Here is a 55507-nt window from a genome sequence, read left to right on the forward strand (position 1 = left end):
GAGTGAGCCGAAAAGGCTGAATCGCAAAGCGGCGGGGTCACCACGGAACACATACTTGAAACGACTGCGACTGGCACCTTACGCCTATCGCGGGTATCTGTCGAGAACCGGCTTCCGATCGACTGCGACGACCGCGAGACGATCCGAAGCCGGTTTCGACGCCCATCAGCTTTCGAGCGTCGCGTCCATGGTGATCTTGGCGTTGAGCACCTTGGAGAGCGGGCAGCCCGATTTGGCGGCCTCGGCGAGCTCGGCGAACTTCTCGGCGCTCGCGCCCGGCACCCTGGCCTTCACGATCAGGTGGCTCGCGGTCACCGCGAATCCGTCGCCGACCTTGTCGAGCGTGATTTCGGCGTGGGTTTCGATCGTCTCGGGCGGAATGCCGGCATTGGTCAGTTGCAGCGACAAGGCCATTGAAAAGCAGCCTGCGTGGGCCGCGCCGAGCAGTTCCTCGGGGTTGGTGCCGGGGCCGTTCTCGAAGCGCGCCTTGAAGCCATAGGGCGCGTCCTTGAGTACGCCGGTCTCGGTCGAAATGACGCCGCCGCCATCTTTGATGCCGCCCTTCCAGACCGCCGATGCCTTCTTTTTCATCGCAACGCTCCTCGTCAGGAATTCTTCGGAAAGCCGAGGGGCGGACTATGCGACCGCGGTCGTGAGCGCTGCTTGAACCGGCCGCTCGAACGAAATCCGAGCGCCGGCCCGCCCGCCTCAGACCCCGGCGGCTTCGTTCGACACGATCGGCCGGCTTTCGCGCGTGGCGCGCATGAGCTTGCCGGGTTCGCCCGGATCTTCGATCTCGATGTGATCCTCGTGCACGGCCTTGATGATCGCGACGAACGGAAAACCATCGAGCCGGGGTACGCGATAGCTCACGGTGTCACCGATCTTGAACGTCGCCGGGTCGAAGTTGAATTCGAAAGGGCAGGCCTCTCCGGGCTTGCCACCCATGTTCATCATGTTGATCTCCTCGTTGAATCGACAGTGCCGTTGATGATGACGGCGTAGCCGCAGCATTCCAGCACAGCCGCGGCGACGCAAGCTCGGGCCTCGCCAAGCTGAACGTCGATTCAGGCAGGGCTCAGCAAAAATTCATCGGCCGGATTTAGCGTTCAGTCTGGGCGTACGGATGCGCTCTCATCAGAAAGGTAGGAACGTCATGAACAACGTAATGGCCGGTTTGATCGGCGGCGCCGCCGCCGTGGCGGTCGGTGCTTCCGCCATGGTGTTCGCCAATCGCTCTTCCAACGAAAGCGAGGCCGCGAAACCCCAGGAGGTCGCGACCAAGACCGTATGCAGTGAAGAACGCGTCGTCACCAAGAAGGAGTGGGGCGTGAACTCGGTCGTCGGCACGGTGCTCGGCGGTGCGGCCGGCGGTGCATTGGGCCATCAGATCGGTGGCGGCAGCGGCAAGGACATCGCCACCGGTGTCGGCGTGGTCGGCGGCGCCTATGCGGGCAACAAGATCGCCAAGAACAAGTTCCCCGATCAGGAAGTGAGCTATCGCCAGCGCTGCCGCGAAGTTCCGGTGTCCTGATTCGCGAGGACGAAGGACGGCTGCGACGGTGACTTGAGGCTCGGCGCTCGCGCGAGCAGGAAACGCCAGCGATCCTGCCAGCGCGCGAGCGCCGCGCCGTCGCTTTCGAATATCCAATCGAAGAACGCCAGGGTGAGGTCCGCCGTTGCGGCCTTCACCCTGGCGTTGGTCGTTGCACCGCCGGTGTTCCGACGGTCCGTGAACATGCTGTGCGAGCCTCCCTCGAATACGGCAAGCAGCTTTTGCGGAGCGGCGATGGCGTCGAACACCGCCAGCCGATCCTCGAGCCCCGAGTAATAGCCCGGAATCCGGATCACGTCGTGGGTGGACGTGACGTGGATGGTCGGGACCGAAATCTTCGCGAGTATGGCCGTCAGATTCTGCTCACCGTAAAACGGCGGGGCGGAGATCACGACAGCCGCCGAAAATCGCGGATCGAGACAGTGGATCGCCTGGCCGTTCCGGATCACTTCGGCTCCGATCGCGAGCAAGGTGGTGTTCGCGCCGTATGAGTGCCCGGCCGCGACGATGCGCCGGCGGTTTACCACCATTCCGAGGCTCGAAAATTCGCCCGAAAGCAGGCGGTCGAGCGCGAAGCTCACATCGGCCGCGCGGGCGAGGGCTTCGGATTCCTGCGCGGCGGTCTGCAGGCGATCGACCACGCCGAAAGGGTTGCCTCTCCAAAGCGCCGCGTCACTGCCGACATGTTGCACATGCAGGCTCGCGACGCCGTGGGCCGACCAGTGCTTTCCGAGGTAGCTGTATCCGTTCCGCGACCCACCGATGCCATGCGAGAACACCACCAGCGGCACGGCTGTTGTTACCGCGACCGCGGGCCAGTACAGGCGCGCGGGCACCGCGCGCGAACGGGCCGGGTCGGTCCAGTCGAAGTCGATCACGCGATAAGGCTAGTCTTCGGGCGCCTGCTCGCCCATGGCCGCGCGCGGCAGGGACAGCGCGGCCATCAACAGCATCGTGTTCATGCGCCGCCGGCGCAGGTCCACGCACGCCTCCGGAGTGTCACTGCTGCTGCCGATGACCGACCTACGCTTGTGTTTGTTCATAAGACTCCAGCTGTCGGTTTGCCGCATCTGAAACTCGGGGAGCCGGTTGCCGCCGTGGCATCGACCACCGGCGCTCGCGTGCGCCCGAGCCACAGGGCCAGCAGCACCCACGCGAGCGTCAGCGGCAGCGCGACGCTCAACAGGCCGCCCATCGCCAGCCCGAGCCGCCCGAGCAGACCCTCGGTCTGGGCGCCGACGACATCGCCGCTGCGATAGATGAAGGTGTCGATGAAGGCCTTGGCCTTGTATTGGTCCTCGCGGGCGACCTCGGTGAACAGCGCTTCGCGCGCCGGCTGGGTGATGCCGCGCTGCACCGCGCGCGTGATGGCCTCGAGCAGTACCAGCACTGCGACGGAGCCGTGGATCGCCAGGCCGACGAAGCCGATCGCGGTCGCCACGGGCAGGATCGCCAAGGCGACGCCCAGGCCGAAGCGTTCGACGAGCCGTCCGCGCAAGCTGAGTTGCAGCACCAGCACCGCGATGTGGGCCCACATGTCGATGTGTCCGAGCACCGCGGCCCGTGCATCGACGTCTTCGGCGATCGCGGCGACCATCTGCAGCCGGGTGAAGTACACGAAGGTCGCCATCGCCGCCATCAGCATCACGTAGCAGGCGATCGCGCCGAGATAGGGCGAGCGGAACACTGAGCGAATGCCGGCCCAGGCACCGCCGCCGATGCGCTCGGCCGCGCCTTCATTCAACGCCGTGGCGACGCTCGCGCCGGCCGCGCGGTCGGGCGTGATCCGCAGCAGCAGCCAGGCCGCCAGCAGTCCCAGCAGCAGGAAGCCGCTGGCGACCAGCAGCAGGTTGGCGGTGCCCAGCGGTTCGGCCAGCCACAAGGTGAGCCAGGGGCCGAAGATCGCGCCCAAGGTGCCGCCGATCGAGATCAGGCCGAACAGGCGCTGGCCCTGTTCGCGCGTGAAACGCTCGCTCAGCAGTGCCCAGAACACCATCGTGACGAACAGGTTGAAGACGTTGAACCAGACGAAGAACATCTGGCTGCTGGCTCGTCCGACAGCGCCCGGAGCGAAGCTCATGAGGCTCCAGAAGCCCACCAGACTCAGAACGAAGAAACCATAGGCCGCGCTGACGAATTGCAGCCGCGTCAGGCGGCCCACCAGCCAGCCGAACAGCGGGTTCACCGCGAGCGTGACCAATGCGGTGGCGACGATCAGCCAGCGCAGGCTGTCGATGCTGTGCTCCATGCCCAGGGCATCGCGCGCGGGGCGTAGCAGCATCAGCGCGGTCAGCACGCAGAAGAAGAACAGCGCCGCGACCAGGACGGGTCCGCTCTCGTCGCGACGAAGCCCGAGCACGCTCCATCCGATGCCCCGGGGATCGGGCGCGGTCGTTTCGATTCGGTTCATGGATGGGTGGGCTTGCCAGACGCCGGCGGCGGTGCGCCGGCCGGCCTAGAGCGAGGCTTGCACCAGCGCGCTGGCCATCCTTCGGCCCCAGGCACCCTCGGTGAAGGTCCAGGTCACCATCATCACGAACGCGCTCGCCACCAGCAGCAGCGCGGCCCACCCGAGCTGGACCCACGCCCCGCGCTGCTTGCGGCGCGCCCGGATGAACTGTTCGGCGACGATCAGATTGGGGACGTAGAAGAAGAACGCCATGACCATGTCGAACCAGCCCGAGAAACCCCTGCCGGTGCCGAGACCGCCGGACAGCAGGAACCAGGTGCCGTACTCCATCCGATAAAGCCAGGAGCCGACCGTCAGCGCGAACAGGCGGATCGCCCAGGCGCGATGTCGTTCATAGCGCCCGGCGCGGGCATGGGCGAAAGCCATGGAAGCGCACAAGACCATCAATGCGCCGTACAGGCCGAAACCGAGGTCCATCACCGTACCGCCGACCGTGCCCTTGGCGAGGATGAAGGCGAGTCCGCCCAGGCCCGCCAGGCCGGCGGTGACCACGTAGACGCGGCCGAGACCGCGATGCAGCGCCGGCATGCTGCGCCGCAGGCGGCCGATCAGCTGGATCGGCCCGAGCAGCAGCAGCACGCTGCCGGCGACGAAATGCGAGCCGATGGCGACGATCGCCGCCGGCACGTTGGCGTCGTAGAGGCCCGGCAGGGATTCGTTCCAGCGTTCGCCGTTGCCGCCCAGGGCGACGCCGCCGAAGAAAACGACGATGTAGGCCGCAAAGACGGCGCCGGCGATCCAGGTCGTCGCCACCAGCAGTCGCGCGCTCCAGCGCAGCGCCGTGCCGTGCAGCGAGGCGGGGAAAGTGGGGCCGACGCGGGTCGAGCTGACGATTTGGGTCATGGCGGTATCGGGGGTGAGCGCTGTTCGTTCGTGTCGCCAAGAGGCGGGCTGCGGGTGCTGCGTTGCGGGCGCTCAGAAGCGCCGGCTCAGGCCCAGCACCAGACGGCCCATGCCGTTGCGGTCGGGCTCCAGCAGCGGGCTGTGCCGCAGTTCGCCGGGCAGGCGCTGGTACTCGATCGATCCGAGCAGCTGCCAGTTCGACGCTCCGATCGAATGCATGAGCGTCAGGCCGATTCTCGGGACCACCACCGAGCCCGGCGAGTACGCGGCCACCCCGCGGGCGACTTCCGAGTCCAGGATCCCGAAGTAGTAGCCCGCGAGTTTGGACGACAGGGCGCTGGCCCCGGCGCTGGCCGTGACCGCGGTCTGCTCGAATCGCCACGTGTACCGGTAATCGAGCCCCATCTCGTATCCCTCGTGGACGCTGGAGACGTCGTGGACCGCTTCGAGCGCGATCGAGCCCCAGCTCGAGCCGAAGGTCGCCCGCAGGCCGGCGTCGAGGGCGTCGTCGCGATCGCGCAGCAGATCGGGGTCCACGCCGTTGGCCAGCAGCTCGGAACGTCCGAGGTCGTCGATGTCGAAGCCGCCGAGCCGCGGTGACAGCAGCGCATCGAGCTTGAACAGCGGCGAGCCATACAGATGCACGCCGGCCGAGATGCCGCGCAGGAACACGCGCTCGCCCTCGTAACTGACCAGCGGAAAAGGCCGCAGCCGCGCGCCTTCGCCGGCATAGGGACTGTCGATGAGCGCCGCACCGACCCCGAGGGCCCAGTTGCTTGGCGGCGACGCGGGCTGCTGCCCGAACGCGGAGGCCGGAACGGCGAGAAAAGCGAGCATTGCGAGGGTTCGTGCTGAGAGGTTCATTGTTGTGGCGCTTGCGGTGAGGGCGGAGGGGGAATTCGGGCGATTCGCGGCGGCGCCGCGGCAGCGGGTGCGGTGCTGGCCGGTGGTGGCTGCCGCACCTGCTCGCGCCCGAGCCAGATGCCGAGCGCGGCCCAGACCGTCGCCAGCGGGACGACGACGCTGACCAGGCCGCCCACGGCCAGCCCGAGCCGCCCGAGCAGGCCCTCGGTCTGGGCGCCGACGAGGTCGCCGCTGCGGTAGATGAAGGTGTCGACGAAGGCCTTGGCCTTGTATTTGTCTTCCCGGCTGACCACCGTGAACAGCGCTTCGCGCGCGGGCCGGGTGATGCCGCGCTGCACGGCGCGGTTGGTGGCTTCGAGCAGGATCAGCACGGCGAACGATCCGTAGACCGCCAGGCCGATGAAGCCGAGCGCGCTGGCGACCGGCAGGATCGCCAGCGCCACGCCGAGGCCGAAGCGCTGGATGAGCTTGCCGGTCAGCGTGAGCTGCAGCGCCAGCACCGCGACCTGCGTCCACATGTCGATGCTGCCGAGCAGCGCGGCGCGCGCATCCAGGCTGTCCGACACCGTCGCCACCATCTGCAGGCGCGTGAAGTAGATGAAGGTGCCGAGCGTGCTCATGAGCAGGACGTAGCCGGCGATGCCCGTCAGGTAGGGCGAGCGGAATACCGCGCGCAGGCCTGCCCAGGCGCTGCCGCCGATGCGCTCGTTCTCGCTGGGGAGGGCGGAGCCGGTGCCGCGCGGGTCGGCCAAGGCGTGGTCCGGGACGACGCGCACGAGCAGCCGGGCCGCGGCCAGCGCCAGCAGCAAGAAGCCGCTCGCCACCAGCAGCAGGTTCGGCGTGCCGAGCGGCCGTGCGAGTTGCGAGGTCAGCCAGGGGCCGAAGATGGCGCCGAGCGTGCCGCCCACCGAGATCAGGGCGAACAGGCGCTTGCCCTGTTCGGTGGTGAAGCGGTCGGCCAGCAAGGCCCAGAACACCATCGTGACGAACAGGTTGAACACGCTGAACCAGACGTAGAACACCTGGCCGCTGCGCTGTCCGACCGAGCCCGGCGCGAACACCAGCAGCGCCCAGAAGCCCATCAGGCTCAGCACGAAGAATCCGTAGGTCGCCGCGATGAACTGCAACCGCCGCAGCCGGCTCACGAGCCAGCCGAACAGCGGGTTCACCGCCAGCGTCAGCAGACCCGTGCCGATGAACAGCCAGCGGATGCTCTCGATGCCGCGCTGCATGCCCAGGGCATCGCGGGCGGGTCGCAGCAGCATCAGCGCGGTCAGCACGCAGAAGAAGAACAGCGAGGCGATCAAGACCGGTTTGGTTTCTTCGCGCCGCAGGTTCAGCAGGTTCAGCGGCAGGCGCGGGCGCTGTCGCGTGGGTTTCGGAGTTCGGCTCATGGGAAAGGTCGGATCAGGGCGCCCGAGCGATCGCGGGGCGCGGCAGTCAGCGCCGCGGCGTCGCGGCGGCGGCGGAGTCGGGGCGATCAGTGGGCGGTCGACGGGTAGCGCGTGCGGCTGAGCGTTTCGCTGACCGTCCACAGACGGGCTGAGGCTTGACCGTCACTCGCGGCCGCCGGCACTTCGGCCAGGCCCAGGTCGCCCCGCGTTTCCATCAGCCCGGTGGGGCCGTAATAGGTGCCGCCGCGGGCTTCCGCCGCGGTGGCGGCGAACAGCGTCGGCAAGGCACCGTTGGCCGACGGCTGGTACAGGAACGGCAGGTGGCGGCGCGTGAATCCCGCCAGGCCGCCGTGATTGACCAGCAGGTCGGTGCGCGAAACGCCTGGATGCGAGGCGATGCTCTGGACGCCCCAGCCGGCCGCTGCGCTCCGGCGCTGCAGCTCGAGGGCGAACATCAGGCAGGCCAGCTTGGACTGCGCATAGGCCGCGAACGGGTCGTAGGCCTGTTCGTATTGAAGGTCGTCGAAGCGGAGGCTGCCGCGGCGGGCGGCGATGCTCGACAGCGTGATCACGCGCGGGGCGGCCGCTTTCTGCAGCAGCGGCAGCAGCTCGGCGGTCAGCGCGAAGTGGCCCAGGTAATTGACGGCGAACTGCATCTCGAAGCCGTCCGCCGAGGTGATGCGCTCGGGCGGTTCCATGATGCCGGCGTTGTTGATGAGGCCGTCGAGGCGGGGCAGCGTCGCGTTCAGGCGTTCGCTCAGCGCGCGGACCGATGCGAGGTCGGCCAGGTCGAAGGCTTCGAACTGCACCTGGGCGTTGGGCGTCTGCTTCCTGATGCTGGCGATCGCTTCCTGTCCACGCTCGGGATTGCGTGCCGCGATCACCACCTGCGCACCGGCGGCCGCCAGCGCCTTGGCGCTCTCGTAGCCGATGCCGCTGGTTCCGCCGGTGACCACGAACACGCGCCCCTGTTGCGAGGGCATGTCGGCCAGGCTCCAGTTCGGCTTGGGCTGGCCCTCGACGGCCGAACCGCCGGCGGAGCTCGCGGCGGATATCGCCAGTAGCCCGAGTGAAGCAAGATAGGCCGGCCAGCGCGGAAACGCCGGGCGCGCGGTGGAATCCGGGGTCGCGGGATTGGCGACGACCGTCGCGTAAGCGGATCGGGAAAAGCGGTTGGAAGCTGTCCAGAGGGTCATGTGTTCAACCTTGCGGTGGAGGGACGCCGGCCGTGGTGCGCATCAGCGCAGGGAGCCGTCGGTACCGCAGTCTGGGCAGCCGCGATTAAATTGCCTTTAAGGCGTGGAGGCCGTAACCAATTGATCGGAGATAGAAAATCGGCTTAATGCGATCCTAATTCCGATAGCGGAAGATCGCCGATTGCTCCCCTTGCCGGCCTCGCCATGGACACCATCCTTCTCGTCGAAGACGACCCCATGCTGGGCCAGGCGCTGACCGCGGCCCTGGGCCAGGAAGGCTGGCGCGTCGTCCATTGCCAGGACGCGGCCTGCGCGCGGACGGCCCTGATCGATCACGCCTTCGTCGCGGTGCTGCTCGACCTGGGCCTGCCGCGCGGCTCCGGGCTCGAGGTGCTGGCGACGATGCGCGGCCGCTACGATCCGACGCCCGTGTTGATCATCACCGCGCGCGACCAGCTCAGCGATCGCGTCCGCGGGCTCGATGCCGGTGCCGACGATTACATCGTCAAGCCGTTCCAGCGCGACGAGATGCTGGCCCGGCTGCGCGCGGTGCTGCGCCGCAGTCGTGGATCGGTGACGCCGGTGCTGCGCTGGCGCGATGTCGAGCTCGACCCCGCGGCGCAGCTGGTGACCCGCGGCGGCAAGCGGGTCGGTCTCAGCGCGAACGAATTCCGCATCCTGCTGACGCTGTTCGAGTCGAAAGGCCGGGTGCTCAGCCGCGATCAGCTGCAGGATCGCCTCTACGGCAGCGATTCGGAAATCGGCAGCAACACCGTCGCGGTCTACGTGCATCAGCTGCGGCGCAAGCTCGGCGACGGCGTCGTGGTGACCGAGCTGGGCTTCGGCTACCGCGCCGGAGACGAGGCCTGATGCGCGCGCTGCGTACGCGCCTGCTGGTCACGCTCGCGGCCGTGATCTTCGTCGCCTGGGGCAGCTGGTTCGGGCTCCAGTACCTCGAAATGTGGGCGCAGCAGTGCGGCGAAGCCGACAACATGCTGCGCGACGTCGGCGAACGGATCCTGCAATCGCTGCCCGAGGACATCGCCACCGCGGGCCGCCAGCAGCGGCTCGTGCTCGGCGGCGACGCCTCGCCGACGCGCGGCAAGTTTTCGGCTCTCGGCTTCCAGGTCTGGGAGCACGGCACCCGGCGACGGCTGATGTCCTCACGCCCGGCGCCCGAATCCGCGATCGTCCCGGACTTCGCGGACGGCTACTCGGACGCGACCGTCGCGGGCGAGCCCTGGCGGGTGTTCGCGGTCAGCGATGCACAGGCGCGAGTGCAGGTGCAGGTGGGCCTGCCGCAGGCCGCGCTGCATGCGGAGCTGCGGCGCTGGTTCGGGGCCAGCGTCACCACGGCGCTGCTGCTGCTGCTCGGCATCGGCATCGCGATCTGGCTGGTGATCCATTGGTCTCTGCGGCCGGTGCTGCAGGTCAGCGAATCGCTCGCCAGGCGCGCGCCGATGGACCTGACGCCGTTGCCCGAACGCGGCTTGCCGGAAGAATTCACACCGCTGCTGCGCTCGTTCAATCACTCGATGTCGCGGCTCGCGCAAGCGCTGCAGCACGAGCGCGACTTTCTCGGCGAGGCCGCGCACGAATTGCGAACGCCGCTGGCCGCGCTGCTGGCCCAGGCGCAGGTGCTGCAGCACGCGGGCGACCGTGACGAAGCCCGCCAGGCGCTCGACCACCTCGTCGCCGGCATCGAGCGAACCTCGCGGCTCGCGCAGCAGCTGCTCGATGCCGCGCGAGTGGAAGCCGGCGGCAGCTCCGCGCGCGCGGCGGACGTCGACCTGGCCCTGGTCGTCGGCATGGTCGCCGACGAATTCGAACTGCTCGCGGCGCGCAATGGCCAATCGATCGAAGTCGAGGCCGGCCACGCGCCGGTGCACGGCGACATCGACGACCTCGGCATCCTGGTGCGCAACCTGCTCGACAACGCGCTGCGCCACGGCGGCCCGGGCACGCGCGTGCGCGTGGAGACGCGCATCGAGGTCGAGGAGGGTGCGCGAATGGCGACGCTGATCGTCGCCGACGACGGTCCGGGCATCGCCGACGGTGATCGCGGGCGCGTGTTCGAGCGCTTCTACCGCGCCGGCGACGGCCTTCGCGCGCAGGGCATCGGCATGGGTCTGTCGCTGGTCGAGCGCGTGGTCGCCGCGCATGGCGGGCGCCTGCACAGTGGCGTCGGGCTCGACGGCCGCGGCTTCGGCGTCGAGATCCGCCTGCCCGCGAGCCGCCCCGCGCCGATCGACTTGGCGCCGCCCAGGCTGCGATGATCGATGGATGATCACGCTCACGCCCACCGTCGAACTGCCCGACGACAGCATCGAGCTGTCCGCCGTGCGCGCGCAGGGCGCGGGCGGCCAGCACGTCAACAAGACCTCGTCGGCCGTGCAGCTGCGCTTCGACATTCGCGCTTCGGTGCTGCCCGAGGACTGGAAACAGCGCCTGCTCGCCAAGCGCGATCACCGCATCACGGATGATGGTCTCGTCGTCATCAAGTCGCAGCAGTTCCGCAGCCAGGAAATGAATCGCGAAGCGGCCATCGAGCGCCTGCGCGTGCTGCTGCTGTCGGTTTCGGTCGCGCCGAAAACCCGCAAGGCCACCAAGCCGACGGCCGCGTCGAAGCGCAAGCGGCTCGAGAGCAAGCAGCGTCAGGGACGCATCAAGGCGCTGCGCGCGTCAAAAAGCGACGACTAGGCCGCCTGGCGTTGTTGGCGAGCGCGCTGCAATTCGAGAATCGTCGGCAGCAGGAACGCGGCGTCCTGGCCGACATCGGCGAAGCGCCCGGAACCCCAGGTGTTCTGCCAGGCCAGGCCCATGAAGTAGACGCCCGGCATCGGCGTGATGCCGCGCCTGTGCACCGCGTGCCCGCGACCGTCGAACACCGGCAGCTGCGCGTAGCCGTAGTCGGCCGTGAAGCCGATCGCCCAGACGATGCTCGTGACGTTGTGCGCGGCGAGGTCGAGTTCGGTCGGATCGACGTCCGGTTTCCACGGCGCGAGATAAGGCGCTTCGACCGGCGCCGCAATGCCTTGCCTGGCGATGTAGTCGTCGACGAGCGTGCGGATGTTGTTGTAGCTGCGATCGGCCTCGTCGAGATTGCGCGTGAGGTCCGGCGCGAAGCGCAGCACGCCGCCATCGACGTCCCTGAACGAGCCGTAGAGTTTCATGCCTTCGAGCGCGCGCTTGCGCAGATCGATCTCGCGTCCGCCGTCGCGGCCGGTCAGATAGTGATTGGTCTTTTCGCGCACGGTCGCCTTCTGCGGATGGCTTTCGTACGGAATGTCGTAGTAGCCCGAGTCGGTGAGCCAGTCGGTGACTTCGCGTCCGCGATAAACGCGCGGAGAACGCGGCGCGCGGCCGACGCACAGGTGCACTTCGCGCCCGGCCAGATGCAGGTCTTCGGCGATCTGGCAGCCCGATTGCCCGCTTCCGACGACGAGTGTCGCGCCCGCCGGCAGCTGTTGCGGATTGCGATAGTTCGACGAATGCAGCTGCGTGATCGATGAGGACAGGCGTTCGGCCGAACGCGGAATCACCGGCTTCTGGTAGACGCCGCTCGCGATCACGACCTGGTCGGCGGTGAAATGGCCCGCGCTCGTTGCGATGCCGAAGCCGCCGCCGGGCAGTGGCTCGACGCGCGAGACTTCGCAGGCTTCGATCACGGGCGGATCGAAGCTCGCGAGATAGGCGTCGAGATACTCGACGATCTGTTCGCGCAGCATGAAACCGTGTGGATCGCGGCCGCCGTATTCCTTCGCGTAATGAAAGCCCGGCAGACGGCACTGCCAGTTCGGCGTGACGAGGCAGAAGCTGTCCCAGCGCGAATCGCGCCACTCCGAAAAGCAGCGCTTGCGCTCGAAAACCAGATGCGAAACACCGGCCTGCTTGAGATGCCAGCTCATCGAAAGTCCGGCCTGCCCGCCACCGACGATGGCGACTTCGACGTGCTGCGGCGGCTGTGGGGTTTGCTGCTGCGTCATGATGCGTTCTCGCGTTGCGTGAGGCTTGAACTGGAAGCTATTCGAAGGATTCGACGACGACGGTTCCACCGCCGCCGAGAAAGCTCGCGGCGCGCGCTTCGATCTCGCGAATCTGCGCATGCGCGTGGCCGCAGCCATAGCCGTATTTCTGCGCGACGCGCTCGCTCGCGTACTCGAGCGCGGCCTTGCTGGTTTCGATGAACTCGGCAACCGGATACGGATGCCGGAGCTTCAGGTTGTCGCGGATCGAACTCGAGGGCGAGTAGCAGAGCGTGGTCGACTGGTCGGGCCAGCGCACGCGGAAATGCATTTCAGGCATGGGCTTTCTCTTGGGTGCTTTGAACGCGGGGACCGCAGCCGATCAGCGCCTGCTGCGAAAAATCCCAGGCGATCGCGCGCGCATCGGCGCTGCGCAACTCGAGCCTGCGGCTGTCGTTGCATTCGCCGACGACGGCGCAGGCGAGGTCGCGTGCGCCAAAGCGCGCGAGGACGTCTTCGGCGTGCTTCGGCTTCACCGCGAGCACGAAGCCGAAGCTCGGAAACGCCGAGAGCAGCCAGCGTTGGGCGTCGGCCGCGAGCGGCTTCGGAATCGCCTCGATGTCGAGGCTCGCGCCGACTCCCGAGCATTCGAGCAGCATCATCGTGCTGCCGATCCAGCCGGCCTGGCTGATGTCCTTGGCGGCCTTGCAGAGGCCGGCTTCGGCGATCGCCGGCAGCAGTTCGAGATCGCCGCGCAGGCGTTCGGGCGGGGCGCCGGTCGTGCAGTTCCAGTGCGGGAACGGCTCGCGATAGGCGCCGCGCAGATCGACCGCCGCGAGCAGCAGGTCGCCGGGCTCGGCGTCGAAGCTCGTGAGCAGTTTGTTGGCGTGGCCGAGCACGGAGACCGCCAGATGGCCGCTGTCCGCGCGCGAGTTGCTGTGGCCACCGACGATCGGCACGCCGTAGCAGCGCGAGGCATCGGCCATGCCCTTGAGCAGCATCTGCATGGCCTCGTCGCCGCGGCTCCAGAGCGCGTCGACGACGGCGGTGGGCCTGCCGCCCATCGAGTAGATGTCCGACAGGTTGACCATGATGCCGCACCAGCCGGCGAACCAGGGATCGCGTTCGACGAAGCCCGGCAGGAAGCCTTCGATCGCGAACAGCGTATAGCCGCCGCTGGGGTTGGGGATGGCGGCGCAGTCGTCGCCGACCTGGATTTCGCTATGGGCGCCGAGGCTCAAGGTTTTGACGACGGCTTCGATGTCGCGTTTGTGGGCGAGGCCTTTGCTGTCGTGCAGGGTTTCGATGAGTGCGTGGAGGTTCATGGCGCGGGCTCCGCGCGGGTTTTGCTCGGCGCTGAGAGCTTTTGACCTCGCCGGTCGGGCCTTACTTCTTTTGCTCGTGCAAAAGAAGTAAGCAAGAAAAGCACGCCCCGAAGTCCGCGCCCGTTCGTCGCTTGCGACGAACGGGTCCCCGGCTGAAGCGACGTGCTCGGGGTCGCTTCGACGCGACGTCGTGTCGCGACGAAGCTCTGGCGGACATCCATGTCCGCCAGACCCGCTGCGCGCGCCGCCCCAGCCGGCGCTGCCAGGGGTTGAACGTCAAACGCTACTGGCTCGCTGCGCTTCGCTGCTGGTTTGTTGTCCTCTCTCCCGCGTGCGGGAGAGAGTCCCTGCGAAGCAGGGGAGAGAGGGGCTTTTGTTGTTGATCGAAGCCAAAGCAAAAGCCCCTCTCCCGGTCCTGACGGACCACCCTCTCCCGCACGCGGGAGAGGGGACTGCATAAACCAGCTGGGCTTCGCTTTTGCCGTTGGTTTTACCGGGTTCCCTTGTGACGCACCGAGCAGCGCAGCGCGCGCAGGGGACGGCGGGCAAGGATGTCCGCCGTGCTTCGTCGCGACAGGATGTCGCGTCGAAGCTATGCCCCGAGCACGTGAGCAGCGCAGGGGACTTTCGCGCAGCGAAAGTGCGTCACCAGGGGGTGCTTTCTCTTGGTTACTTCTCTTTGCACAAGCAAAGAGAAGTAACGCCCGACCGGCGAGGTCAAAACTCTCAGCGTCGCGCAGGCCAAATAGCGAAGCCACGACCATTGCCTAAGCCGCCTTCCGAGACGCGCTATAAAACCGCAGCTCAGTCTCAATCCGCGACGCATAAATCGCAGCCGCCAGATCCGCCTCCATCAACACATGCGGCCTGCCTTGCACGACCACCGCCTCCAGCGACCGCCAATGCAAGCGCTCGAACAGCCGCACGTTCTGCACCTGCACCGTCGCCAAGAATCGCGAACAACCCCGCGCATGCGCCGTGCTGACCGCATGAATGATCAGCTGGGTTCCGAGCCAGGCCGCGCCGCGATAATGCGCATGTACGGCCAGTCGCGATCCATACCACAAGCCATCATCGGAAGCGCGATGAATGCGCACCGTGCCGACCACGTCCTCGGCCATGCCGGCGACGCAGGCGATCGCCGCGATCGAAATCGCCCGCTCGTCGATCGCATCGCGATCATCGCCTTCGAACACCTGCTGCTCGGCGCAGAACACTGCGCGCCGCAGGGCGAGGCAGCCGCGCCGCTCCCAGCTGTTCTCGACGTGCTTGACGATGTATTCGCCCGGAATGAACGGCGTCGGCGCGATGTTCATGGGCTTATCTCTTCTCGTAGGCGGACAAGGACGAGCAGGCGCCGCAGCGTCCGCAACCGGCCTTGATGTCGGCCGACTTCAGGCCGCCCTCGACGAGCATGCGGCCGAGCGGTTCGACGATGGCCCGCATGAACATCGGATCGGGCGAAGGATGGTTTTCGAGCGGCGTGCCCGAGTTCGGAACGAAGGGCACCACGAACGGATAAACGCCGATCGCGATGAGCTGCGCGCACATCTCGAGTATCGCTTCGCGCGTGTCGCCGAGGCCCGCCAGAATGTAGGTGCTGACCTGGCCGCGACCGAACACTTTCACCGCGTCGACGAAGGCGGTCATGTACTGCTCGATCGTTACCGTGGCCTTGCCGGGCATGATGCGCTCGCGCACTTCGGGCGTGACCGCTTCGAGATGCATGCCCAGGCTGTCGACGCCGGCGGCTTTCAGGCGCGAGAACCAGATCGGGTCATCGGGCGGCTCGCATTGCGCCTGGATCGGCAGATCGACCGCCGCTTTCACGGCGAACGCGGACTCGCACAAAATCTCGGCGCCGCGATCGGTGAAGTTCGGCGTGCCGGTGGTCATCACCATGTGCTTGACGCCGTCGAGTTCGACCGCGGCTTTCGCCACTTCGGCGAGTTGCTCGGGCGTCTTGCGATTGATCGTGCGGCCGTTGGCGAGCGATTCGCCGATCGAGCAGAACTGGCAGCTCGTGCTGCGGCGTCCGTAGCGGATGCAGGTCTGCAGCACGGTGGTCGCGAGCACGTCGTGGCCGTGCAGCTGCGCGATCTTGCCGTACGAAATGCCGTCCGCGGTTTGCAGCCTGGTGAATTTCGGTTGCTTCGGAAAGCTGATCGTTGCGAGCTTGCCGCCGTCGCGATGCAGGCGCACGCGGCCTTCGGCATCGGGCGCATCGGCATAGAACGGCGATGCCGCCGCTGCGCCCGTATGCACCGGAATCATCACCGTGTGGCCGTCGATGGTCACGGCCTTGTGATCGGACGGCCCTGCGCCGCCGCGACGGCTCGGCGCGCCGGCATCGAGATCGGCGAGTCGCAAGCCTTTCGACTGCAACTCGGTGATCAGTTCATTGATCGATGCGCCGATCGATGCCTCGATCGGTTCTGCGTCGAGCTGCAACGAGGCAGCAGCGTCATTCGGCAGCGGACGGTTCATCGCTCGTGCTCCGTGGCAGCGAAAGGGAATCGGATGAGGACAGGTGCAGCGGTGCGGCGGCGCGTGCATCGAGGTTCAGCGACAGCAACTCCGGTCGCGCGTAGTGGCCGACCGAATCCATCATGCGTTTGCGCTTGGTGACCAGCGCCATGTCGAGCGTGGCCACGACCATGCCTTCGCCTTCGCGCAGGGGCTCGACCACGTGCTTGCCTTCGGGCGAAATCACCGCGCTGTAGCAGCCGCCGCGCATCGCCTTCTGCAAAGCGGGATCGGGCGTGATCTGCGCGATCTGCTGTTCGCTCAGCCAGCCCGTCGCATTGACGACGAAGCAGCCCGATTCGAGCGCGTGATGGCGCATGGTCACTTCCATCTGATCGGCGAAGATCGGGCCGACCAGCGAGCCGGGAAACTGCGAGCAATGGATTTGCTCGTGCTGCGTCATCAGCGCGTAGCGCGCGAGCGGGTTGTAGTGCTCCCAGCAGGCGAGCGCACCGACGCGGCCGACGGCGGTGTCGACGACCTTGAGGCCCGAGCCGTCGCCCATGCCCCAGACCATGCGCTCGTGATACGTCGGCGTGATCTTGCGACGCTTGAGCACCAGCGTGCCGTCGGCGTCGAAGATCAGCTGCGTGTTGTAGAGCGTGCCGTGATCGCGCTCGTTGACGCCGAGCACGACCACGGCCTTGTGCTTGCGTGCCGCAGCCGCCACCGCATCGGTGGCCGCGCTCGGCACCGTCACCGCCTCTTCGTAAAGCTTCAAATGCGCCGGGCCCATCTGCACGGCCGGCGTGATGAACGAAAAGTACGGGTAGTACGGCACCACGGTTTCGGGAAACACGATCAGCGTCGCGCCGCGTTCGGCGGCTTGCGCGATCGCATCGCAAACCTTGGCGATGGTGCCTTCGCGGCTGCCGAGCACGGGCGACAGCTGCACGGCGGCGACGGTGACGGAAGCGGGCGTGGACATATCGGCGGCTCGCGTTGAGCAGGAGCGCTTAGAGCGTCCAGGTATCGAGAATGAAAGCGCCGGCCTTGCGATGCAGCAGGACCAGGTCGAGCACGTCGAGCGGATTGATCGGGCGAATGCCCGGCTGCAGTGAAGGCTCGCCGTGGCCGTAGAGCGCCTGCAGTGCGAAGCGGCAGGCGTAGACCTTGCCGCCTTCGTCCATGAAGGCCTTGAGCTGGTTGTTGAAGTTCTGGTGGCCCGGAAACGCTTCGTCGCCGATCTTCGGAAAGCCGCGCTGCACGCCGAGCGTGACGCCGGGGCCGTAGAGCAGCACCGAGGTTTCGAAGCCCTTGCGCTGCAGCCGCTTGGCCTGCAGCAGGTTGACGAGGCCGATGGAGCCTTCGAAGGCGACGGTGTGAAACGTGATCAGCGCCTTTTCGCCGGGGTCGGCTTTGACGTCGGGGAACACCTTTTCTTCGTAATCGACGAAGAAATCGCCTTTCTCGTGAGCGGGCCTGTTGACTGCGGGCATGACGGTCTCCGGTGGGTTTGATGGACCGTCGCGTGATGCGCCGGCCGATTGCTGCACCGGAACAAGGGCAACCGATGTGCCATTGATCGCACGATCAATGACTGCGGGATGCGATCAATGGGAGACATCGCGGACGCGGCTGAAAAAATTTTTTGCGCTGATTTTTGAGGACCGGAAGTGTTGCGCGTTGATCGCATGCGGGCATCGCTACGAGCGCTGAAACGCCGAGCGAGCAACTGCGCTCCGGCAGTGCCTGGATGACCCGTGATGGAGCAATCGGGCACCGAAATTGATCGCATCAAAATGCGATCAAAAAGCAACACTTTGCGCTTGCGCGAGGCTATAGTGCGATCAAGCACCCACGCCTCACCCTCACCAAAAAATGTCCAACGAAGTCAGCCGCTGGTCCGCGCACATCCGCGCGAGCGACAAGCCCGCCTATCTCGCCATCGCCGATGCGCTCGCCGAGGACATCCAGTCCGGCAAGCTCGCGGCTAATCAACGCCTGCCGACGCTGCGCGTGCTCGCCGGCGCGCTCAAGCTCAATTTCACGACGGTGGCGCGCGGCTATGCCGAGGCCCAGCAGCGCGGGCTCATCGATACGCGCGCGGGCAGCGGCACCTTCGTGCGCGAAACCGTGCGCAGCGGACCGGTGCGACGCGCCACGTCGAACGTGCTCGTCGACATGACCATGAACATGCCGCCCGAGCCGCAGGACCGCGCGCTGCTCGCGCGGCTGCGCGAGGGCATGAGCTCGCTCTGGAACGAGGCCGACGCCTACGCGCTGCTGCGCTACCAGGAATTCGGCGGCCACTTCGACGACCGCGAGGCCGGCGCGCACTGGCTCGCGCCGAACGTGCCGGGCATCAACGGTTCGCGCGTGCTGGTCTGTCCGGGCGTGCAGGGCGCCTTGTTCGCGCTGTTCACCGTGCTCGCGCGGCCCGGCGACGGCATCGCCTGCGAGGCCGTGACCTATCCGGGCATCAAGGGGCTCGCGGCCCAGCTCGGCATCCGCCTGATCGGCCTGCCGACCGACGACGAGGGCATCGACCCGGAAGCCTTCGGCGCGCTGTGCGCCTCCGATCTGCCGAAGGCGCTCTACGTGAATCCGACCTTCAACAATCCGACCACGGCGACGATGTCGCAGGAGCGCCGCGAGGCGATCGCCGAGATCGCGCGGCGCTACAGCGTGCCGATCATCGAGGACGATCCCTACGGCATGCTGCCTTCGAAAACGCCGGTCTCGCTCGCCGCGCTCGCGCCCGAGCTCACGTTCTACGTCACCGGCTTTGCGAAGTGTCTCGGCGCGGGTCTGCGCATCGGCTACGTGACCTTGCCGAACGCGCGCTACGCCGCGCGTGTCGCGGCGGCGATGCGCACGACCACGGTCATGGCCTCGTCGTTCATGGTCAAGCTCGCGACGCGCTGGATCGGCGACGGCACCGTGCAGGCGGCGACGGCTGCGATTCGCGAGGAATCCAGGCTGCGCCAGCAGCTGGCGCGCGAGGTGCTGCGCCAGGCGCGCTATCGCTCGCAGCCCGAGGCCTTCCACCTGTGGCTCGAGGTGCCCGAGCCGTGGACGCGCATCGAGTTCGCCACGCATCTGCGCGCGCATGGTGTCGGCGTGGTGGTGTCGGATACGTTCACGGTGACCGGGCCCGCGCCCGAGGCCGTGCGCGTCTGCCTCGGCGGACCGGCGAGCCGCGAGGAGTGCCGACACACGCTCGAAATCATCGAGGACGCCATCGAGCAGTCGCCGGCGATGGCCTCGCGCGTGCTGTGATGACGGCGACGCGCGTGATCGTCTGCATGGGCGTTTCGGGCAGCGGCAAGAGCACGCTCGGGCGCCTGCTCGCCGAGCGGCTCGGCTGGCGTTTCGTCGAAGGCGATGAGCTGCACACGCCGGGCAATCTCGCCAAGCTCGGCGCCGGCGTGGCGCTCAGCGACGAGGATCGCGCGCCATGGCTCGCGGCGGTCGCGAGCGTCATCGACGCCTGCGTCGCCGACGCGGAATCGGCCGTGGTGAGCTGCTCGGCGCTGCGGCGGCGCTATCGTGATCGCATCCGCGGCGCGCACGCGCGGGTCGGCTTCATCCATCTGCATGCGGACGAGGCGCTGCTGCGCGAGCGGCTCACGCGGCGGCGCGATCACTTCATGGCGGTGTCGCTGCTACGCAGCCAGTTCGAAACCCTGGAGCCTCCGCAGCCCGACGAGCCGGCGCTGAGCCTCGACGTCGGCGCGCAGCCACTTGCGGCGCTCGTCGATCGGGCCGAGCACTGGGTGCGCGGTCTCGAGCCAGGCCTCAAAATCGGCGAATGACTCCGCCTCGCTACGACTGCCGCTTCACTGAATCCGTCTCCACCGGGCCCCGCGCATGAGCCGGCGACCGCTCGGCAAGCTGCGCATCATTGGCGGCCAGTGGCGCAGCCGCATCGTCGAATTCGCCGACGGTGACGGCGTGCGGCCGACGCCCGATCGCGTGCGGCAGACGCTGTACGACTGGCTCGCCCCGCACATCGAAGGCGCCGAGGTGCTCGACCTGTTCGCCGGCTCGGGCGCGCTCGGGCTCGAGGCGCTGTCGCGCGGCGCGGCCTTCGTGAGCTTCTGCGAGCGCGGCGCCGAACAGGCGCAGGCGATCCGCGAGGCGCTCAAAAAGCTCGGCGCGACCAATGCCCAGGTGCGGCAGGACGAGGCGCTCGCGCTGCTGGCCCGCGAAACCAAGCAATACGATCTCGTGCTGCTCGATCCACCGTACGCGAGCGATCTGCTGCCGCAGGCGCTGGCCCTGCTGCCGCCCCGGCTCAAGGCGCACAACCGCGTCTACCTCGAATGGCCGCGCGGCAAGCCGCCGCAGCTTGCCGCGGGCTGGAGCCTGCTGCGCGAGAAGCAGGCCGGGCAGGTCTGCTTCGGGCTCGCGAGCTGGAGCGCGCCGGCCGCCGATCCGGTGCCCGGCGAGGGCGCTCGGGTAGACTGGCCGCCCGACCCCGTGGAGACCGAACGGTGAACAGCCTGCCGCCCATCGTCGCGGCCTACAGCGGCACCTTCGATCCGGTGACGCTGGGCCACAGCGACATCATCCATCGCGCCGCGCGCATGTTTCCGCGCCTGATCGTCGCCGTGGGCCACAACGTCGCCAAGAACCCGCGCTTCTCGCTCGAAGAGCGCGTGGCGCTGATCCAGCAGGTGGCGTCCGACCTGCCGAACGTCGAGGTCAAGGGCTTCTCGGGCTTGGTGGTCGATTTCGCGCGCGACAACGGCGTCAACGTGCTCGTGCGCGGCGTGCGCACGGTGGTCGACGTCGATTACGAAAAGCAGATGGCGGTCATGAACCGCGACCTGTATCCGCAGCTCGACACCGTGATGCTGACGCCGGCGCCCGAATACGCGCACCTGTCGTCGAGCCTCGTGCGCGAGCTCGCGAGCCTCGGCGCCCCGGTCGAGAAGCTGGTGCCGAAGGCCGTCATCAAGCCGTTGCTCGAGCGCTTCGGCCGGCCTGCCAATTGATGCGGCTGATGGATGCGCGAGCGGTTTTCCTGAAGTGAAGACGCTGCTGAATCGCCTGCCGGTCGACGGCTTCGTGCTGCTGATGATCGGCACCGTGGTGCTCGCCGCGCTGGCGCCGTGGATCGGCGCGAGCGACGGTCCGCTGCATCTGGATGTGGTGACCGAATTCGGCGTCGCGCTGGTGTTCTTCTTCGCGGGCGCCGGGCTGTCGTTCGCGAACCTCAAAGCCGGCGTGACGAACTGGCGGCTGCACCTGCTCGTGCAGCTGTCGACCTTCGGCGTGTTCCCGGCCATCGGCATCGCCTTCATGCTGCTTGGCCGCGGCTGGCTGCCCGAAGGCCTGCTCGCCGGCTTCTTCTACCTGTGCGCGCTGCCGTCGACGATCTCGACCTCGATCGCGATGACGACGCTCGCGCGCGGCAATGTTTCGGGCGCCATCTTCAACGCCACGCTGTCGAGCCTGCTCGGCATGGTCATCACGCCGCTGCTCGTGAACCTGTTCCTGCACGTGGGTGGCGACGGCGGCGCGTCGGGCGGCTCGATGCTCGAGCAGTTCACCAGGATCGCGACGCAGCTGTTCCTGCCGCTGGTGCTCGGGCAGGTCGCGCGGCGCTGGATCGGCGGCTGGGTCGCGCGCAACAAGGCGCTCGTGAGCAAGTCGGACCGGCTCGTGATCCTGCTGATCGTCTATTCGGCGTTCTGCGATTCGACGCAGGCCGGCATCTGGTCGCAGTACGGGGCGATCACCTTGCTGCAGACCGGCGTGCTCGCGCTGATCCTGCTCGCGCTCGCGCTGAGCGCGACGACCTTCGCCGCGCGGCGCTTCGGTTTTTCGAGGGAAGACGAAATCGCCGGCGTGTTCTGCGGATCGAAGAAGAGCCTCGCGGTCGGCGTGCCGATGGCCAAGCTGCTCATGGGCGATACGCCGCTCGGGCTCATCGTGCTGCCGCTCATGTTCTATCACCAGCTGCAGCTGATGGTCTGCACGGTGATGGCCCAGCGCTACGCGGCACGTTCGTTGCAAAACGCCAGCGGCGTTCCGGCGCGCTAGGACCGGATCATGTCGCTCAAGATCACCGACGAGTGCATCAACTGCGATGTCTGCGAGCCCGTCTGCCCGAACCAGGCGATCTACCAGGGCATCGAGATCTACGAGATCGATCCGACGCTGTGCACCGAATGCGTCGGCCATTTCGACGTACCGCAGTGCCAGCGCGTGTGCCCGGTGAACTGCATTCCGCTCGATCCCGAGCACCAAGAGACGCGAGAGCAGCTGCTCGACAAGTATCAGCGGCTCGTCGCCTTGGCCAAGCCCGAGGCCGGCGACGACTCGCCATCCAACGGAGAAGAATCATGAAGCGCTTCGACACGAGACGGATCTTCGTGCTGACGCTGTGGCTGTTGTTGCCGCTGTCGGTGCACGCCGCCGACAAGCCCGCCACCAAGCCCAAGGCATACGCCGTCGCGAGCGCGCATCCGCTGGCGACCGAGGCCGGGCTCGAAGTGCTCGCCGCAGGCGGCAATGCCTTCGACGCGGCGGTCGCGGTCAGTGCCGCGATCGCGGTGGTCGAGCCGACCGGCTCGGGCATCGGCGGCGGCGGTTTCTGGCTGCTGCATCGCGCGGTCGACGATTTCGAAACCTTCGTCGACGGCCGCGAAACCGCGCCACTCGCGGCGACCGCGACGATGTACCAGGACGCCTCGGGCAAGGCCATCGACAAGCTCTCGCGCGACGGCGCGCTGGCCGCCGCGATTCCGGGCGAGCCGGCCGCGCTCGAACATCTCGCCAAGACCTACGGCAAGCTGCCGCTGGCCCGATCGCTCGCGCCCGCGATTCGCTATGCGCGCGAGGGTTTCGCCTGCGACGACAAGCTCGCCGATGCTTTCGGCAACAGCTGGAAGCGCCTGTCGCCAGCCGCCAGGGCGACCTTCGCGGTCGACGGCCAACCGCCGAAAACCGGCGACCTGCTGCGTCAGCCCGAACTCGCGCTCACCTTGGAGCGCCTCGCCGCCCAAGGTCGCGACGGTTTCTACAAGGGCGAGACCGCGCGTTTGTTGCTGGCCGGCGTGAAGGCCGAGCGCGGGCTCTGGACCGACGAGGATCTGCAGCGCTACGCGGTGGTCGAGCGCAAGCCGGTCGAGCTGCATTTCCGCGATTACCGCATCGTCACCTCGCCGCCGCCCTCGGCCGGCGGCATCACGCTCGGCGAAGTGCTGCAGCAGCTCGAGCTGCTCGACTTCAAGGGGCTCAGCAAGGGCGGCGTCACCGCCAAGCACCAGCTCGTCGAAACCCTGCGCCGCGGCTATCGCGATCGCGCGGCTTACCTCGGCGATCCGGATTTCGTGCAAGTGCCGACGGCCGAGCTGCTGTCGCGCAGCTACGCGCGCGAACTCGCTTCGAGCGTGACGCCGAACAAGGCCACGCCGAGCAGCGCATTGCCGCCCGCCAATCCATACAAGGAAGGCGACAACACCACGCATTTCTCGATCCTCGACGCCGAGGGCAATCGGGTGGCGGCGACGCTGTCGATCAACCTCTCGTTCGGTTCGGGCTACATGCCGCCCGGCACCGGCGTGTTCCTCAACGACGAGATGGACGACTTCGCAGCCAGCGAGACCGCGAGCAACGCCTACGGCCTGATCGGCTCCAAGGCCAACCTCGTCGCGCCCGGCAAGCGCCCGCTGTCGTCGATGACGCCGACCTTCGTCGAAGGCCCGCGTGGCCTGCTCGTGCTCGGCACGCCGGGCGGCAGCCGCATCATCACGATGGTGCTGCTCGGCCTGCTCGACTGGATCGACGGCGGCTCGGCGGCCCATCTGGTGGCGCTGCCGCGCATTCACCATCAATATCTGCCCGACGTTGTCGAGTTCGAGCCCAATGCCTTGAGTGCCGAAGAGCAGCAGGCGCTGCGCGGCATGGGCTACACGCTCAAGCAGTCGCGGACCTACGGCAACCTGCAGGCGGTGAGCTGGGATCCGAAGAGCGGCGTCGTCGACGCCGCCTCGGACCCGCGGGCGGTCGGGCAGGCGAAGGTGGTTCCGGCGCGTTGATTTTTTGCCTTCTCCCTCCGGGAGAAGGTGCCCCGCAGGGGCGGATGAGGGATGCGCCGTGATAGCCCAGCTTGGCTATTCGCTGAGAGCCCCTCACCCCATCCCCTCTCCCGGCGGGAGAGGGGTTTTCAACATCGAGGGAGTGCTGCATGTCACAGGCTTTGGAATGGTTGCGGCTCGGCGGTCCGACCATGGTGGTGTTGCTGCTGCTGTCGGTGGCCACCGTCACGATCGTGCTCGTCAAGCTCTGGGAGTTCTGGGACCAGCGCATCTGGGACACGCGCTTCGTCCAGCGCGTGCTCGATTCCTGGCAGCGCGGATTCGCCGACCAGGCGCTGTCCGCGATCGCGGCTTCGCCGTCTCCGCTGGCCGAGGTCATGCGCGAGGCGATCTCGCTGCGCGTCGACAACACGCTCAGCGAGGCCCAGGCGCGCGAGCGCATCGAGAGCTTCGCGGCGCAGCGCCTCGATTCGCTGCGCAGCCTGCTGCGCCCGCTCGAAGTGATCTCGCAGATGGCCCCGCTGCTTGGCCTGCTCGGCACCGTCGCCGGCATGATCCAGGCGTTCCAGCAGCTGCAGGCGGCCGGTGACCGCGTGAGCCCGGCGATCCTGTCGGGCGGCTTGTGGGAGGCGCTGCTGACCACTGCGGGCGGCCTGGCGATCGCCATCCTCGCGCTCGCCGCGTTCAACTTTCTCGAACGCCAAGTCGAGCGCGTGCAATTGCGCATGGAATCCGTGCTCACGCAATTGCTGACCTCCGGTCCGGCGCTGCGCGGCGGCTGAGCTCGCCCGTGCGCCTCGCCGCCAGGCCGCCGCGCCGCCGCAACACCATCGTGCTGACCTCGCTGGTCGACGTGATGTTCGTGCTGCTGTTCTTCTTCATGCTGGTGTCGAACTACGGCGACTGGCGCAGCTGGAGCCTCGCGCTGTCGAATCCGGTCGATGCGGCGAGCGGCGAATCGCTGGTCGTCGAAGTGCTCGGCGAAGGCCGCTACCGGCTGGCCGGGCAGGCGGCCTCGATCCGCGATGTCGACGCCGCCCTGCGCCGCGGCCCGGTGCGCGCGGTGCTCGTGCCGGGCGCCGGCGTGAGCCTGCAGCAGCTCGTCGATGCGCTCGACACGCTCAAGCCCACGGGCGCCGAACTCACGCTCGGCCGCGCGGCCGAGGCTCCGTGAAACTCGCGGCCATCAAGCGGCGCGCCTCGGACACCATCGACATGGTGCCGATGATCAACTTCGCGTTCCTGCTGCTGATCTTCGTGATCCTGGTCGGGGCGATCGCCGTGCCCGACGCGCTGCCCGTGAACCCGCCGCGCTCGAACGCGAGCGCCCAGCAGCAGGCCGATCCGGACACCGTCGTCATCGACGCGAGCGGCCGCGTCGCCTTCGAAGGCCGGATCGTCGAGCCCGACGAACTGCTGCTCAAGGCGCAGAGCTGGCAGGCCGGCGCGGGCGATCAGGCGCTGATCGTCAAGGCCGATGCCGAAGCGCAGGCCGAGCGCGTGGTGGCGATACTCGAAGTGCTGCGCGCCGCCGGCGTGATCCGCGCGCAGCTGCTGACGACGCAGCGCGGCGGCTGACGGGCAGGGCCAGCCGTGAAGACGGCGCTATCGCTGTACGTCGCGATCGCGGCGCATCTGCTGGTCCTGCTCGGCCTGGCGCTCGGTTCGGGCGGCTGGTCGCAACTGCCGTTCGGTGAAGGGCAGGGTCTCGGCGATGGAAAGCCCGAACGGGCCGCGCCGCTGGCTTCCGAAGCGGAACGGCCGCTGGCGGCATCGCTTCCGAAACAGGCGCCGCAAAAGATCGTGAGCTCCGAAGTGCTGACGCTCGCGAGCAAGCCGGTGCAACTCGGCAGATCGCTGCCGCGCGACGCGCAGGCCAGGCCGCAGGCCCCGTTCGGGACTCCCGCTTCGGCTCCCGCATCCGCGACACCGGACGACAAACGCGCGCAGCTCGGCGCCGGAAGCGGCGGCCCCGTCGGCGGCGGACGCGGCGGCTATCTGGCCGACCTGCGCCGCCACCTCGATCGCCATCGCCGCAGCCTGCCCGGCGTGCTCGCCTCGGCGCGCAGCGAAGTGGCGTTCACGGTCGCGGCCGACGGCGGCGTTTCGGCATTGCGCCTGCAGAAAAGCTCGGGCGTTCCGGCACTCGACCAGGAGGCGCTCGATCTGCTGCGCCGCGCTGCTCCGCTGCCGAAGCCACCGGACGGGCTCGCGCGCGAACTCGTGGTGCCGGTATGGGTCGGCGCGCCCTAGCGCTCGCGATTACCAGACAAGGTTGTCATTCCAGCGAAGGCGAGAATCCAGTGCTTCGAGACCTGCGCCAAGCGTCGCTGGATTCCCGCCTTCGCGGGAATGCCGAGTAAAGAGAAGCGCAGTGTCTCAATCGAACGCCGCGATCACCGGCGCGTGATCCGATGGCCGTTCGAGCCTTCGAGGCGCCAGGTCGATCGTCACCGCCGTGAGCGTCTGCGCGAGCGCGGCCGAGGCGAGCACGTGGTCGATGCGCAGGCCCATCTTGCGGCGGAAAGCCATCTGCCGGTAATCCCACCAGGTGAAACGATTGCCTTCGGGCGTCTTCTGCTCGAAGCAATCGACCAGCCCGAGCGATAGCAGATTGCGCAGCGCCTCGCGTTCGGGAGGCGAGCACAGCACGTCGTTGGCCCAGGCCACCGGGTCGTAGACGTCGGCATCGCCCGGCGCGATGTTGAAATCGCCGACCACCGCGAGCTTCGGATACTTGGCGAGTTCTTCGCGCACGTAGTCGTGCAGGGCCGCGAGCCAGCGCAGCTTGTATGCGTACTTCTCGCTGCCGACGGACTGGCCGTTGACGACGTAGCAATCGATCACGCGCACGTCGCCGACGGTGGCCGCGATCACGCGCTTCTGCGGATCGTCGAAGCCCGGAATGTCGCGCGAAACGTCCTGCGGCGGATTGCGCGCGAGGATCGCGACGCCGTTGTAGGTCTTCTGCCCATTGGTCACCGCATGCCAGCCGGCCGCCGCGAGCTCCGCATGCGGGAACTTGTGGTCCTCGAGCTTGAGCTCCTGCATGCCGAGCGCATCGACCGGATTGGTGGCGAGCCAGTCGAGCAGGTGCGGCAGCCGCACGTTGAGCGAGTTGACGTTCCAGGTGGCGATTTTCATCGGGCTTTGATGGATTGATCGATGGATTGATTCGAGGCGCATGATGCCACGCGGCAGCGCGCCGCTCGATTGACGCGTGCTCGCGAGCGCAGGGATACTGCGCACATGTTCTTCGCCCGCCTCTTTGGATCCTGCACGTTCCGCGGCCTCGCTGCCGCTGTGTCCGGCTGCGCGAAAAACAAAAAACTCGCGTCCTCCTGACCGGACGCGTGTCCCGTCAGGCTCACTGACGGGAGTTCACACCAGCGATCCTCATTGTTCGAATCCCATCACGAGCCTGGCCTTTCGGTCGGTTTCCTCATGTCTTTGGGAGTTTGAAATGGGCAGTTCCAACGCAGCTGATTTTTCCGGCATCTGGGTGCCGCTGGTGACGCCGTTCGCGGCGGATGGTTCGGTCGATCATGCGGCTTTGCGCGCGCTTGCGGCGACGCTCGCGCCGCAGGTGGCCGGCTTCGTGGTCTGCGGCTCGACCGGCGAGGCGCATGCGCTCGATGAAGCCGAGCAGCTCGCGGTGCTCGACAGCGTAGTCGCGGCGGTGCCCGGTGCACGCGTCGTCATGGGCCTCGGCGGTCCGCATCGTGGGCACCTGCACGAGCAACTCGCCGCGCTGCGCGAACGCCCGCTGGCCGGCCTGCTGGTGTCACCGCCGCATTACGTGCGTCCTTCGCAGGCCGCGATCGTCGACTACTTCGCCGATATCGCCGATCACGCGACGGCCCCGTTGATCGCCTACAACATTCCGTACCGCACGGGCGTTGCGATGGAGTTTCCGACGTTCGAACGCATCGCCCGGCACGGCAACATCCTGGCGGTGAAGGATTGCGGTGGCAGCGCCGCGCTCACGCTCGATCTGATCACGCGCACGCCGCTGCAGGTGCTCGCGGGCGAGGACGGCAATATTCTATCGACGCTATGCGCCGGCGGTGTCGGTGCGATCTCGGCGGCGGCGCACATGCTCCCCGAGCGCTACACGGCGATTTTCGACGCCGTCCGCGAGCAGCGCTTGAACGAGGCGCGAGAGCTGTTTCACGGACTCTGGCCGCTGATCCAGTTGCTGTTCGAAGAGCCCAACCCGGCGGGCATCAAGGCCGCGCTCGCGCACCAGGGGCTCATCGATGCGCGTTGCCGGGCGCCGATGGCCCAGGCCACGCCGCAGCTGCGCGAAAAGCTCGCGGCGCGGCTCACCGCGATGGGAGCCTGAGCGCCCGACTCAGCCCGCGAACCCACCGCCGTCGAGAAACGCCTGTTCCTCGACGGTGGTTTCGCGGCCGAGCATGGCGTTGCGATGCGGGAAGCGGCCGAAGCGCCGCACCACCTCACGATGGCCGATCGCGTGCGACAGCCATGGCTGACCGAGCTGTTCGTTGAGCGTCACTGCGAGTTCCTGTTCGGCCAGCGACTCGGCGTGCGAGAACGGCAGGCAGAAGAACACGCGCAGATTCCGGTCGACCTGCGCCATGAAGCCCGCATCGAGCGCGCGCCGCGCGTAGTGGCGCGCGAGCGGATCGGTGGCATACATGTGCGCGCTTCCGCGAAACGCATTGCGCGGGAATTGATCGAGCAGCAGCAACAGGCCGAGCGCGCCTTCGGCCGACTGCATCCAGCTTTCGCACTGGCGCTTGGCCGCGGCGAAATGCGCACTCAGGAAGCGCTCGCGAAATTCGGTGTCGAAAGCATCATCGACTTCGAACCAGAGATCGGGCCCGGCCTCGGTCCAGAAGCGCAGGATCTGCGAAGCGTCGGCGGCCGCACTCATGTCGTGCCCTGCGCCGGAGCCGGCGTGGGCTGATGCAGATTGCCGTGAATCAGCGGGCGCCCCGCATACAGGCCGCCGACGAGTTCGAGCGCGAAGCGGTCGGCGTCGCGCAAACGGAATTCGGCGATCAGCTCGGCCGCTTCCTCGGGCGTCTTGCCGAGCACGCCGAGCGCATGCTCGCCGAGCACGAGCGCGGATTCGAAGGTTTCGCGAATGTGATAGTCGGCGCCCGCATGCACGAGCTTGAGCGCCTCCTCGCGGTCGTAGGCGCGTGCGAGCACCGGCACCAGCGGGAATTCGGCCTTGATCAGCTCGACGATCTTGAGCGTGGTCTGCTTGTTGTCGGTGGCGACGACGATCAGTCGCGCCCGCTGCGCGCCGGCCGCATGCAGGATGTCGAGCCGCGTGCCGTCGCCGTAGTAGACCTTGAAGCCGAAGTCGGTGGATTCGCGGATGTTCTGCGCGTCGATTTCGATCAGCGAGACCGTGCAGCCCTGTGCGATCAGCGGCTGGCTCACGATCTGGCCGAAACGGCCGAAGCCGATCACGAGCACGCTCGCGTCGAGATCGGAGGCGTGTTCGACGCCGGCCAGCGATTCGGCGATCTTCGGCATCAGCCGGTCGTGCGCGATGATCATGAGCGGCGTCAGCGCCATCGAGACGATGATCGTCGCCGTCAGCAAGGCGCTGCTTTCGGCATCGAGAATGCCGACCGCGGTCGCCGCGGCGTAGAGCACGAAGGCGAATTCGCCGCCTTGCGCCATCAGCACCGCGCGCTCGACGGCCTGCCGGTGAGCGCTCTTGAACAGCCGCGCGATCACGTAGATGCCGAGCATCTTGAGCAACATGTAGGCGACCACCGAGATCGCGATGAGCCGCCAGTGATGCGCGACCACCGACAGATCCAGCGCCATGCCGACACCGAGGAAGAACAGGCCCAGCAGAATGCCGCGGAACGGCTCGATATCGGCTTCGAGCTGATGGCGGAACGAGGATTCCGACAGCAGCACGCCGGCGAGAAACGCGCCCATCGCCATCGACAGACCGCCGAGCTGCATGAGCAAGGCGGCGCCGAGCACGACGAACAGTGCCGCCGCCGTCATCACCTCGCGGGCACGCGAGTTCGCGAGCAGGCGGAACAGCGGATCGAGCAGCCAGCGCCCGACCGCGATCAGCGCGCCGATCGCCGCGAGGCCGATGAAGATGCTCGTGAAACGCTCGGTCAGCGTCACGCTTCCGGCGCTCGGCGCGAGAAAGGCGACGAGTGCGAGCAGCGGCACGATGGCGAGATCTTCGAGCAGCAGAATCGCCACGATCTTGCGGCCGCTCGGCGCATTGAGCGTGTGCCGTTCCTCGAGCACCTGCATGACGATCGCGGTCGACGTCAGCACGAAGCCGGTGCCGGCGATCAGCGAGGCGGCCAGCGGATAGCCGAGCGCCACGCCGACACCGCAGAGCAGGCCCATGCAGACCAGCAGTTGCGCGAGCCCGAGGCCGAAGATCTCGCCGCGCATCGACCACAGCCGCGTCGGCTGCATTTCGAGCCCGATGACGAACAGGAACAGCACCACGCCGAGCTCGGCGATATGCAGGATCGACTGCGCGTCCGAGAACAGGCCGAAGCCGAACGGGCCGATCGCGAGCCCCGCGGCGAGATAGCCGAGCACCGAGCCCAGTCCGAGCCGCTTGAACAGCGGAGCGGCGATGACGCCGGCGCCGAGCAGGGCGACGATCGGCACGAGATCGAAGCCGTGCACCGTGGTTTCGTGCGCGGTCATCGGCGGGTTTCCTTGTTCGCTTGCGTGTGCATCCGATTCTCTCGTTCGTGCCGCCGGCAGAAGGCCCGCGGCTTGCCATTCTATGGAAGCGGTCGCGCCGGCCCCGCCGGATTGTCCACCGATTCCCGCGCCGGCGGCCACGCCGCATTCAGCCGGCTCTAAGCGCCAAGGGCGCAGATGGAGGATTGCGAGCCGCATGGCGGGTACGCGCGCTGGATTGAATGCGGCGCAGCCGTCACCACATAGAGCCCAGGAACAAATCGGTCACTCGATCGGGGGACTGCAGCAGATGAGCCGCAAGGATTCGCAATGGATGTGGGCGGAGGCCGTCGAGATGCTCGGCCGCGCCGAACGTTTGCAACGGCAATTCTTTCATCCGGTTCGCGGGGCTGCGCAATCCGCCTGGGAGCCGCCGGTCGACGTGTTCGAAACCCATGAGGCGCTCTGGGTGATCGTCGCGCTGCCGGACGTCGCCCCGGCCGACGTGCAGCTGATCATCGACGGCAACGAACTCATCGTCGCCGGTCTGCGCGCCACGCCGCGAGAGCTGCGCGGCGCCGTCATTCATCGCATGGAGCTGCCTTACGGCCGCTTCGAACGCCGCATCGCATTGCAGGGCCGCTTCGAGCTCGTCGAACGCCGGCTCGAAAACGGTTGCCTCACGCTGGGTCTGCGCAAGCTTTAGGGCCTGGAGCCAAAACGTAAATGAACATCAAGAACACCATGCAATTGTCGGGCGAACAGCCGACGCCGCTGCGTGCCGAGAACGCCAACGCCGCTGCGGGCGGCAAGCCCTCGTCGGCCGGTGGCGCCGAGAAGCCGCGCTACGATCTGCCCGACGACGCGATCATCCTGCTGCCCGTGCGCAACATGGTGCTGTTTCCGCAGATGGTGCTGCCGCTGGCGCTGGGCCGCGACTGGGCCATCGAGGCCGCGCAGGAAGCGGCGCGCACGCAGCGCCCGATCGGCATCCTGCTGCAGAAGGATCCGCAGACCGAAAAGCCCGGCGCAGGCGATCTGCATCGCGTCGGCACGGTCGCCAACATCCTGCGTTACGTCACCGCGCGCGACGGCGGTCATCATCTCGTGCTGCAGGGCGAGCAGCGTTTTCGCGTGATCGAATTCCTCACCGACTTGCCGTTCGCGGCCGCGCGCATCGAGCGCATCGTCGAGGACGACACCCGCAGCACCGAGATCGAAGCCCAGTTCCACGCGCTCAAGACGCGCGCGGTCGAGGCCGTGCAATTGCTGCCCGATGCGGCGGCCGAACTCGTGCCGACCGTGCAGGCGATCGAGTCGCCCGGACAGCTCGCCGACTTCGTCGCGGGCTATCTCGACATCAAGCCGGCCGAGAAGCAGGAATATCTCGAGACCTTCGATCTGCTCAAGCGTCTGCAGAAGCTGCAGTGGCTGCTCGCGCACCGCGTCGAAGTGCTGCGCCTGTCGCGCGACATCGGCCAGCAGACCAAGGAGACGATGGAGAAGCGCCAGCGCGAGTTCATGCTGCGCGAACAGCTCAAGACGATCCAGAAGGAACTCGGCGACGACGACGAGGGCGGTGCCGAACTCGAGGAACTCGAGAAGGCCATCGCCGAGGCCGGCATGCCCGAAGACGTCGAGAAGCAGGCACGCAAGGAGCTCAAGCGCCTGCGCGCGATGGGCAACAGCGGCGCCGGCGAATCGTCGATGGTGCGCACGTATCTGGATACGCTCGTCGAGCTGCCGTGGAACAAGCTCGGCGGCCACGACGTGGACATCGCCAAGGCGCGTGCGGTGCTCGACGAGGATCATTTCGGGCTCGACAAGATCAAGCGGCGCATCCTCGAATTCCTCGCGGTGCAGAAGCTCAATCCGCAGGGCCGCAGCCCGATCCTGTGCTTCTCGGGCCCGCCGGGCGTCGGCAAGACCTCGCTCGGCCAGAGCATCGCCAAGGCCACGGGCCGCGCGTTCGCGCGCGTCTCGCTCGGCGGCGTGCACGACGAGGCCGAGATTCGCGGTCACCGTCGCACCTACATCGGCTCGCTGCCCGGCAACATCATCCAGGCGCTCAAGAAGGCCGGCACGCGCGATGCCGTGATCATGCTCGACGAGATCGACAAGCTCGGCGCGGGCGGCTTTCACGGCGATCCGTCGTCGGCCCTGCTCGAAGTGCTCGATCCGGAGCAGAACGGAAGCTTCCGCGACAACTACCTCGGCGTGCCCTTCGATCTGTCGAAGGTCATGTTCATCGCCACCGCCAACGTGCTCGACACCATTCCGGGTCCGTTGCGCGATCGCATGGAGATCATCCAGCTCGCCGGCTACACCGAGGCCGAGAAGCTGCAGATCGCCCAGCGCTATCTGGTCGAGCGCCAGCGCAAGGCCAATGGCCTGAGCGCCGAGCAGGCCGGCGTCACCGAGGCCGCATTGCGCGAGATCATCGAGCACTACACGCGCGAATCCGGCGTGCGCAACCTGGAGCGCGAGATCGGCACGGTGTTTCGCGCGGCGGCGATGAAGATCGCCGAAGGCACGGCGCAGAAGGTCGAGATCGATCGCGATCAGCTGCCCGAGATTCTCGGTGCGGCGCACTTCGAGAACGAAGTCGCCCAGCGCGCCGGTGTGCCGGGCGTGGCGACGGGCCTTGCGTGGACGCCGGTCGGTGGCGACATCCTGTTCATCGAAGCCCAGCGCGCTCCGGGCCGCGGCCATCTGACGCTGACTGGCCAGCTCGGCGACGTCATGAAGGAAAGCGCGCAGGCCGCGCTGACCTTGGTGAAGTCGCGTCACGAGGAGCTGGGGCTCGACATCGAAACGCTCGCCAAGACCGACGTGCACGTGCACGTTCCGGCCGGCGCGACGCCGAAGGACGGACCGTCGGCGGGCGTCGCGATGTTCATCGCGCTCGCCTCGCTGCTGACCGGCCGCAAGGTGCGCGCGGATGTCGCGATGACCGGCGAAATCAGCCTGCGTGGCCTCGTGCTGCCGGTCGGCGGCATCAAGGAGAAGGTCATCGCGGCGCATCGCGCGGGCATCCGGACGGTGATGCTGCCGGCCCGCAACAAGCGCGACTACGACGACATCCCGCAGGAGGTTCGCGAGGACCTGGAGTTCGTCTGGCTCGAGCGCGTCGATGAGGCCGCGCGGACGGCGATGGAGCCCGCGCTCGCGCGGGTTTGATCGTGAGCGCGGCAGTCCGCTTTAGCTGAGCACGCTCGGCGCAATTTCGGCGAATTGCCGAATCGAATTTTCGTCTTTATTTACGAAAACCTTTGCGCCGAGCTGTATCAGTTCGTTCTCGACTTCCTTATATGCGGCTAAACGAACGCCGCTAACGGCTTGAGGCTTCTCGGTTACGAACAGCAACTGGCCCGGTAGTGCGTTGCGCCGCTTCAGACGCCCGACCCGATCGACCCAATGGCCGCCGTGGTCGAGGATATCGCTAGCATGATCGTGCGCAAGATTAAGTGGCTTGATTGCTTTGGTCGGCTTCCCAGCTTCGTTTTTGTGCACGAATGGGAAGCGCACATTGAAGTCCTCCGGGCCAATCTTTGCGCTTTCGTATTGCTGTATCAAAAGGGCCCGTTTGAGCATTTCGCGAACACTCTTCTCGATTACTTTTTCCCGATACTCTTTGGTCGCGAAGTTTCTTTCGACGTAGTGCGCAAACAACTCGCCGAGCTTCACTTTCGGATCGGTTGCGAGCAATGCGCGGGCAGTTCCAAAACGCAACAGGGCTTCGCGAGGACGAATCAGATCATCGAAAATTTGCGTGGCTTGCTCGCCCACCGTCTGCAGCAGACCTTGGCTGAGAATGGCGCGCAGGCGAATGAGTTCTTCGCCCATGCTCTTCAGAGCCGCGCGTACGATTCTCGCATCCAATTCTGGGAAGAAGTTTGTGATGCGTGCGTGTCGGTGAGTGAGACGGAAATCGAAGAAGCGTCCGGCCGGGCACAGCATGACTACGCCGACGTTCGCAAACTCCCCGGTTTCGGCATAAGGCATGAACTGCAGAATGGCGTAACGGCAAGCCAGGGCGGTCACGTGAAGCTCCAAAAGCTTTCTTCCTTGAAACGTTCGAGGAAGAGCTTGACTTTGTCTCGGTTGAAAGGTGTGGGAATGGTGAGCTCATCATCGATAAACCACCACTCCGGGGGAATATTGTCGCAGGCGCTGTCAAAAACCGCTAAGGCTTGCCGGCAGCGCGCAAACAATTCCCCGCGAGCCCCAGGGTTGGCAGCTAGCTCCGCGTAACGATCGCGGAATACGTGCTGCCCCATGAAGTCGCCGACTTTGCATTCGCAATCAAATGCTTGATTGTGATCAATGACGACTACGGCCTTTGTTTCTTGGTGCCATAGCAGGTTGGGGTTGCCTCCCTGCTCGCTAAGGGTCCGATCAGCATTTCCTATCCAAATGTCAAAAACTGCAAGTTGCCTTTGCACGTTGGCAGGCACCAGCGTGGTTTGGGATGGAAGCAAGTCGCCCACGTCGGTTTGATGTTGAGAGCCGAATACCGGGCCTACCCCCAAGTCGCGTAGGCCAGCGCGATCGATATCGATCAATGCTTCGGGGACGTTCAGGATTGCGTGCCGTGCTACCGGTAAGCCGAACTCCCGGGCAAGCGAGGTGCCGACGAACTCGCAAATCAGATCTCGCCGGCCTGCGCCTCGGCCTTTAGCGAAGTAAAGATTGTCATCGTCGGCCCTAATCAGGAACGGCCGGGTGGCTCCTTGGTCGCTGCGCCGGATTACCTCGTTTACGCCGAGATACATCGGAGTCCTTTGATGTCAGCTTGCGGAATATCGACCAGAAACATCTGCTCCAAGGGCTATGCCTGCGCGGTCACGCTTCCCCGCGGTCACGCCAGTGCTGCCAGTCCTCGCAGAGGTTGTAGGCATTGCGCAGGCGATCCACGTCGGCGCCGTCGATGATGCCGAGGCGCGAGGCCTGGGCGATCTGGTCGAGCGGGAAGGCCGGTTCGATGCGGCCGTCGTCGATCGCCTGGTGCAGCTTCTGCTGGGCCGGGGCGGCGGCTTCGAGCGCCACGTCGATGCGGTCGAGCAGCTTGTCGACGGTACCCGGCGCGGTGGCGTTCGGCAGCGCGCAGAACAGGCGCTGGCGCATCGGGCCGGGTGCCTGCAGCCAGTGCACGATGCGCGCGGCCTCGGCGTCGGAATGCATCGGCGTGAGCCGGCCGGCCGGCAGCAACAGCAAGCGCAGCACCGCCATGTGCCGCTTGGACGGCTGCTGGAAGATGAAATCGTCGAGCCCGGCTTCGATGCGCCGGCAGCTGCGCTCGCACCAGGCGTCGAGCAGCGGCAGCTCGTCGCGCCCGGCGCTCTGGCGCGAGGCGTCGTGAAGCGCGGCGGTGAGCCCGAGCATCGCGGCGAGCGCATTCATGAGGCTCGCTTCGGCGCCGCCGTCGGCCGGGCCGCGATTGCGCCCGAGGATCCAGGCGTCGGCCGCGCAGGCCAGCGCGGCACGGTAGCGCGCGAGGCGCTGCCAGTGCCGCTGCATGCCGGTTTCCGGGACGCGCGCCAGACGGCCGTTGGTCAGGGCCAGCAGCAGGCTGCGCGCCTGGTGATGCGCGAGGTCGCCGAGTAGCGGCCACAGCGCGGCGTCGAAGCGGGCCAGCGCGAGTCCGTAAGGCTGGGAGCCCGCGGCCGCCAGCAGCCCCTGCAGGGCTGGGAAGCTCGCGAGCAGCAGCGGCTCCAGGCGCGGCCTCGGCAGCAGCGGGGACAGGCTGCGGCTGCCGTCGCCGGGGCCCCGGCGTGGCGACAGCGGGGCGAGCTGGTGCATCACGCTCTCGTGCAGCTGGTCGGCCAGCGAGGCGGCCAGGGCGGCGAGCGCCGGCGACAGCTCGTCCGCGCTGCCGGCGAGCAGGCGCTGGACGAGGTCGAGGCCGTAGCTGTCGAGTGCGGCATCGCTGAGCGCGCGGTCGCGGGCGGCGGGGCGCGGCGTCGGAATGCGGTGATGGGCCAGGATGCGCGACTGCGTCGCCGCCCGGCGCAGCGCGCGCATCGCCTCACCCGAGGCGATCGCCGCATGCGCCCGGCACAGGGCGATCAAGCCGGTGTCGAGCTGGGCGCGGCCGTCGCCGGCGTCGGCCGCGCTGCCGAGCAGGCGCTCCACCGGCACGAACACCGCGTTCGCGCGCAGGCCCACGAGCGGCAGCAGCAGGTCGTCGGTGGACGGGGCGAGCAGTTCCAGGCCCTCGATGTCGCGCGGAACCAGGATCGCGGCGCTGCGCGCTCCGGACGCGGACTCGGCGCCGAGCAGGTTGTCGGGATCGTGCAGCGGCAGGCTCAGCAGGAATTCGTCGGCCATCGGAACGGCGCTCTTCTCGAAGCGCAGTTCCAGGCCGAGGTTCTCGCGCCCCTTCCAGAGGCCGCGGCGGACCAGCGCGCGGTCGGGCGAGTGGCGCGCGTCGTTGGCCCAGGGCGAGCGATGGGCGAGCGTGCCGAGCTTTTCGCCGCTGCCGAAGCGCGGCAGGAACAGCCGCTGCTGGAAGTCGCTGCCATGCGCCCGGATCGTGCTCGTAGCCGCTCCGGTGACCGCGAGCAGGGCCACGGCCGGGCCGCCGCCGTCGAGCGCGGCGATCGCCTGCAGCACGTGGTTGCGCTCGGCCGGGTGCAGGTTCAGGCCGTCGAATTCGAGCGGCAGGTCGAGCCCGAACAGGCCGGACTGGCGCAGCGCCGCGAGCGCGGCGGGCGACAGCGCATCGGGCTGCTCGGCCAGACGCGGGGCGAGGTTCTGGACGGCGGCGGCCCAGTCGTCGTCGTCCGCCCCGGCGTCGGCGGGCGCATCGGCGGCGGCCACGTAGCTCGGCAGCTCGGCGTCGCCGAGCAGGCGCTGCTCGGGCGTGGCCTGGCTGGACGGCGGTTGCAGATCGCGCAGGCCCGGGCGCGCCGGCAGCAGGTAGCGTTGCACCGCGTCGAGCGCCGGCCGCGTGAGCCATTCCTCGCGCAGCGCCGAGACCGAGAGCGGAACCGCGATGCCGACGTAGACGAGCAGCCAGAGTCCGAACAGACCCGGCGAATGACCGAACACGCCGTAGGCCAGCAACAGCGCGGCATAAGCGGTCAGCGCGGTCTTGAGGCCACTGCGGTGATAGGCCAGCGCGACGGTCAGTATCAAGCTCAGCGACAGCCAGAGCACACGTGTTCCTCGTTCGAATGAGTGAAACGCCCCCCGGACGCCGGTCGAGCATACGACATGCGCGCGCCGGCTCGCAGAGCCTGCTCCGTGCGCCCGGCGGGCCTCAGCGTCGGGTCGCGCCGGCTTGCTACAGTCGCGATCTCCATCTTTTCCGGCGAGGCCCTGGCGATGAGCCGCATTCAGGAATTGGTCGATCTGCTCGACCTCGAAGTCATCGACGACAATCTGTTCCGCGGGCTCTCGCGCGATCTCGGTGGGCGCAGCGTCTACGGCGGACAGGTGGTGAGCCAGGCGCTGGTCGCCGGCAGCCGCACCGTCGCCGAGGGCGACGTGCATTCGCTGCATGCGTACTTCCTGCGTCCCGGCGACATGAATCACCCGATCATCTACGAGGTCGATCCGGTGCGCGACGGCCGCAGCTTCACCACGCGGCGCGTGCAGGCGATCCAGCACGGCCAAGCGATCCTGACGATGATCGTCTCGTTCCATAAGCCCGAGGAGGGCTGGGAGCACCAGGCGCAGATGCCCGACGTGCCGCCGCCGGAGACCTTTCCGAGTGAACGCGAGCGGCGCTTGAAACTGCTCGAAACCATCGACAATCCGCTGCCGCGGCTGCGCCAGTTCCTCACCCAGGACACGCTGTTCGACATCCGCCACGTGCAGCCGGTGGACTTGTTCGAGCACCAGCCGATGCCGCCGCGCGAGGCGTTCTGGTTCCGCACCGTCGATCGCCTGCCCGACGATCCGGTGGTGCACCGCTGCGTGCTCGCCTACGCCTCCGATTTCGGCCCGCTGGCGACCACGCTGCTGCCGCACGGCGTGGGCTCGGCCAATCCACATCTGCGCATGGCCTCGATCGATCACGCGATCTGGTTCCATCGCCAGGCGCGCGTCGACGACTGGCTGCTCTACGCGCTCGAGTCGCCGAGCATGCAGAGCTCGCGCGGACTGTCGTTCGGCAGCATCTTCACGCGCGACGGCAAGCTCGTCGCGAGCGTGGCGCAGGAAGGCCTCGTACGGATCGCGCGCCAGGAGGCCTGAGATGGCGATGAGGTTTTCCTTCCTGAAAGGCGCTTGCATGCGCAGCCTGCAGTTGCTCGGTGTCTGCATGGTTTCGTCGATGAGCGTCGCGGCCGAACCGCCGCTGCCGGCGACCGAGCCGCACAGCTACGCGAATCCGCAGCAGATTCGCGTGCGCGAGGTGGCGCTCGATCTGGCGGTCGATTTCGAGCGCAAGCGCCTGTCCGGAACCGTCGACCTGGCCATCGAGCATGTCGATCCGAAAGCCCGCGAGCTGCTGCTCGACACGCGTGCGCTGGACATCGAGCAGGTGCAGACGCGCGCGGACGCAGGCGATTGGAAGACCGCCGAATTCAAGCTCGCCGCTGCCGATCGCGTGCTCGGTTCCAGGCTCAGCATCGCGGTGCCCGGCGATGCGCAGCGCGTGCGCGTGCGGTATTCGACGGCGCCCGAGGCCTCGGGGCTGCAATGGCTCACGCCCGAGCAGACCGCCGGCAAGCGGCATCCGTTCCTGTTCACGCAATCGCAGGCGATTCACGCGCGCAGCTGGATTCCGCTGCAGGACACGCCGCTCGTGCGCGCTCCGTATCGCGCGCGCATCAAGACGCCCAAGGGCCTGCGCGCGGTCATGAGCGCCGAGATGCACGACCAGCCGGATGCCGAAGGCCGCTGGCGGTTCGACATGCCGCAGCCGATTCCGAGCTACCTGATCGCGCTCGCCGTCGGTGATCTGCAGTTCAAGAGCACCGGCCCGCGCACCGGCGTCTATGCCGAGCCGGCGGTGCTCGCGCGCGCGGCCTACGAGTTCGCCGAGACCGAGCAGACCATCCAGCTCGCCGAGAAGACTTACGGTCCGTATCGCTGGGGCCGCTACGATCTGCTCGTGCTGCCGCCGAGCTTTCCGTACGGCGGCATGGAGAACCCGCGGCTCACGTTCGTCACGCCGTCGGTCATCACGGGCGATCGCAAGCTGGTCTCGCTGATCGCGCACGAGCTCGCCCACAGCTGGTCGGGCAACCTCGTCACCAACGCGACCTGGAGCGATTTCTGGCTCAACGAGGGTTTCACGACCTACCTGACGTATCGACTGACCGAAGCGCAGTACGGCCAGGCTTTCGGCGACATGGAGCGCGTGCTCGGCTATCACGACCTGCTCGATTCGATGGAGCGCGCCGACGTGGCCGATCGCTCGCTGATCCGCGAGACGCCCGCGGCCGATCCGGACGAAGTCTTCAGCTCGATTCCGTACGAGCGTGGCGAACTGTTCCTGGTCTGGCTCGAACAGCGCTTCGGCCGCGAGGCTTTCGATGCCTTCCTGCGCGGCTGGTTCGACGATCATGCGTTCAAGAGCGCCACCACCGCGCAGTTCATCGCCTATCTGCAGGCCAAGCTGCTCGCCCGGCAGCCCGGCAAGGTCAGCGCGGTGCAGCTCGACGCCTGGCTCAAGCTTCCGGTGCTGCCGGATTCGGCGGTGCTGCCGACCTCGTCAGCGCTGACCGAAGTCGAGCAGCAGCGCGAGCGCTGGCTCTCCGGCAAGCTCGGCACCGCGCAGCTGCCGGCGAAAAACTGGGCCGTGCAGCAATGGCAGCTGTTCCTCGATTCGATGCCGGAACGCGTGACGCTGGAACAGCTGCAACAACTCGACGCGCGCTTCAAGCTCACCGGAACGAGCAACCAGATTCTCGGTTCGAGCTGGCTGCGCCTGCGCCTGGCCGCGGGCGACAAGAGCGCCTGGCCGGCCGCGGAAACCTATCTGCTCGGCGCGGGCCGCATGCGCCTGATCACGCCGCTGTATCGCGCGCTCGCCAAGACCCCCGAAGGTCTCGCGTTCGCCAAGCAGGTCTACGCGAAAGCGGCGCCGGGCTATCACCCGATCGCGCGCGAAGCGGTCGAGCGGATCTTGCGCGGAGAGCAGGCGGGGGTTTGAGGCTCGAGTCGCAGGCACTGCTGTCATTCCTGCGAAGGCGGGAATGACAAAAAGTGGGTCGCGCTAAGTGAAAGGTTGCGTGAGTCGCTCGAGTTCGCCCAGAAAAAGCAGGGCTTGGTTGCGCGTCGTGCCGCACATTTCCGCGCTCGCCTTGAGGCTGCCGCAGAACGCCGGACGCCGCGGATCGCCGAACAGTTTGCAGCGCAATTGCTCATCGAGCTGCACGCAGGCGACACCGGCCGGCTTGCCGTTCGGCATGCCCGGGATCGGGCTCGTGATCGAAGGGGCGATGCAGCAGGCGGCGCAGTGGGAACGGCATTGCATCGGCATAGTCTACGGTCAGCTGTCGCGCGCTACCGTGTGTGTTCGAGCTGAGCCACCGGAGAATCGTCATGGAAGATCGCGTCGCCCTCGTCACCGCGGGAGCTCAAGGCATCGGGCTGGCCTGCAGCAAGGCTTTCGTCGACGCCGGCTCGCGCGTGCTGATCGTCGATACCGACGGCAAGGCCGGTCGCGAGGCGGCGAAATCTTTCGGTGATCGCGCGCAGTTCTTGAAAGGCGACGTCGCCGATGCGGCTTTCATCGCCGAAGCGGTCAAGGCCGCCGGCAGGCTCGGGCGCCTGCGCAGCGTGGTGTCGAACGCCGGCATCATGATTCGCAAGCCGGTCGACAAGCTCTCGCTCGCCGAATGGAACCGCGTGCTGTCGGTGAATCTCACGGCCGCGTTCCTGCTCGCCAAGCAAGCGGCGCCGCTGCTGCGCAAAACCAAGGGCGCCTCGATCACCTTGATCGCCTCGAGCCGCTCGCTGCAATCGGAGCCCGATACCGAAGCCTATGCGGCGACCAAGGGCGGACTCGTCGCGCTGTCGCATGCGCTCTCCGTGAGCCTGGGGCCGAAAGTGCGCGTGAACTGCGTGAGTCCGGGCTGGATCGAGACCAGCGAGTGGCAACGCTCCGACAGGCGACGCAAGCCGCAGCTGAGCAAAGCCGACCACGCGCAGCATCCGGCCGGTCGCGTCGGCGAGCCGCCCGACGTCGCAGCGCTCGTGCGCTTTCTGGCTTCGGACGAAGCGGGCTTCATCACCGGCGCGCATTACGTCGTCGACGGTGGCATGACACGCAAGATGATCTACGTCTGAGGCGCTTCGTCGCCCGGATAGACGTGGCCGTGCGCCCGGCACTGGGCGCGCACTTCTTCGCGCAGGATGTCGGCCATCAGGCAGGTCGCCGGCCCGGCGGCGTCGCCGTCGGTGACGATCAGGTAGAGCGGCACCTCGCGGTCGGCGCCATCGCGCAGGGGCAACGGCTTGAGCGCTCCGCTGTGCAACTCGCCGCGGATCATGTCTTCCGGATACCAGGCGAAGCCCAGGCCCATCGTTACTGCGGTGATCGCGGTGGCCTTGTTGCTGACGGTCCAGCGCTGCTCCGCGCCGAGCCAGCCGCCCGACTCGCGCGGGGCCTGCCGCGCGGTGTCACGGACCACGATCTGCCGATGCTGGCGCAGGTCGTCGTACGTGATCTCGCGGCCGAGCCGATGCAGCGGATGATCGGCGCTCGCGACCGCCATCGCCTTCATCGTCAGCAGGGTCTCGCCCGAGAAGCCCGGCGGCACGTGGCTGTTGATCGCCAGGTGCACGCGATGCTGCAGCAGGGCCTCGTCGGTGCCGCCGAGCACGGTCTCGTGCAGCTGCAGGCGCGTGCCGGGCGCCTGCTCGGCGAAGCGCGCAAACGTGTTCAGCAGCATCCAGGTCGGGAAGATGATCTCCACCGCGAGCCGCAGCTCGGGCTCCCAGCCGGCCGCGAGCGTCGAGGCGGCCGATTCGATGCGCTCGGATTCCTCGAGCAGGGCCTTGGCGCGCCGGTACAGCACCTGGCCGTTGGCGGTCAGCCTGGCCTTGCGGCCTTCGATCTCGAACACCTTGAGGTCGAGCAGGGACTCCAGCTTGCCGACCAGGTAGCTGACGCTGGACTGGGTCTTGTGCAGCGTCTCGGCGGCCTGGGCGTAGCCGCCGGCTTCGACCACGGTGACCAGGGCGCGCCATTGTTCCAGGGAGATTTTGGGCTGCATGAATCGAATAATTCGAAGGGTTTGGCCGAATTATTTTGCTTTTTTATCGAGCCAGGCAATATTTAAATAGAGCTCCCCGATGCTTCGGCATCACCGACGCATCAAACGAACGGAGAGCGCCATGACCACCACCACCGAACCGACCCTGCTGCAGATCAACACCAGCCTGTTCGCCGAAAGCGGCAATTCGAGCGCGCTGTCCGAGCGCTTCGTGAGCGAATGGCGCAAGAGCCACCCGAACGGCCGCGTGATCCTGCGCGATCTGTCGCGCACGCCGGTTCCGCATCTCGACGGTGCTCGCGCGGCGGCCCTGTTCACGCCGGCCGACCAGCGCACTCCCGAGCAGAACGCGGTGGTCGCCGAATCCGATGCGCTGATCGCAGAGCTCAAGTCGGCCGACGTCATCGTGCTCGGCCTGCCGATGTACAACTTCGGCGTGCCGTCCCAGCTCAAGTCCTACCTCGACCACGTGGCGCGCGCAGGCGTGACCTTCCGCTATACCGCCAACGGTCCGGAGGGCCTGGTCGGTGATCGCAAGCTCTACGTGATGGCCGCTCGCGGCGGCATCTACAAGGATCTGCCGGCCGACACGCAGACCGGCTTCGTGACCAGCTTCTTCAACTTCATCGGCATTCGCGACATCGAGTTCGTCTACGCCGAAGGCCTCAACATCGACGCGGCGAGCAAGGCGCGCGCGCTGGAAGCAGCGGGCGAGCAGATCGACCGCCTCGCGGCGTAAATCCTCGCCAGGCTACTGCGCTCGGCATCTCGGGCGAGGGCGGTGCTCGTTCGAGCTTGGCGAAGCTTTGCTTCGTCCGAACCAGCCCTCACCCTCACGTACTACCCGTACGCTCCGGTTCCTGCGCTCCGTCCTCACCCGACCTGCCTTCGCTCGCTACGCCTGACAAGGATTTACTAGCCTTACCACCGGTATTTAGGAGCATTTCATGAACACCACGCGCCAACTCAGACAAACCATTCCGGGCCAGCCGACTTCCGACGGGGCCGGCGTCAAGCTGTCGCGCTCGATCGGGGCGATGCCGGGGCTGCGCGTGGACCCGTTCCTGATGCTCGACGAGTTCTACACCGATCAGCCGAGCGATTATCTGGCGGGCTTTCCGGCGCATCCGCATCGCGGTTTCGAAACCGTCACCTACATGCTCGACGGGCACCTGCAGCACAAGGATCACCTCGGTAACACCGGTGACCTGAAGCCCGGCGACGTGCAGTGGATGACGGCCGCGCGGGGCATCATCCATTCGGAAATGCCGCAGCAGACCGAAGGCCGCATGCGTGGCTTCCAGCTCTGGCTCAACCTGCCGGCCGCCGAGAAGATGAAGCCGGCGTCGTATCGCGACATTCCGTCGGCGCAGATTCCGAGCGCGACGCTCGATGGCGGCGGCAGCGCGCGCGTGATCGCCGGCAGGCTGGTGCAGGATTCCGGCGTCACCGTCGGCCCGGTCTCGGGCGGAACCACCGATCCGTTGTACTTCGATCTGCATCTCGACGCGAATGCGCAGGTGCGCGTGCCGGTGACTTCGGGTCACAACGCCTTCGTCTATCTCTACGAAGGCAGCGCGAGCATCGACGAACGTCCGATCGCCCTGCGCGGCGCGGCCTTGCTGTCGGATGGCGATGTGCTGGCCGTGCGTGCAGGCGAGGGCGGTGCGCGCCTGCTGCTGATCGCGGGCAAGCCGCTGCACGAGCCGGTGGTGCAGTACGGTCCGTTCGTGATGAACACGCGCGAGCAGATCGAGCAGGCGCTGGCCGATTATCAGAGCGGCAATTTCGGTCGCAGCTGAGCGGCGGCTGCACTGCGCACGACCGTGCAGGCGCTCTCGCGAGCGCCTGCACGGAAGTCGTCAGATGGCCAGGCCGCCGGCTACGTCGATCACACCGCCGGTGATGTAGCCCGCGTTCGGCCCCGCCAGAAAAACGACCAGGGCCGAGACCTCCTCGAGCGTCGCGATCCGGCGGATCGGATGCAGGTCCAGCAGCGCGTCGGGGACGCCGTTGCCGAGCACTTCCACCGACATGTCGGTCGGCATCACGCCGGGCTGGACGGTATTGACCGTGATATTGCGTCCGCCGAGATCGCGGGCGACGCCCTTCGCATAGCCGGCGATCGCCGCCTTGGTGCCCGCGTAGTCGGCGGCGCCCGCGAACGGAACGTGGCCTCCCAGCAGAGAGCCGATGAAGATGATCCGGCCGCCATCCGACAGTACCGGCGCCGCCGCGCGCGTGGTCGCGACCGCACCGAGCACGTTGATCTGCCACTGGCGGTCGAGATCGGCGGTCTGGAGAGCGGGATCGTCGACCGTCTTGCCCTGCACCGCGATCGCCGCGTTGTTGACGAGGATGTCGAGCTTGCCGAAGTGCGCCATCACCTTGTCGATCAGCGGCTTGGCCGCAGCCGTGTCGGCCTGATCGCTCCGGATCGCGAGCGCTCGAACGCCCTTCGCCTTCAGTTTCTCGACTACCGCCTCCGCTTTATGCGCCGCGGCCACGTAGGTGATGACGACATCGGCGCCTTCCTCGGCGAGCGCTTCGGCGGTGGCTGCTCCGAGCCCACGCGACCCTCCGGTCACGAGCGCCACTTTGCCCTTCAACGACTTCTTCATTGAAACCCCTTTGCTGGAACGAAGGTACTCGTCCGGTGAATGATTCTGTAACGATCGTTAACGTAACGAACGTTATTGAATTTTGACGAGCAGTGTCAAGGGTTTAATATCGAGCCTTATGAAAAAGGGCGAAGCGATCTAAATGGGCCGTCAGCGCGAGTTCGATGTCGATCAGGCCCTGGACGCGGCACTCGGCGTGTTCTGGCGCAAAGGCTACGAGGGCGCGTCGTACTCCGACCTGGCCGAAGCCACCGGCGTCGAACGGCCCGCGCTTTATTCGGCATTCGGCAACAAGGAGTCTTTGTTCCGCCGAGCGCTCGAACGCTATTACAAGGACTATCTGGATTTCTTTCCGGCGGCACTGGAGCAGCCGACCGCGCGGGAGGTGGCTGCGCGCATCCTCCACGGAGCGGCTGAATTGAATACGCGTTACCCGGATCGCCCCGGCTGTCTTGGGGTCCACGGCGCCTTGGCGGTCTCGGATGATGCCGAAGCGATCCGATGCGCCTTGATCCAGGCGCGTGCGAACGGAGAAGCATCGCTGCGTGACCGGTTCGAACGGGCCCAGCGGGACGGGGATCTGCCAGAGACGGTGAACTGTGCCGCGCTGGCCGCATTCGTGTGCGCCGTGCTCCATGGCATGGCGGTTCAAGCCAAGGCCGGTTTCAGTCGCGACATGCTCGAAGCCGTCGCCGAGCAGGCGCTTTCCACGTGGCCTGGCGGCGGTAGTCCACGTTCCGGAAGTCGACCTGAAACGGCTGTTTGAGCCGTCGTCCGCTCGACGCTTCAGGCAAAGCCCGTCACGACAGTTTCATTGCTTCGCCGGAGCCGGCTTGCGGCTCTTGATCCAGGCGTCCATGCGCGCTTCGAGAATGTTCAGCGGCACCGCGCCCGAGGCGAGCACCGCATCGTGGAAGGCGCGGATGTCGAAGCTGTCGCCGAGCTCGCTTTCGGCGCGCGAGCGCAGCTCCTTGATCTTGAGTTCGCCGATCTTGTATGCGGTCGCCTGCCCGGGCATCGCGATGTAGCGATCGATCTCGTTGACGATGTCGAGTTCGGTCTTCGGGCAATTGGCCTTGAAGTAGTCGATCGCCTGCTCGCGCGTCCAGCCCTTGGCATGCAGGCCGGTGTCGACGACCAGGCGCACCGCGCGCCACATCTCGTAGCTGAGCTGGCCAAAGCGCGAGTACGGATCGCGGTACAGGCCCAGTTCGCCGCCTAGCGATTCGGAGTACAGGCCCCAGCCTTCGACATAAGCGGTGAAGCCGTTGCCGTACTTGCGGAAGGACGGCATCTCGCCGAGCTCCTGCTGCAGCGCGAGCTGCAGGTGATGTCCGGGCACCGCTTCGTGCGAGGTCAACGCTTCCATCTCCCACTTGGGCCGCGTCTCGGGCTTGTAGAGATTCACGTAGTAATAGCCGGCGCGTCCGCCGCCTTCGGCCGACGGCGGATAGTAGTAGGCGGTGGTGGTGTCGGGCGCCGAAATGTCCGGGATCGCACGAACGCCGTACGGCGTTCTGGGCAGCTTGCCGAACAGCCGCAGCAACTCGGGCTCGATGCGCTTGGCGATCAGCGTGTAGCCGGTCAGCAAATCGTTCGGGTTCTTGTAGAAGAACTGCGGATCGCTGCGCAGGAACTGGAAGAAGGCGTTCAGATCACCCTTGAAACCAACCTGCCCGCGAATCTTTTCCATCGCCTCGCGTATGCGCGCGACTTCCGCGAGGCCGATCTCGTGAATCCGGTCGGGTGTCAGCGACGTGGTGGTGTGCGAGCGCACGAGCCAGGCGTAGAACTCGGCTCCGCCGGGCTGCGCGGAAAGCCCGACGGCTTCGGGCGACTGCGGCAGGTATTCGGTGTCGAAATACGCTTGCAGGCGCCGATAGGCGGGCAGCACGACATCGCGCACCGCGGCTTCGCCTTCGCCGCGCAGGCGCTCGGCTTCGCTGGCGGGCAATGACGCGTCGATCGTCCTGAACGGCGCGTAGTAGGCCGACAGCTTCGGATCGTCGACGAGCTGCTGCGCGATCTGGCTCGACACGCGGCGCATGATCACCTGCGGATAGCCGCGGCCCTGCGCGATGCCGGTCTTCATCAGCGCGATGGTTTGATCGGTGTAGGTGCCGAAGGCGCGCAGGCGCGCGATCCAGTTGTCGTAATCCTTCACGCTGTCGAAGCGCAGCGCTTCGAGCACTTCGTTCGCCGTCTGCAGGCCGTTGCGCTGCTCGATCGGGCGCAGGTGGCCTCCGTGCTCGTAGAACTCCTCGCTGTCCTCCATGAGCTGGCGGAACAGGTCGTAGTTGAGCTGATCGTCGACATCGAGCTTGCCGCGATCGATCGTCGCGAGCTTCTGCAGCGCCTGGCTGTTGCCCGCACGATGCCGGGCAATGGCCTCGGGCGACAGATCGTCCCAGCGATCGTTGAAGCGCGCATCGCCCAGATACGTCGCGAGCAGCGGGCTTTCCTGCAGGTTGCGTTCCCAGTCCTGCTGGAACAGCGCATGCAGGGCCGCGGTGGAATCGGCCGCGATGGCCGGGCGCGCACCATCGGGCGCCTTGTTGTCGCAGCCTGCGACCAGCAACAGCACGGATGCCGCGGAAATCCGCGCGAGTCTGGCAATGCTCATGCTCGAACCTTTGGTGTCGGGCTGGCGGAAAGCACCGCGCGATCGCGGTCTCAATCCATGCCCAGTTTCTTGAGTCTATAGCGCAGCTGGCGAAAGCTCATGCCGAGCAGCTCGGCCGCGCGGGTCTTGTTGTAGCGCGCCTTTTCGAGCGCATCGCGGATCGCCTGCTTCTCGATCTCTTCGATCTGCTCGTCGAGCGCGGGCGCGGCGCCGCCACGGGCCGCCGCCGACGGGGATTCACCGGCACCGCCGCGCAGTTGCAGATCGCCGGCTTCGATGCGCTCGCCGTCGCAGAGCGTGATCGCGCGTTCGAGCAGGTTTTCGAGCTCGCGCACGTTGCCCGGGAAGTCGTAGCTCGCGAGCCGCTGCAGCGCGGCGGTGTCGAGCGTCGGCACCGACGCCATGCCGGCTTCGGATGTCAGGCGCTGCAGGATGCTGTGGGCGAGCAGGGCGATGTCGCCGCGACGTTCGCGCAGCGCGGGCGTGCGCACTTCGATCACGTTGAGCCGGTAGTACAAGTCCTGCCTGAACGCGCCGCTCGCGACGAGCGCGGACAGGTCGCGATGCGTGGCCGAGATGATGCGCACGTTGACCGCGAGTTCGGTTTCGCTGCCGACCGGGCGCACGCGCCGCTCCTGCAGCGCGCGCAGCAACTTCACCTGCATGTGCAGCGGCAGGTCGGCGACTTCATCGAGAAACAGCGTGCCGCCCTCGGCGGACTGGAACAGCCCGTTCTTGTCGCGCAGCGCGCCCGTGAAGCTGCCTTTGAGATGGCCGAAGAACTCGCTCTCCATGAGCTCGTTCGGAATCGCGCCGCAGTTGACCGGCACGAACGGCCCGCTGCCGCGCGGGCCGCGCTCGTGGATGAGCCTTGCGACGAGTTCCTTGCCGGTGCCCGATTCGCCATGGATGTGCACGGGCGCCTGGCTGCGTGCAAGGCGTTCGATGAGCCCGCGCAATTGCTGCATCGCCGGATCGCGGCCGAGCAAGCCGCCTTCGTCTTCATCGGCTTCGGTCTTCGCCGGCGCGTTCGCCGCCGTCGTGCTCCTGAGCCGCAAGCCGGTTTCGACGAGCTTGCGCAGGGCCGCGAGATCGACCGGCTTGGACACGAAATCGAAAGCCCCGGCCTTGAGGCTTTCGACCGCGGCCTGGGTGTTGCCGTAGGCGGTGATCACCGCGATCGGCATGCCGCAGTGACGCTTTTGCACGAACTCGACGAGTTCCAGGCCGAGCCCGTCGGGCAGCCGCATGTCGGTGAAGCAGAAATCGAAGCTGCGTTCGGCGAGCCAGCCGCGCGCTTCGGCGAGCGTGGCGGCGGATTCGGTCTTCACGCCCATGCGCGAGAGCGTGATCTCGATGAGCTCGCGAATGTCCGCCTCGTCGTCGACGATCAGAGCCGTTGCGGGCGCGGCGGGCTTGGCGGATGCGCGGGTCATAGGGGTTGCGCGGCTTATGCGGGACTCGCGAAGCTGATGCGAAAGCGAGCCCCGACGACTTCGTTCGGCGACTCGGCGCCGCGATAGGCGATGCGCGCCTGATTGTATTCACAGAGTTCGCGCGCCAGGAAAAGCCCGAGTCCGGTTCCCTGATGAGCGGTCGTGAAGAAGGGTTCGAACATGCGTTCGCGCAGGGTTTCGGGAATGCCGGCTCCGTTGTCGGTGACTTCGAGCCAGGGCCTGCCGAGTTCATCGATGCCGGCCGAGAGCAGCACCATCACCGACGAGCTTTCGCTCGCGCCGTGGCTGAACGCGTTGTTCCAGAGGTTGAACAGGATCTGCTGCAGGTGATCGGGGTCGAAGCGCACCGACAGGTTCGCCGGAACGTCGAGCAGCTCGATCGGCCGTGGCTGATCCGGAAAGCCTTCCTGATAGTGACCGGCGAAGCGCACGAGGCAGCTCTTGAGCGCGAGTGTCTGCGGGTTGGCGGGCTCGCGGCGCGACATCGCGAGCACGTCGCGCACGATCTTCTCGATGCGCTCACCGTGGCGGCGGATCATCTCGAGCAGGCGCTTGTCCTGCGCGTGATCGTCGCGCGTGAAGACCTCGGATTCGGCGAGCAGCTCGGTGGCGTGATGGATAGCCGACAGCGGGTTGCGAATCTCGTGCGCGATGTTCGCCGACAGCCGGCCGAGCGCCGCGAGCTTCATCTGCTGCGCCTGTTCGCGCAGGCGCGCGGCGTCGTCGAGCACGATCAGCGCGGCGCCGTGGCCATCGTAATGCCGGCCCAGGCGCGAGATGCGCGGAATGATCTCGGCGCCACCGGCATGCAGGCTCAGCGGCGTGGCATCGGAATGCCCGCTTTCGCGCCAGTGCCGCAGCTGGCGGGCGATGGGCAGGGCATGCTGTTCGAGCCGCGCCCCGTGCAGGTCGTCGGTGAAGCCGAGCAGCTGCGCCGCGGACGCGTTGTAGCTGCGGATGTAGCCCTCGTCGTCGACCACCAGCACGCCGCTCTGCATGCTCGCGACGATGCTTTCGTTGAGCTCGGACAGGCTCTCGAACTCGCTGCCGACCTGCTCGGCCAGGGCTTCGCTCGCCCGCGCGCGTCGGGCCACCGTATTGGCCGCGAGCCCCGAGCCGAACAGCATCAGCCCGAGCACGCCGGCGGCGGTGAAATCGCTCGACTGCGTCTGGTGCTCGAGTCCGCGCAGAATCTCGACTCCGAACACCGCCAGCGTGGCGATGGCAGCCTGCAGCATCGCCATGCGCCGCGACATCACCAGCGCCGCGGCCACCACCGGCGTGACCAGCAGCGTGCCGAGCCCGGTGCCGATGCCGCCGCAGGTCAGCAGCAGCAAGGTCAGGCTGGCGATGTCGATGCCCACCTGCAGCTGGGCCTGCACCGCGAGCTCGGGCTGGCGCCGCGGCAGCAGGCCCATCAGGGCCAGAGCGGAGGCGCCGTAGAGGATGCAGGTGCTACGGAACGATTCGGTATGGACCGCCGGGAACAGCTGATCGGCGTAGTCGCTTTCGAAGATGAAAATGAGCGCCGACACCAGCAGCAGCCGGTACAGCGACAGCAGGCGCAGGACGCGCCATTCCTCGTTCCTCGCCGGTAAGGACAGAGCTGCCGGCGAAGCGGGGTCGATCAATCGGAGCACCGACCGCAGCGGCCGCTGCGGGACAGCGTGGAGGTGGGCAGGTAGGTGCCGCATTGCGGGCAGCGCGACATCGGTTCGAAACGCTCGGCACCGGCTTGCGGGTCATGCCGATGGCGGCCGACGGGCGGCCGCCGCTGTCCGCTCCATTGTTTCCAGAGCGTCCAGCCGAGCCAGACGAGGCCGGCCAAGATCAGCAGTCGAGTGAGCATTCCAGGATCCAGATTGCAGGAGCGGCGAGTCTAGCCCGCGCCTGGAATCGACGGAGGTGTCAGCCGACGGGCGTTTTGCAAGAGCCTACTATCGCGTACCTACTATTTAGTAGAAAATCGACAGGCTTAATCCGCCGAAGAGAGACGATATGAACCTGCACGAATATCAGGCCAAGGCGTTGTTCGCGCGCTATGGCATTCCAGTGCCCGAGGGCATTCTGGCCGAGAGCCCCGAAGCGGCTCGCGCTGCGGCCAAACAGCTGGGCACCGAGAAGGTAGTGGTGAAGGCCCAGGTCCACGCCGGTGCGCGTGGCAAGGCCGGTGGCGTGAAGCTGGTCGACAGCCCCGAGGCCGCCGAAGAAGTGGCCAAGAACCTGCTCGGCAAGAACCTCGTCACGATCCAGACCGACGCCAAGGGCCTTCCGGTCAACTCGGTCTACGTCGAGAAGCCGTCGAACATCGCGCGCGAGCTGTACCTGTCGGCCCTGGTCGACCGCACGCAGGAAAAGATCGTGTTCATGGCCTCGCCGGACGGCGGCATGGACATCGAGGAAGTGGCCCACAACACGCCGGAACGCATCAAGCATGTGTTCGTGTCCCCGACCGCCGGCCTGCAGCCCTACCAGGCGCGCGAGCTCGGCTTCTTCCTGGGCCTGAACAAGGAACAGACCGACCAGTTCACCAAGGTGCTGACGGGCCTGTACCACATCTTCACCGAGCGCGACGCCAGCCTCGTCGAGATCAACCCGCTGATCGTGACGAAGGAAGGCAACATCTTCGCGCTCGACGGCAAGCTCAACTTCGACGACAACGCGCTGTTCCGCCAGAAGGAGATCGCCAGCCAGCGCGATCCTTCGCAGGAAGACGAGCGTGAGCGCCTGGCGTCCAAGTACGACCTCAACTACGTCACGCTCGAAGGCAACATCGGCTGCATGGTCAACGGCGCCGGTCTTGCGATGGCGACGATGGACATCGTCAAGCTGCACGGCGGCCAGCCGGCCAACTTCCTCGACGTCGGTGGCGGCACCACGGCCGAGAAGGTCACCGAGGCGTTCAAGCTCATCACGAGTTCGCCGGAAGTGAAGGCGATCTTCATCAACATCTTCGGCGGCATCGTGCGCTGCGACCTGATCGCCGAAGGCATCATCGCTGCGGTCAAGCAGGTCGGCCTGAAGATTCCGGTCGTCGCGCGCCTGCAGGGCACCAACATGGAGAAAGGCCAGGCGCTGCTGCGCGAATCCGGCCTGGCGGTCACGCCGGTCTCCGATCTCACCGAAGCGGCGCAGACGGTCGTTCGTCTGGCGCAGGGGAAGTAAGCAATGTCGATCCTGATCAACAAAGACACCAAGGTCATCTGCCAGGGCTTCACGGGCAAGCAGGGCACTTTCCACTCTGAACAGGCGATCGCCTACGGCACCAAGATGGTCGGCGGCGTGTCGCCCGGCAAGGGCGGCGGCAAGCACCTGAACCTGCCGGTGTTCAACACCGCGCATGACGCCGTCAAGGACACCGGCGCCGATGCGACGATGATCTACGTTCCGGCGCCCGGCGCGGCCGACGCGATCCTCGAAGCGGCCGACGCGGGCATCAAGGTCATCATCTGCATCACCGAAGGCATCCCGGTGACGGACATGATCAAGGTCAAGGCCACGCTGCGCGCGCAGTACCCGAACAGCGTGCTGGTCGGACCGAACTGCCCGGGCGTGATCACGCCGGGCGAATGCAAGATCGGCATCATGCCGGGCCATATCCACAAGCCGGGCAAGATCGGCGTCGTCAGCCGCTCGGGCACGCTGACCTATGAAACCGTGCACCAGACCACGCAGAACGGCCTGGGTCAGTCGACCTGCGTTGGCATCGGCGGCGACCCGGTTCGCGGCCTCGGCTTCATCGACGTGATCAGCCTGTTCGAGAAGGACCCGGCGACCGAAGGCATCATCATGGTCGGCGAAATCGGCGGCTCTTCGGAAGAAGAAGCGGCCGAGTACATCAAGGCCAACGTGAAGAAGCCGGTGGTCGCCTACATCGCGGGCGTGACGGCGCCTCCGGGCAAGCGCATGGGCCACGCCGGCGCGATCATCGCGGGCGGCAAGGGCACGGCGGACGAGAAGTTCGCGGCGCTCGAAGCGGCCGGCGTGAAGACGGTGCGTTCGCCGGCCGATCTCGGCGCGGCGATGCTGTCGCTGCTCAAGAAGTAAGCCCGAGCTTTCATCGAGCTGCATGAAAAGGCCCGCGCAAGCGGGCCTTTTCGTTGCTGCCGGCGATCAGCGCAGCGGTCAGGATTTCGGCACCTGCTCGTCGAGTTCGCGCAGCCAGACCTGCGCATTGCCGTCCGACGGCGCGCGCCAGTCGCCGCGCGGCGACAGCGAGCCGCCCGCGACGACCTTGGGGCCGTTCGGCATCGCCGAGCGCTTGAACTGGCTGAAGCCGAAGAAACGCCGCACGAACACCTCGAGCCAGCGGCGGATCACCGGCAGCTCGTAGGCGAGCTGCTTGGCCTCGGGCAGATGCGCGGGCCAGTGGCCGCGCTTTGCGTCGCCCCAGGCGTGCAGGGCCAGGAACGCGATCTTGCTCGGCTTGAAGCCGTAGCGCAGCGTGTAGAACAGGTTGAAGTCCTGCAGTGCGTATGGGCCGATCTTCTGCTCGGTGCTCTGCATCGCCCCGCCGGCGTCGGCCGGGATCAGCTCGGGCGAGATCTCGGTGTCGAGGATGCGCTGCAAGGTCGGACCGACGTCGCTGCTGAACTGTCCGCTCGCGATGACCCAGCGGATCAGGTGCTGCAGCAAGGTCTTCGGCACGCCCGCGTTGACGTTGTAATGCGACATCTGGTCGCCGACGCCGTAAGTGCACCAGCCGAGCGCGAGCTCGGAGAGGTCGCCCGTGCCGACGACGAAGCCGTTGTGCCGGTTCGCGAGCCGGAACAGGTAATCCGTGCGCAGCCCGGCCTGCACGTTCTCGAAGGTCACGTCGTAGACCGCCTCGCCGCGCTCGCCCCTGGCATACGGATGATCGAGGTCGGCGAGCATCTGGTTCGCGGCCGGCTTGATGTCGAGTTCGGCGTAGCTCACGCCGAGCGCCTGCATGAGCGCGATGGCATTGCGCTTGGTGTCGTCGCCGGTGCCGAAGCCCGGCATCGTGTAGGCGCGGATGTCCGAACGCGGCAGGCCGAGCCGATCGAAGGCCTGCGCGGTCACGAGCAGCGCCTGCGTCGAATCGAGCCCGCCCGAAACGCCGATCACCGCGCGGCGGCTGCCGGTGGCGCGCATGCGCTGGGCCAGGCCGCTGACCTGGATGTTGTAGGCCTCGTAGCAATCCTGCGTGAGCCGCTGCTCGTCGTTCGGCACGAATGGATAGCGGTCGACGCTGCGCAGCAGGCCGAGGTTGCGGATCGGCGGGGCGAGTTCGAACTCGATGCGGCGGAAGCTCGCACTGCGCGGCTGCAGGCGTGCGTTGTCGTCGAAGGTGCCGATGCGCAGGCGTTCCTGGCGGATCAGGTCCAGGTCGAGATCGGCGATCGCCATGCGGTCGCCGCGCGGGAAGCGGTCGGTGGTTTCGAGCCGGGCGCCGCATTCGAAGATTTCGGCCTGGCCGTCCCAGGCCAGATCGGTGGTCGATTCGCCCGAACCCGCGGCCGCGTAGACGTAGGCCGCGAGGCAGCGCGCCGATTGCGACTGGCACAGCAGGCTGCGCGTGTCGGCCTTGCCGATCGTGATGTTGCTCGCCGACAGGTTCGCGAGCACGGTCGCGCCGGCCAGCGCGGCGGTCGCGCTCGGCGGAATCGGCACCCACAGGTCTTCGCAGATTTCGGCGTGGACGACCAGGCCCGGCAGGTCGCTCGCGGTGAACAGCAGGTCGCTGCCGAACGGGGCCTGCAGGCGGCCGATGCGGATCTCCTGCGTCTCGCAGTCGTGCCCGCTCGCGAAATGCCGGCGCTCGTAGAACTCGCGGTAATTCGGTAGGTGCATCTTCGGCACCACGCCGAGCAGCTTGCC

General features: G+C 67.0%; 56 protein-coding genes and 1 other RNA gene (1 of these 57 cut by a window edge). 27 read left to right on the top strand and 30 right to left on the bottom strand.

Features of this window, described 5'->3' with window-relative positions; all coding sequences use genetic code 11:
- Positions 1-165: 165 nt before the first annotated feature.
- A complete protein-coding gene (locus AC3WUM_RS00760) occupies positions 166-591 on the bottom strand; it encodes an OsmC family protein (RefSeq protein ID WP_492408163.1) in 426 nt (141 codons plus the stop codon).
- 117 nt (positions 592-708) lie between these two features.
- Positions 709-957, bottom strand: coding sequence for a hypothetical protein (locus tag AC3WUM_RS00765; RefSeq protein WP_492408164.1), 249 nt, complete (start codon positions 955-957; stop codon positions 709-711).
- Between the two features lie 199 nt (positions 958-1156).
- Here AC3WUM_RS00765 and AC3WUM_RS00770 point away from each other — a divergent pair, with 199 nt between their 5' ends.
- Positions 1157-1534 (top strand): glycine zipper 2TM domain-containing protein, encoded by a 378-nt coding sequence (locus AC3WUM_RS00770; RefSeq protein WP_492408166.1) that lies wholly within the window; start codon positions 1157-1159, stop codon positions 1532-1534.
- Here AC3WUM_RS00770 and AC3WUM_RS00775 read toward each other — a convergent pair.
- The 7 genes from AC3WUM_RS00775 to AC3WUM_RS00805 form a co-directional block, all read right to left on the bottom strand.
- Complete coding sequence (locus AC3WUM_RS00775) at positions 1498-2433, bottom strand: alpha/beta hydrolase family protein (RefSeq protein WP_492408167.1); 936 nt, start codon at positions 2431-2433, stop codon at positions 1498-1500. The two genes, AC3WUM_RS00770 and AC3WUM_RS00775, sit on opposite strands and share 37 nt — an antisense overlap.
- A gap of 9 nt (positions 2434-2442) precedes the next feature.
- Positions 2443-2598: a hypothetical protein gene (locus AC3WUM_RS00780; RefSeq protein WP_492408168.1), complete on the bottom strand. Its 156-nt coding sequence runs from the start codon at positions 2596-2598 to the stop codon at positions 2443-2445.
- On the bottom strand, positions 2595-3965 hold the full coding sequence (locus tag AC3WUM_RS00785; protein ID WP_492408170.1) for an NTP/NDP exchange transporter: 1371 nt from the start codon (positions 3963-3965) through the stop codon (positions 2595-2597). Before AC3WUM_RS00785 ends, AC3WUM_RS00780 begins: the two co-directional genes overlap by 4 nt.
- 45 nt (positions 3966-4010) lie before the next feature.
- Entirely contained in the window at positions 4011-4868 is an 858-nt protein-coding gene (locus AC3WUM_RS00790) for a DUF2306 domain-containing protein (RefSeq protein WP_492408171.1), read from the bottom strand.
- 72 nt (positions 4869-4940) lie between these two features.
- Positions 4941-5705, bottom strand: a complete 765-nt coding sequence (locus AC3WUM_RS00795) for a MipA/OmpV family protein (protein WP_492408173.1) — start codon at positions 5703-5705, stop codon at positions 4941-4943.
- Between the two features lie 23 nt (positions 5706-5728).
- Positions 5729-7126: an NTP/NDP exchange transporter gene (locus AC3WUM_RS00800; protein WP_492408174.1), complete on the bottom strand. Its 1398-nt coding sequence runs from the start codon at positions 7124-7126 to the stop codon at positions 5729-5731.
- Positions 7127-7212: 86 nt separating this feature from the next.
- Positions 7213-8109 carry an SDR family oxidoreductase gene (locus tag AC3WUM_RS00805; protein WP_492408934.1) on the bottom strand — a complete coding sequence of 299 codons (897 nt, stop codon included), beginning with the start codon at positions 8107-8109 and terminating at the stop codon, positions 7213-7215.
- A 417-nt stretch (positions 8110-8526) separates the two neighbouring features.
- Between AC3WUM_RS00805 and AC3WUM_RS00810 the strand changes: the two genes are divergently transcribed.
- Genes AC3WUM_RS00810 through arfB form a run of 3 tightly spaced genes read left to right on the top strand, consistent with a single transcriptional unit; the run spans position 8527 to position 11022 of the window.
- Positions 8527-9192, top strand: coding sequence for a response regulator transcription factor (locus AC3WUM_RS00810; RefSeq protein ID WP_492408176.1), 666 nt, complete (start codon positions 8527-8529; stop codon positions 9190-9192).
- Positions 9192-10598 carry a sensor histidine kinase gene (locus AC3WUM_RS00815; RefSeq protein WP_492408178.1) on the top strand — a complete coding sequence of 469 codons (1407 nt, stop codon included), beginning with the start codon at positions 9192-9194 and terminating at the stop codon, positions 10596-10598. The genes AC3WUM_RS00810 and AC3WUM_RS00815 overlap by 1 nt, the downstream gene beginning before the upstream one ends.
- Positions 10599-10605: 7 nt before the next feature.
- Positions 10606-11022, top strand: coding sequence for an alternative ribosome rescue aminoacyl-tRNA hydrolase ArfB (gene arfB / locus AC3WUM_RS00820; RefSeq protein WP_492408180.1), 417 nt, complete (start codon positions 10606-10608; stop codon positions 11020-11022).
- Here the strand turns inward: arfB and AC3WUM_RS00825 are convergent.
- The 7 genes from AC3WUM_RS00825 to AC3WUM_RS00855 all read right to left on the bottom strand — a co-directional run bounded on the left by AC3WUM_RS00825 (position 11019) and on the right by AC3WUM_RS00855 (position 17577).
- Entirely contained in the window at positions 11019-12308 is a 1290-nt protein-coding gene (locus AC3WUM_RS00825; protein ID WP_492408182.1) for an MSMEG_0569 family flavin-dependent oxidoreductase, read from the bottom strand. The genes arfB and AC3WUM_RS00825 overlap by 4 nt on opposite strands.
- 37 nt (positions 12309-12345) lie before the next feature.
- On the bottom strand, positions 12346-12627 hold the full coding sequence (locus tag AC3WUM_RS00830) for an MSMEG_0570 family nitrogen starvation response protein (RefSeq protein WP_492408184.1): 282 nt from the start codon (positions 12625-12627) through the stop codon (positions 12346-12348).
- Positions 12620-13612 (bottom strand): sll0787 family AIR synthase-like protein, encoded by a 993-nt coding sequence (locus AC3WUM_RS00835; protein WP_492408186.1) that lies wholly within the window; start codon positions 13610-13612, stop codon positions 12620-12622. Before AC3WUM_RS00835 ends, AC3WUM_RS00830 begins: the two co-directional genes overlap by 8 nt.
- Positions 13613-14379: 767 nt before the next feature.
- On the bottom strand, positions 14380-14928 hold the full coding sequence (locus AC3WUM_RS00840) for an MSMEG_0567/Sll0786 family nitrogen starvation N-acetyltransferase (RefSeq protein ID WP_492408187.1): 549 nt from the start codon (positions 14926-14928) through the stop codon (positions 14380-14382).
- Positions 14929-14932: 4 nt separating this feature from the next.
- Positions 14933-16006 carry an MSMEG_0568 family radical SAM protein gene (locus AC3WUM_RS00845; protein WP_421794229.1) on the bottom strand — a complete coding sequence of 358 codons (1074 nt, stop codon included), beginning with the start codon at positions 16004-16006 and terminating at the stop codon, positions 14933-14935.
- Between the two features lie 70 nt (positions 16007-16076).
- Entirely contained in the window at positions 16077-17066 is a 990-nt protein-coding gene (locus AC3WUM_RS00850) for a Nit6803 family nitrilase (protein WP_492408188.1), read from the bottom strand.
- A 28-nt stretch (positions 17067-17094) separates the two neighbouring features.
- Positions 17095-17577: an MSMEG_0572/Sll0783 family nitrogen starvation response protein gene (locus tag AC3WUM_RS00855; RefSeq protein WP_492408189.1), complete on the bottom strand. Its 483-nt coding sequence runs from the start codon at positions 17575-17577 to the stop codon at positions 17095-17097.
- Positions 17578-17959: 382 nt separating this feature from the next.
- Between AC3WUM_RS00855 and AC3WUM_RS00860 the strand changes: the two genes are divergently transcribed.
- The 11 genes from AC3WUM_RS00860 (at position 17960) to AC3WUM_RS00910 (ending at position 26385) form a co-directional block, all read left to right on the top strand.
- On the top strand, positions 17960-19360 hold the full coding sequence (locus tag AC3WUM_RS00860) for an aminotransferase-like domain-containing protein (protein WP_492408190.1): 1401 nt from the start codon (positions 17960-17962) through the stop codon (positions 19358-19360).
- Positions 19360-19896, top strand: coding sequence for a gluconokinase (locus AC3WUM_RS00865; RefSeq protein ID WP_492408191.1), 537 nt, complete (start codon positions 19360-19362; stop codon positions 19894-19896). The genes AC3WUM_RS00860 and AC3WUM_RS00865 overlap by 1 nt, the downstream gene beginning before the upstream one ends.
- Before the next feature lie 55 nt (positions 19897-19951).
- Positions 19952-20581 (top strand): 16S rRNA (guanine(966)-N(2))-methyltransferase RsmD, encoded by a 630-nt coding sequence (gene rsmD, locus AC3WUM_RS00870; RefSeq protein ID WP_492408192.1) that lies wholly within the window; start codon positions 19952-19954, stop codon positions 20579-20581.
- Positions 20578-21081: a pantetheine-phosphate adenylyltransferase gene (gene coaD / locus AC3WUM_RS00875; RefSeq protein ID WP_411888013.1), complete on the top strand. Its 504-nt coding sequence runs from the start codon at positions 20578-20580 to the stop codon at positions 21079-21081. The genes rsmD and coaD overlap by 4 nt, the downstream gene beginning before the upstream one ends.
- A 34-nt stretch (positions 21082-21115) precedes the next feature.
- Positions 21116-22132: a bile acid:sodium symporter family protein gene (locus AC3WUM_RS00880; RefSeq protein ID WP_492408193.1), complete on the top strand. Its 1017-nt coding sequence runs from the start codon at positions 21116-21118 to the stop codon at positions 22130-22132.
- Positions 22133-22141: 9 nt separating this feature from the next.
- Positions 22142-22438: a YfhL family 4Fe-4S dicluster ferredoxin gene (locus tag AC3WUM_RS00885; RefSeq protein WP_492408194.1), complete on the top strand. Its 297-nt coding sequence runs from the start codon at positions 22142-22144 to the stop codon at positions 22436-22438.
- The gene (gene ggt / locus AC3WUM_RS00890) at positions 22435-24132 is read left to right on the top strand and encodes a gamma-glutamyltransferase (RefSeq protein ID WP_492408196.1); all 1698 of its coding nucleotides are present in this window, start codon (positions 22435-22437) and stop codon (positions 24130-24132) included. Before AC3WUM_RS00885 ends, ggt begins: the two co-directional genes overlap by 4 nt.
- A 149-nt stretch (positions 24133-24281) precedes the next feature.
- Positions 24282-24914 (top strand): MotA/TolQ/ExbB proton channel family protein, encoded by a 633-nt coding sequence (locus AC3WUM_RS00895; RefSeq protein WP_492408197.1) that lies wholly within the window; start codon positions 24282-24284, stop codon positions 24912-24914.
- Positions 24915-24922: 8 nt separating this feature from the next.
- Positions 24923-25306, top strand: a complete 384-nt coding sequence (locus AC3WUM_RS00900) for an ExbD/TolR family protein (protein ID WP_492408198.1) — start codon at positions 24923-24925, stop codon at positions 25304-25306.
- Positions 25303-25710, top strand: coding sequence for an ExbD/TolR family protein (locus tag AC3WUM_RS00905; protein WP_492408200.1), 408 nt, complete (start codon positions 25303-25305; stop codon positions 25708-25710). Before AC3WUM_RS00900 ends, AC3WUM_RS00905 begins: the two co-directional genes overlap by 4 nt.
- Before the next feature lie 15 nt (positions 25711-25725).
- Entirely contained in the window at positions 25726-26385 is a 660-nt protein-coding gene (locus AC3WUM_RS00910) for an energy transducer TonB family protein (protein WP_492408201.1), read from the top strand.
- A gap of 126 nt (positions 26386-26511) precedes the next feature.
- Here the strand turns inward: AC3WUM_RS00910 and xth are convergent, their stop codons facing one another.
- The gene (gene xth, locus AC3WUM_RS00915; protein ID WP_492408202.1) at positions 26512-27276 is read right to left on the bottom strand and encodes an exodeoxyribonuclease III; all 765 of its coding nucleotides are present in this window, start codon (positions 27274-27276) and stop codon (positions 26512-26514) included.
- A gap of 319 nt (positions 27277-27595) precedes the next feature.
- Between xth and dapA the strand changes: the two genes are divergently transcribed.
- Positions 27596-28477, top strand: a complete 882-nt coding sequence (dapA, locus tag AC3WUM_RS00920; protein WP_492408203.1) for a 4-hydroxy-tetrahydrodipicolinate synthase — start codon at positions 27596-27598, stop codon at positions 28475-28477.
- Positions 28478-28486: 9 nt separating this feature from the next.
- Here the strand turns inward: dapA and AC3WUM_RS00925 are convergent, their stop codons facing one another.
- Together AC3WUM_RS00925 and AC3WUM_RS00930 are read right to left on the bottom strand one after the other, a co-directional pair.
- On the bottom strand, positions 28487-29032 hold the full coding sequence (locus tag AC3WUM_RS00925; protein WP_492408204.1) for a DUF924 family protein: 546 nt from the start codon (positions 29030-29032) through the stop codon (positions 28487-28489).
- Entirely contained in the window at positions 29029-30810 is a 1782-nt protein-coding gene (locus AC3WUM_RS00930; protein WP_492408206.1) for a monovalent cation:proton antiporter-2 (CPA2) family protein, read from the bottom strand. The genes AC3WUM_RS00925 and AC3WUM_RS00930 overlap by 4 nt, the downstream gene beginning before the upstream one ends.
- 289 nt (positions 30811-31099) lie before the next feature.
- Between AC3WUM_RS00930 and AC3WUM_RS00935 the strand changes: the two genes are divergently transcribed.
- Together AC3WUM_RS00935 and lon are read left to right on the top strand one after the other, a co-directional pair.
- Positions 31100-31495, top strand: coding sequence for an Hsp20/alpha crystallin family protein (locus AC3WUM_RS00935; RefSeq protein ID WP_492408208.1), 396 nt, complete (start codon positions 31100-31102; stop codon positions 31493-31495).
- A gap of 20 nt (positions 31496-31515) precedes the next feature.
- The gene (gene lon / locus AC3WUM_RS00940; protein WP_492408209.1) at positions 31516-33969 is read left to right on the top strand and encodes an endopeptidase La; all 2454 of its coding nucleotides are present in this window, start codon (positions 31516-31518) and stop codon (positions 33967-33969) included.
- Between the two features lie 21 nt (positions 33970-33990).
- Here lon and AC3WUM_RS00945 read toward each other — a convergent pair whose 3' ends face one another.
- The 3 genes from AC3WUM_RS00945 to AC3WUM_RS00955 all read right to left on the bottom strand — a co-directional run bounded on the left by AC3WUM_RS00945 (position 33991) and on the right by AC3WUM_RS00955 (position 37950).
- Positions 33991-34833: a DUF3037 domain-containing protein gene (locus tag AC3WUM_RS00945; protein ID WP_492408210.1), complete on the bottom strand. Its 843-nt coding sequence runs from the start codon at positions 34831-34833 to the stop codon at positions 33991-33993.
- The gene (locus tag AC3WUM_RS00950; RefSeq protein WP_492408212.1) at positions 34830-35564 is read right to left on the bottom strand and encodes a HipA family kinase; all 735 of its coding nucleotides are present in this window, start codon (positions 35562-35564) and stop codon (positions 34830-34832) included. Before AC3WUM_RS00950 ends, AC3WUM_RS00945 begins: the two co-directional genes overlap by 4 nt.
- 70 nt (positions 35565-35634) lie before the next feature.
- Positions 35635-37950, bottom strand: coding sequence for an acyl-CoA dehydrogenase domain-containing protein (locus AC3WUM_RS00955; protein ID WP_492408214.1), 2316 nt, complete (start codon positions 37948-37950; stop codon positions 35635-35637).
- Positions 37951-38118: 168 nt separating this feature from the next.
- On the opposite strand from AC3WUM_RS00955, the gene tesB reads away from it, so the two are divergent.
- Both tesB and AC3WUM_RS00965 read left to right on the top strand, forming a co-directional pair.
- Positions 38119-38991: an acyl-CoA thioesterase II gene (gene tesB, locus AC3WUM_RS00960; RefSeq protein ID WP_492408215.1), complete on the top strand. Its 873-nt coding sequence runs from the start codon at positions 38119-38121 to the stop codon at positions 38989-38991.
- A gap of 1 nt (position 38992) precedes the next feature.
- Positions 38993-40897 carry a M1 family metallopeptidase gene (locus AC3WUM_RS00965; RefSeq protein ID WP_492408216.1) on the top strand — a complete coding sequence of 635 codons (1905 nt, stop codon included), beginning with the start codon at positions 38993-38995 and terminating at the stop codon, positions 40895-40897.
- 63 nt (positions 40898-40960) lie between these two features.
- On the opposite strand, the gene AC3WUM_RS00970 is transcribed toward AC3WUM_RS00965, so the two are convergent.
- Complete coding sequence (locus tag AC3WUM_RS00970) at positions 40961-41221, bottom strand: YkgJ family cysteine cluster protein (protein WP_492408217.1); 261 nt, start codon at positions 41219-41221, stop codon at positions 40961-40963.
- Positions 41222-41289: 68 nt separating this feature from the next.
- Between AC3WUM_RS00970 and AC3WUM_RS00975 the strand changes: the two genes are divergently transcribed.
- Positions 41290-42036 carry an SDR family oxidoreductase gene (locus AC3WUM_RS00975; RefSeq protein WP_492408218.1) on the top strand — a complete coding sequence of 249 codons (747 nt, stop codon included), beginning with the start codon at positions 41290-41292 and terminating at the stop codon, positions 42034-42036.
- On the opposite strand, the gene AC3WUM_RS00980 is transcribed toward AC3WUM_RS00975, so the two are convergent.
- Positions 42027-42965: a LysR family transcriptional regulator gene (locus AC3WUM_RS00980; RefSeq protein ID WP_492408219.1), complete on the bottom strand. Its 939-nt coding sequence runs from the start codon at positions 42963-42965 to the stop codon at positions 42027-42029. The genes AC3WUM_RS00975 and AC3WUM_RS00980 overlap by 10 nt on opposite strands.
- A gap of 121 nt (positions 42966-43086) precedes the next feature.
- On the opposite strand from AC3WUM_RS00980, the gene AC3WUM_RS00985 reads away from it, so the two are divergent.
- From AC3WUM_RS00985 to AC3WUM_RS00995, 3 genes are all read left to right on the top strand, one after another.
- Positions 43087-43704, top strand: a complete 618-nt coding sequence (locus tag AC3WUM_RS00985; protein WP_492408220.1) for an FMN-dependent NADH-azoreductase — start codon at positions 43087-43089, stop codon at positions 43702-43704.
- Between the two features lie 96 nt (positions 43705-43800).
- Positions 43801-43876: non-coding RNA, sX9 sRNA (locus AC3WUM_RS00990), on the top strand.
- A gap of 36 nt (positions 43877-43912) precedes the next feature.
- The gene (locus AC3WUM_RS00995; protein ID WP_492408221.1) at positions 43913-44767 is read left to right on the top strand and encodes a pirin family protein; all 855 of its coding nucleotides are present in this window, start codon (positions 43913-43915) and stop codon (positions 44765-44767) included.
- Between the two features lie 60 nt (positions 44768-44827).
- Here AC3WUM_RS00995 and AC3WUM_RS01000 read toward each other — a convergent pair whose 3' ends face one another.
- The gene (locus AC3WUM_RS01000) at positions 44828-45586 is read right to left on the bottom strand and encodes an SDR family NAD(P)-dependent oxidoreductase (RefSeq protein WP_492408223.1); all 759 of its coding nucleotides are present in this window, start codon (positions 45584-45586) and stop codon (positions 44828-44830) included.
- Positions 45587-45728: 142 nt separating this feature from the next.
- Here AC3WUM_RS01000 and AC3WUM_RS01005 point away from each other — a divergent pair, with 142 nt between their 5' ends.
- Positions 45729-46352, top strand: a complete 624-nt coding sequence (locus AC3WUM_RS01005) for a TetR/AcrR family transcriptional regulator (RefSeq protein ID WP_492408224.1) — start codon at positions 45729-45731, stop codon at positions 46350-46352.
- Positions 46353-46397: 45 nt separating this feature from the next.
- Here the strand turns inward: AC3WUM_RS01005 and AC3WUM_RS01010 are convergent, their stop codons facing one another.
- The 4 genes from AC3WUM_RS01010 to AC3WUM_RS01025 are packed head-to-tail and all read right to left on the bottom strand — an operon-like array spanning position 46398 to position 51515.
- On the bottom strand, positions 46398-48209 hold the full coding sequence (locus AC3WUM_RS01010; RefSeq protein ID WP_492408225.1) for a DUF885 domain-containing protein: 1812 nt from the start codon (positions 48207-48209) through the stop codon (positions 46398-46400).
- Between the two features lie 50 nt (positions 48210-48259).
- Entirely contained in the window at positions 48260-49645 is a 1386-nt protein-coding gene (locus AC3WUM_RS01015) for a sigma-54-dependent transcriptional regulator (protein ID WP_492408226.1), read from the bottom strand.
- 14 nt (positions 49646-49659) lie between these two features.
- Positions 49660-51297 (bottom strand): sensor histidine kinase, encoded by a 1638-nt coding sequence (locus AC3WUM_RS01020; RefSeq protein ID WP_492408227.1) that lies wholly within the window; start codon positions 51295-51297, stop codon positions 49660-49662.
- The gene (locus AC3WUM_RS01025; protein WP_492408229.1) at positions 51294-51515 is read right to left on the bottom strand and encodes a hypothetical protein; all 222 of its coding nucleotides are present in this window, start codon (positions 51513-51515) and stop codon (positions 51294-51296) included. Before AC3WUM_RS01025 ends, AC3WUM_RS01020 begins: the two co-directional genes overlap by 4 nt.
- 149 nt (positions 51516-51664) lie before the next feature.
- Between AC3WUM_RS01025 and sucC the strand changes: the two genes are divergently transcribed.
- Positions 51665-52831, top strand: a complete 1167-nt coding sequence (sucC, locus tag AC3WUM_RS01030) for an ADP-forming succinate--CoA ligase subunit beta (RefSeq protein WP_492408230.1) — start codon at positions 51665-51667, stop codon at positions 52829-52831.
- Between the two features lie 3 nt (positions 52832-52834).
- On the top strand, positions 52835-53713 hold the full coding sequence (gene sucD, locus AC3WUM_RS01035) for a succinate--CoA ligase subunit alpha (RefSeq protein ID WP_492408231.1): 879 nt from the start codon (positions 52835-52837) through the stop codon (positions 53711-53713).
- A gap of 78 nt (positions 53714-53791) precedes the next feature.
- On the opposite strand, the gene AC3WUM_RS01040 is transcribed toward sucD, so the two are convergent.
- On the bottom strand, positions 53792-55507 hold the 3' portion of the coding sequence (locus tag AC3WUM_RS01040) for an NAD(+) synthase (protein ID WP_492408233.1). Its footprint extends 348 nt past the window's final position; 1716 of the gene's 2064 nt are visible here — the last part of the coding sequence; the start codon falls outside the window, past its right edge; the stop codon is at positions 53792-53794.

This window comes from Hydrocarboniphaga sp. FW305-C-57 (assembly GCF_058783045.1).

Coding starts and splice junctions, on each gene's coding strand:
- AC3WUM_RS00760 (WP_492408163.1), bottom strand. CDS start 591: ATGAAAAAGAAGGCATCGGCGGTCTGGAAGGGCGGCATCAAAGATGGC.
- AC3WUM_RS00765 (WP_492408164.1), bottom strand. CDS start 957: ATGATGAACATGGGTGGCAAGCCCGGAGAGGCCTGCCCTTTCGAATTC.
- AC3WUM_RS00770 (WP_492408166.1), top strand. CDS start 1,157: ATGAACAACGTAATGGCCGGTTTGATCGGCGGCGCCGCCGCCGTGGCG.
- AC3WUM_RS00780 (WP_492408168.1), bottom strand. CDS start 2,598: ATGAACAAACACAAGCGTAGGTCGGTCATCGGCAGCAGCAGTGACACT.
- AC3WUM_RS00785 (WP_492408170.1), bottom strand. CDS start 3,965: ATGAACCGAATCGAAACGACCGCGCCCGATCCCCGGGGCATCGGATGG.
- AC3WUM_RS00790 (WP_492408171.1), bottom strand. CDS start 4,868: ATGACCCAAATCGTCAGCTCGACCCGCGTCGGCCCCACTTTCCCCGCC.
- AC3WUM_RS00795 (WP_492408173.1), bottom strand. CDS start 5,705: ATGCTCGCTTTTCTCGCCGTTCCGGCCTCCGCGTTCGGGCAGCAGCCC.
- AC3WUM_RS00800 (WP_492408174.1), bottom strand. CDS start 7,126: ATGAGCCGAACTCCGAAACCCACGCGACAGCGCCCGCGCCTGCCGCTG.
- AC3WUM_RS00805 (WP_492408934.1), bottom strand. CDS start 8,109: ATGCCCTCGCAACAGGGGCGCGTGTTCGTGGTCACCGGCGGAACCAGC.
- AC3WUM_RS00810 (WP_492408176.1), top strand. CDS start 8,527: ATGGACACCATCCTTCTCGTCGAAGACGACCCCATGCTGGGCCAGGCG.
- AC3WUM_RS00815 (WP_492408178.1), top strand. CDS start 9,192: ATGCGCGCGCTGCGTACGCGCCTGCTGGTCACGCTCGCGGCCGTGATC.
- arfB (WP_492408180.1), top strand. CDS start 10,606: ATGATCACGCTCACGCCCACCGTCGAACTGCCCGACGACAGCATCGAG.
- AC3WUM_RS00825 (WP_492408182.1), bottom strand. CDS start 12,308: ATGACGCAGCAGCAAACCCCACAGCCGCCGCAGCACGTCGAAGTCGCC.
- AC3WUM_RS00830 (WP_492408184.1), bottom strand. CDS start 12,627: ATGCCTGAAATGCATTTCCGCGTGCGCTGGCCCGACCAGTCGACCACG.
- AC3WUM_RS00835 (WP_492408186.1), bottom strand. CDS start 13,612: ATGAACCTCCACGCACTCATCGAAACCCTGCACGACAGCAAAGGCCTC.
- AC3WUM_RS00840 (WP_492408187.1), bottom strand. CDS start 14,928: ATGAACATCGCGCCGACGCCGTTCATTCCGGGCGAATACATCGTCAAG.
- AC3WUM_RS00850 (WP_492408188.1), bottom strand. CDS start 17,066: ATGTCCACGCCCGCTTCCGTCACCGTCGCCGCCGTGCAGCTGTCGCCC.
- AC3WUM_RS00855 (WP_492408189.1), bottom strand. CDS start 17,577: ATGCCCGCAGTCAACAGGCCCGCTCACGAGAAAGGCGATTTCTTCGTC.
- AC3WUM_RS00860 (WP_492408190.1), top strand. CDS start 17,960: ATGTCCAACGAAGTCAGCCGCTGGTCCGCGCACATCCGCGCGAGCGAC.
- AC3WUM_RS00865 (WP_492408191.1), top strand. CDS start 19,360: ATGACGGCGACGCGCGTGATCGTCTGCATGGGCGTTTCGGGCAGCGGC.
- rsmD (WP_492408192.1), top strand. CDS start 19,952: ATGAGCCGGCGACCGCTCGGCAAGCTGCGCATCATTGGCGGCCAGTGG.
- AC3WUM_RS00885 (WP_492408194.1), top strand. CDS start 22,142: ATGTCGCTCAAGATCACCGACGAGTGCATCAACTGCGATGTCTGCGAG.
- ggt (WP_492408196.1), top strand. CDS start 22,435: ATGAAGCGCTTCGACACGAGACGGATCTTCGTGCTGACGCTGTGGCTG.
- AC3WUM_RS00895 (WP_492408197.1), top strand. CDS start 24,282: ATGTCACAGGCTTTGGAATGGTTGCGGCTCGGCGGTCCGACCATGGTG.
- xth (WP_492408202.1), bottom strand. CDS start 27,276: ATGAAAATCGCCACCTGGAACGTCAACTCGCTCAACGTGCGGCTGCCG.
- dapA (WP_492408203.1), top strand. CDS start 27,596: ATGGGCAGTTCCAACGCAGCTGATTTTTCCGGCATCTGGGTGCCGCTG.
- AC3WUM_RS00925 (WP_492408204.1), bottom strand. CDS start 29,032: ATGAGTGCGGCCGCCGACGCTTCGCAGATCCTGCGCTTCTGGACCGAG.
- AC3WUM_RS00930 (WP_492408206.1), bottom strand. CDS start 30,810: ATGACCGCGCACGAAACCACGGTGCACGGCTTCGATCTCGTGCCGATC.
- AC3WUM_RS00935 (WP_492408208.1), top strand. CDS start 31,100: ATGAGCCGCAAGGATTCGCAATGGATGTGGGCGGAGGCCGTCGAGATG.
- lon (WP_492408209.1), top strand. CDS start 31,516: ATGAACATCAAGAACACCATGCAATTGTCGGGCGAACAGCCGACGCCG.
- AC3WUM_RS00950 (WP_492408212.1), bottom strand. CDS start 35,564: ATGTATCTCGGCGTAAACGAGGTAATCCGGCGCAGCGACCAAGGAGCC.
- tesB (WP_492408215.1), top strand. CDS start 38,119: ATGAGCCGCATTCAGGAATTGGTCGATCTGCTCGACCTCGAAGTCATC.
- AC3WUM_RS00965 (WP_492408216.1), top strand. CDS start 38,993: ATGGCGATGAGGTTTTCCTTCCTGAAAGGCGCTTGCATGCGCAGCCTG.
- AC3WUM_RS00970 (WP_492408217.1), bottom strand. CDS start 41,221: ATGCAATGCCGTTCCCACTGCGCCGCCTGCTGCATCGCCCCTTCGATC.
- AC3WUM_RS00975 (WP_492408218.1), top strand. CDS start 41,290: ATGGAAGATCGCGTCGCCCTCGTCACCGCGGGAGCTCAAGGCATCGGG.
- AC3WUM_RS00980 (WP_492408219.1), bottom strand. CDS start 42,965: ATGCAGCCCAAAATCTCCCTGGAACAATGGCGCGCCCTGGTCACCGTG.
- AC3WUM_RS00985 (WP_492408220.1), top strand. CDS start 43,087: ATGACCACCACCACCGAACCGACCCTGCTGCAGATCAACACCAGCCTG.
- AC3WUM_RS00995 (WP_492408221.1), top strand. CDS start 43,913: ATGAACACCACGCGCCAACTCAGACAAACCATTCCGGGCCAGCCGACT.
- AC3WUM_RS01000 (WP_492408223.1), bottom strand. CDS start 45,586: ATGAAGAAGTCGTTGAAGGGCAAAGTGGCGCTCGTGACCGGAGGGTCG.
- AC3WUM_RS01005 (WP_492408224.1), top strand. CDS start 45,729: ATGGGCCGTCAGCGCGAGTTCGATGTCGATCAGGCCCTGGACGCGGCA.
- AC3WUM_RS01010 (WP_492408225.1), bottom strand. CDS start 48,209: ATGAGCATTGCCAGACTCGCGCGGATTTCCGCGGCATCCGTGCTGTTG.
- AC3WUM_RS01015 (WP_492408226.1), bottom strand. CDS start 49,645: ATGACCCGCGCATCCGCCAAGCCCGCCGCGCCCGCAACGGCTCTGATC.
- AC3WUM_RS01025 (WP_492408229.1), bottom strand. CDS start 51,515: ATGCTCACTCGACTGCTGATCTTGGCCGGCCTCGTCTGGCTCGGCTGG.
- sucC (WP_492408230.1), top strand. CDS start 51,665: ATGAACCTGCACGAATATCAGGCCAAGGCGTTGTTCGCGCGCTATGGC.
- sucD (WP_492408231.1), top strand. CDS start 52,835: ATGTCGATCCTGATCAACAAAGACACCAAGGTCATCTGCCAGGGCTTC.